Source organism: Pseudomonas sp. J380 (genome assembly GCF_009827115.1).
GTDB classification, from domain to species: domain Bacteria; phylum Pseudomonadota; class Gammaproteobacteria; order Pseudomonadales; family Pseudomonadaceae; genus Aquipseudomonas; species Aquipseudomonas paracarnis.
The window spans coordinates 4294078-4349052 of record NZ_CP043060.1; the positions used below are offsets into that span (position 1 = coordinate 4294078).

The following is a 54975-nucleotide window of genomic DNA, read 5'->3' on the forward strand; positions in this document are numbered from 1 at the left end:
ACTAATTCCTACTTGTTGTAACTGAATTTCCTCGGGCCCGTGGCGGGTTGTCCTTATGTTTTCGAGGAAATGTCTGCTCTAGGGCGTATTGAAAGGGGTCGGGCCTTTCCTCTACCGTAGCGACCTATCTCTTGCAGTGCGGATAAACAATGTCTTTGGCCCCTTTACGCTCTTTGTTTTTCCTGGCGTTCATGGCGGGTGCGCTGACGTTGGGCGCGTCTTTCTACCTTCAATACGGCGCGCTGCTACGACCTTGTTTTCTATGTCAGGTACAGCGCCTGTTCCTCGCGTCTTTTGCTTTGATCAACCTGATTGCCGCGCTTCATAGACCTGGGCGTTCCGGCCATTGCCTCTACGGGCTGGCGAGCACGGCCTGTGCGTTGTTGGGCGCCATCACCGCAGGCAGGCAAGTGCTGTTGCAGAACAGGCCGGCCAGTCAGGTCGGGGATTGCTGGCCCAGCGTGCAGCATATGCTTGAAAACCTATCTGTCTGGCAGGCAATGCGCTCGGTGTTCAATGGCACGGTCGATTGTGTCGAAATCAACTGGACGCTGTTTGACCTGAGCCTGCCTGAGTGGAGTCTGTTGTTCTTCGTGGCGATGCTGATCCTGGGGTTCATGCAGGTGTCACGGTTGTTGTTCGACAGGCATTTGCGCCTCGCAACGCCTTGAAAACGAGACTCAGGTTGTAGGAGCGGATTAAACACTTGTATGAACATTCTCTCCTGCGTACCTTGAAGCCATAGTCATGCGGGCATAATCTGGCCCGCACGCGTTATCCAAACCGCTTGTCAGACACGGCCTTGTCCGTCTGCTGCTTCATCCTTGAAGTGTTGCGCAGGTACAGAGCTGCGGCGCCCCAATAGGGAAGAGAGATCATCATGTTGGAAAGTTGTCAGAATGCTCAGGAACGCTGGGGTGGGGTGCACAAGCTGATCGACAGCTGGTTGAAGGCACGTCACGAACTGGTTCGGGCCTTTGATGCTCTCGGCGCCAAGCCCGAAGCGTTGGCTGAGAATCGCAAGCCGTTGCAGGAGTTCTGTGAGGTGTTGGTGGACTACGTGTCTGCCGGCCATTTCGGCGTCTACGAGCAACTGACCAAGGAGGCCGAAGCCTTCGATGATCAGCGTGGCCTGGAGTTGGCTGAGACGCTTTATCCGCGCATTGATGTGATCACTGAAAAGCTGCTGGCGTTCACCGACCTGTGTGATGCCGGGAAATGTGTCGCGGAAAAATTCAAAGAGTTGGGGGCGCTGTTGCATGAGCGTTTCGAGCTGGAAGATTGCTTGATCGAAGTGCTGCACAACGCTCATAAGGAAGAACCCGCCACCCAGGCTTGAAGCTGGTGGCGAGGTAAGAAAACGGTGCGCATGTCGCACCGTTTTTTTATGGGTCAGTGGCGAGTGCCGAGTAGTTCGATCTCGAACACCAGCGGCGTATAGGGGGGGATCAACTCACCTGCGCCGTCTGCGCCATAGGCCTGGGCTGAAGGAATCACCAGACGCCATTTCGCACCCACCGGCATCTGTTGTAATGCACTGCTCCAACCGCTGATCACGCTGTTGAGGCGAAACCATTGCGGTTGCGTACTTTTGTCGAAGACAGTTCCATCAGGCAGTCGGCCCACGTATTTAACCTGCACTTCATCGCTGGCCAACGGCTTGTTGCCAGTGCCGGGTGCCAGCTCGGTGAGCAGGATCCCATCGGCCAACTGACGAACGCCGGCTGCGGCTATTTCCCTTGAGAGAAATTGCTGCTCGGCAGCGAGTGCTTTTTCGCTTTGAGGTCGTTGGGCGTCGGCGGCGCTCTGCGCTTCGTGCTGTGCGAGGATCTGTTCGATGCGCGCGTTATCCAGCGCCAGTGGCTTGCCTTGGTAGGCTTGCTTGAGTCCGTCGAGCAGGGCCTGTATCTGCAGGTCGGGGACTTCCTGGCGCAACCGTTCGCCAAGGCTTGCGCCCAGGCTATAGGCAAGATCGTGCGGGGTTGCGGCGGTGGTGTTTGAAGAGGGTTGCTCGCTTGCATCGGCCACGCAGATCGCCAAGCCGAACACTAGAAAAAGGTAACGCGACATGGGCATTCTCCCGGCGAAAGTGCGACGGATTATGCCAGTGCGGCTGCGTAAAAAGTGACGTGGTTTTCCGTTATATCGATAAGAATTTTCGCACGCTGCAACGCAACGCAAACGATACTGTCAACATGCCCTAGCGGCGGTAAGAGCAGAGGGCTAGTATGAGCCGCACCCACGTCAGCCAGGAGGTAAACCATGTCGGCCAAACAGAAGCCTGTAAATACCCCGTTGCACTTGCTCCAACAACTTTCGGGCAGCCTGCTCGAACATCTGGAAAGCGCGTGCTCCCAAGCCTTGGCTGATGCAGAAAAACTGCTCGCCAAACTGGAAAAGCAACGAGGTAAAGCGCAAGAAAAACTGCACAAGTCCCGCACCAAACTGCAAGACGCCGCCACTGCCGGCAAGTCCAAGGCGCAAGCCAAAGCCAAAGGCGCGGTCAAAGAACTTGAAGAGCTGCTGGATGCTCTCAAGGATCGCCAAGCCGAAACCCGCAGCTACATTTCCCAACTCAAAAAAGACGCTCAAGAAAGCCTGAAATTGGCCCAAGGCGTTGGCCGTGTGAAGGAAGCCGTAGCTAAGGCACTGGGTGCTCGTACGCCTGCAAAAGTAGCCGCGAAGCCAGCCGCTAAAACTGCTGCCAAACCAGCCGCGAAGCCAGCCGCTAAAACCGCTGCTTCCAAACCAGTCGCCAAGCCAGCTGCTAAAACTGCTGCTGCCAAACCAGCCGCTAAGCCAGCTGCTAAAACTGCTGCTGCCAAACCAGCCGCGAAGCCAGCCGCTAAAACTGCTGCTGCCAAACCAGCCGCTAAGCCAGCTGCTAAAACTGCTGCTGCCAAACCAGCCGCCAAGCCAGCTGCTAAAACTGCTGCTGCCAAACCAGCCGCTAAGCCAGCTGCTAAAACTGCTGCTGCCAAACCAGCCGCGAAGCCAGCCGCTAAAACTGCTGCTGCCAAACCAGCTGCTAAGCCAGCTGCTAAGCCAGCTGCTAAGCCAGCTGCTAAAACTGCTGCTGCCAAACCAGCCGCTAAGCCAGCTGCTAAAACTACTGCTGCCAAACCAGCCGCTAAGCCAGCCGCTAAAACTGCTGCTGCCAAGCCAGCCGCGAAGCCAGCTGCTAAACCTGCTGCTGCCAAACCAGCTGCCAAGCCAGTCGCTAAAACGGCAGTTGCCAAACCGGCCGCTAAACCCGCTGCTGCCAAACCAGCCGCTAAGCCAACTGCTAAACCTGCTGCCGCCAAACCGGCCGCGAAGCCCGCTGCCAAGCCCGCGCCCGCAAAGCCAGCTACTCCAGCAGCACCCACTGCTACTCCGGCAGCAGCCACCGCTCCAACTGCATCGGCCAGCAGCACCCCTGCACCGGTAGCGCCAAGCACCACCCCAACCAGCGCTTCCTAAGTGTTGGTGGCCATGGCGCGCAATTGCAGCAGCGCGTCGTGGTCAAGGTTGGCGGCTTCGGTCGCCAGGCCTTCAAGCCATTCTTGCTGACCCGGCACCTCATTGATCGGCCACGCCTGCGCCAGCGCTTCCAAGCGCGCCAGCAGCGTTCTTTCGGCCTCCAGTTCCAGTGTCTTGACCTGCTCTCGTAGCAATGCCAATTGCGCATCCTGCTGGGCCAAGGCTCGCCATTGCCCGCGCATTTGTCGCAAGGGTTCGACAACCTGCACCCGCCACGGCTGGGCAATCTGCTGCAGTGCCTGAACGCGTTCGGGCTTATATGCCACACCTCGCCATTCCAGCCACGCACCACACAACAACAGGCACACGTCTGCCCCTTGCTCCTGCAAGCGCAGGCAAGCGGCCTCCACGCCCGGGCGGGCATAGGTCGAAAGGGCAAAGCTCCACAGGTCAGCGCACATATTCACACCCAAGCCAGCGGCCAACGAAGCTGGTAGACTCCGCCGCCATTATGATCCGACTTCAAAGCCTAACATTACAGCGTGGCCCGCAACGTCTTCTCGAAGACGCCGAGCTGACCCTGCACGCCGGTCACAAAGCCGGCCTGATCGGAGCCAATGGCGCCGGCAAATCCACGTTGTTCGCCTTGTTGCTGGGTGAGCTGACCCCGGATTCGGGGGACTGCCTGCTGCCGGCCGACTGGCGCATTGCCCATATGCGCCAGGAGATCGACACCCTGGACCGTATCGCCATCGACTACGTGCTCGATGGCGACCTGCGCCTGCGCCAGGTGCAGCACGACCTGGCTGAGGCCGAAAAAGCCCAGGACGGTGCCGCACAGGCGCGCCTGCACTCGGAGCTGGACAGCGCCGACGGCTATACCGCCGACGCCCGTGCTCGCAAGATGCTCGCCGGCCTTGGGTTTACCAACGAACAGATGGACCGTCCGGTCGCGGACTTCTCCGGTGGCTGGCGCATGCGCCTGAACCTGGCCCAAGCGCTGATGTGTCCCTCGGACCTGCTACTGCTCGACGAACCGACCAACCACTTGGATCTCGATGCGATCCTGTGGCTGGAAGACTTCCTCAAGAGTTACCAGGGCACCTTGCTGCTGATTTCCCACGACCGGGATTTCCTCGACGCCGTGGTCGATAACATCGCCCATGTCGAACAGAAGAAAATCACCCTTTACCGTGGCGGCTATACCGCGTTCGAACGCGCGCGTGCCGAACGCCTGGCCCAGCAGCAACAGGCCTTTGAAAAGCAACAGGCGCAACGTGCGCACATGGAAAGCTACATCGCAAGGTTCAAGGCCCAGGCTACCAAGGCCCGCCAGGCCCAGAGCCGGATCAAGGCCCTGGAACGCATGGAAGAGCTGTCGGCGGCCCACGTCGATTCGCCGTTCGACTTTGTCTTCCGTGAGTCGGTGAAGATCTCCAGCCCGCTGTTGGACCTCTCGGACGCTCGCCTTGGCTATGGCGACAAAACCATCCTTGAGAAGGTCAAGCTGCAGCTCACGCCGGGCGCACGCATCGGTTTGCTCGGCCCGAACGGTGCAGGCAAGTCGACACTGATCAAGAACCTCTCGGGTGAGCTTGAGCCGCTGGCCGGCCGCCTGACCCGTGGCGAGAACACGGTGGTGGGTTACTTCGCCCAGCACCAACTGGACTCCCTGGATGCCAAGGCCAGCCCGCTGTTGCACCTGCAACGCCTGGCGCCGACCGAGCGCGAGCAGACCCTGCGCGACTTCCTTGGCGGTTTCGACTTCCGTGGCGCGCGCATTGACGAACCTGTGCTGAATTTCTCCGGTGGCGAAAAAGCCCGACTGGCCCTGGCCCTGATCGCGTGGGATCGCCCGAACCTGTTGCTGCTCGACGAACCGACCAACCACCTGGACCTGGAAATGCGCCTGGCGCTGACCATGGCCCTGCAGGAGTTCAGCGGTGCGGTATTGGTGGTGTCTCACGACCGTCACCTGCTCAAGAGCACTACCGACAATTTCCTGCTGGTCGCCGACGGCAAGGTCGAAGAGTTCGACGGCGACCTGGACGACTACGCGCGCTGGCTGACGGAATACCGCCTGCGCAATGCGCCGGCCAGCAACACGCCGGTCAACCCGGACAAGACTGACAAGAAAGCCCAGCGCCAGGCCGCCGCCGCGCTGCGCCAGCAGTTGGCGCCGCACAAACGTGAGGCCGACAAGCTGGAAGCCGAACTGGGCAAGGTGCATGAGCGCCTGGCCAAGATCGAAGCCAGCCTGGGCGACAGCGCCGTGTATGAGGCGGCGCGCAAGGACGAGCTGCGTGACCTGCTGGCCGAACAGGCCAAGCTCAAGGTGCGCGAGGGGCAACTGGAGGAAACCTGGATGGAGGCCCTCGAATTGCTCGAAACCCTGCAAGCGGAGCTGGAGGCGCTGTCCTGATGGAAGCGTTGCAATTGCCAGTCCCGGTGCAATGGATCGAGCCCATCTGGATTGGCGTGCAAATCCTGCTGATCCTGCTGGCCGGCTACCTGGCCCAGCGCTTTGTCGCCAAAGGCCTGACACGCCTGGGTGAGCGCTACCCGTTTCCGCCGCAATTGTTGATGCCCCTGCGCGGTGGCTTGCGCTGGCTGATCATGGGCAGTGCACTGATCTTTGTATTGGGCCGCCTGGGTGTGTCGGCCACGGTGTTGTGGACGGCCTTGTCGGGCTTTGTCGCGGTGGCGGCCGTGGCGTTCTTCGCCATGTGGTCGGTGCTGTCCAACCTGCTGTGCGCGATACTGATCTTTACCGTCGGGCCGTTTCGCCTGGGTGATATCGTCGAGCTGGTGGACACCGTCGACAAGCCGGGCGTGAAGGGCCGGGTCGTGGCGATCAACTTGCTCTACACCACGCTGATCGAAGTCGAGGAAGCCGGGACCAACAGCGCGATGGTGCAGGTGCCCAATAGTCTGTTCTTCCAGCGTTCGGTACGACGTTGGCCCGGGTCTGGCACCAACATCCTGTAGGAGCGAGCTTGCTCGCGAAGACCGTCAACGATAACGCAGCGCTTGCAGTCAGCCCGCATCGCCTGTGCATTTTTCGCGAGCAAGCTCTCTCCTGCAGAAATCTGTAGCCAGCCTTTGGTCGCTGGAGTTAGCTTAAGGCACAACCGCTAACTCCCTTGCGAGGTGTGCAATGGCTCTCGATACATGGCTGGCCTTTTTCCTGGCCAGTTGGATCATCTCCCTTTCTCCTGGCGCCGGTGCCATCGCCTCGATGTCCAGCGGCCTACAGTACGGTTTTGTGCGTGGCTACTGGAACGCCATCGGCCTGCAACTTGGCCTGGCGATGCAGATTGCTGTGGTCGCCGGTGGTTTGGGGGCCATTCTGGCGGCCTCGTCTACTGCGTTCTATGCGATCAAATGGTTCGGCGTGGCCTACCTCGTGTACCTTGCCATCAAGCAATGGCGCGCTTTGCCCATGGACATGACCGATGACGCCGCCGTACGCCCGATCGGCAAACCGATGGCGATGATGTTCCGCGGCTTTCTGGTCAACGCCAGCAACCCCAAGGCGTTGGTGTTCATGCTGGCGGTGCTGCCGCAGTTCGTGAACCCGCAGGCGCCGTTGTTGATCCAGTACCTGATCCTTGGTGCGACCATGATCAGCGTCGATATGATCGTGATGGCGGGCTACACAGGGTTGGCCTCGAAAGTCTTGCGCCTGTTGCGTACGCCTAAACAACAGAAACGTGTGAACCGCACCTTTGCTGGCTTGTTTGTCGGCGCTGCCGGTTTCCTTGCCAGCCTGCATCGCGCCACGGCCTGACCAAGCGACTGGCTCAAAAATGTGGGAGCGGGCTTGCTCGCGAATACGGTATATCAGTCAAAGAAAATAGTGACTGAAGCACCGCATTCGCGAGCAAGCCCGCTCCCACATTGGCTTTAGCGTGATATGAAATAACACCTTGAGTCGAATCCATTAAAGCTCAACAATAGTGTTACTTCGTATTTCCACTTGAGATTCATTCATGACCGCCCCTTTCCGCTTTCTCGCCTGGCTGCTGTTGCCGGCATTGCTGTCGTGCAGCCTCAATCTGTCGGCCGCGACCGCCGAGGGCGCGCCGCAAGCCCTGCATTTGCTTGACTACATTGGCGCCGACTACCCACCGACGGTAGAGGCGGGCAAGGTGGTGGATGACTCTGAATACCGCGAACAAGTCGAGTTTCTCGGGGTATTGCAGGGGCTGGTGGCGGAGTTGCCAGACAAGCCTGAGCGCGCCGAGCTGGTAAAGGGCGTTGATGAGCTGCTGGCCGCGGTCACTGCCCACCAGGACGGCGCGAGCGTTGCCCGCCAGGCTCGTCAATTGGGCGCCAAGCTGGCCGTGGCGTATGAAGTCAGCCAGGCCCCGGCCATCACGCCGGACCCGACGCGCGGCGCGCCGCTCTACGCCCAGCATTGTTCGGTGTGCCACGGCACAACGGGCGCCGGCGATGGCCCGGCAGGCGTGGGCATGACCCCACCGCCGGCTAACCTGCGCGATGCAACGCGCCTGGACCGCCTGAGCCTCTACGCGATCTATAACACCCTCGGCCTGGGCGTCGAAGGCACCGACATGCCGTCGTTCGCTGACCAATTGGACGACCGCCAGCGCTGGGACCTGGCAACCTATATCGCCGGCTTCACGGCCGACCCGGCCGCTGCCAAAGGCGAGCAGACATTCAACCTCGCCGACCTGGCCCGCCAGACCCCCACTGAAGTACTCGCCGCTGACGGCCCTGACGCTGCCACGACATTCCGCGCCCAGCGTGCGCAGCCGCCGCAGGTTCAGCGTGGCCCCGCGCAGTTGCTCGACTACACTGCCGCCACCCTGGACAAGAGCCTCGCGGCTTTCCGCAACGGCGACCATGAGCAGGCTTACGATCTATCCGTCGCAGCCTACCTGGAAGGCTTCGAGCTGGTGGAAAGCTCCCTGGATAACGTCGATGCCAATGTGCGCAAAGACACCGAGAAGGCCCTGATGGCCTATCGGCAATCGTTGCAGGACGGCTTGCCTATCGAGCAGGTGCAGCAGCGCTTGGATGCAGCCAAAGGCAAACTCACTGAATCGGCTGGTTTGCTGGGCGGCGATGGCCTGAGCTGGTCGTTGAGCTATATCTCCGGCTTGCTGATCCTGCTGCGTGAAGGCCTGGAAGCGATTCTGGTGCTGGCCGCGATCCTCGCCTTCCTGCGTAACACCGGCCAGCAATCGGCGGTACGCAGCGTCAACGTCGGCTGGGGCCTGGCGCTGTTGGCAGGTTTGGGTACCTGGGCCTTGGCGGCCTATGTCATTGACGTCAGCGGCGCCCAGCGTGAGTTGCTTGAGGGCTGCACGGCGTTGTTTGCCAGTGTGATGGTGCTATGGCTCGGCGTGTGGATGCACGACCGGCGTCACGCGGCGGCCTGGCAGGACTACATCAAGAGCAGCCTGGTGGGCGGCGGTGGGCGTTTCGGGTTTGCCGTGCTGGCGTTCTTCTCGGTATATCGCGAACTGTTCGAAGTGATCCTGTTCTACGAAACCCTGTGGCTGCAGGCCGGCCCTGCCGGGCACAACGCGGTGCTGGCCGGTGGTGCCACGGCGCTGGTGCTGCTGGTGGGCCTGGCCTGGGTGATCTTGCGCGGTTCGGCGAAGTTGCCCCTGGCGCTGTTCTTTGGCATCAACGCCGCGTTGCTGTGTGCGCTGTCGGTGGTGTTCGCCGGGCACGGTGTGAAAGCCTTGCAGGAAGCGGGCATTTTCGGCACGCGGCCAGTGGCGTTCTTTGACTTCGACTGGCTGGGCATCCACGCCGATGCGTACTCGTTGGGGGCACAGGCCGTGGCGATCCTGGCGATTGTGGTGTTGTATGGCCGTAGCCGCCTGACCGAAAAGCACCGGGCGGCGGCGTAGCATGCGCGTGTGGATCGACGCCGACGCCTGCCCTCGGGCGGCCAAGGACCAAGTGGTGAAGTTTGCCCTCAAGCGCCAGTTTGAGGTGGTGCTGGTCGCAGGGCAAAGCCAGATCAAGCCTAGCTTTGCCTGTGTGAAGCTGATCGTGGTGCCCAGCGGGCCGGATGCCGCCGATGATTACCTGGTGGAGCACGCCGTGCCCGGCGAACTGGTGATTTGCAGCGACGTGCCCTTGGCCGATCGACTGGTGAAGAAGGGCATCACGGCCCTCGACCCGCGTGGCAAGGAGTTCAGCCCTGCGAACATGAGCGAGCGGTTGGCGGTGCGCAACCTGTTCACCGACCTGCGCGAGCAAGGCCAGATGGGCGGCGGCCCGCCGCCCCACAGCGAAAAGGACAAGCAGGCGTTTGCCAATGCGCTGGACCGAATTCTTACCCGCTTGATGAAACCAGCCTGACCTGTGGCGAGGGAGCTTGCTCCCGCTGGGCTGTGCAGCAGCCCCAAAGCCGTCGTCAGTGTTTTATCTGAATCACCGCGTCAGCTTAGATGGGGCGGCTTCGCCACCCAGCGGGAGCAAGCTCCCTCGCCACAGGTGCATCCCCATCAGTCGTTTTCGTGGGTTAATTCCAATACCCGATCCACCAGCTTGTTGATGCCGGACGCCACCTCGCTGATGTTCTTGCCCAGCATATAGGCCGGTGTACTCACCAGCTTGCGCGCCTGGTCCTCGACGATATCCTCCACAGTGCATTCGACGTGGGTGGCGCCCATCTTGTCCAGGGCTGCGGCGGTGCTGGCATCGTTGCCGATGGTGCAGGTCACGCCAGGGCCGTAGATCTTGGCGGCCAGGGCCGGCGAAATGCAGATCAAACCCACCGGCTTGCCCGCTTCGGCAAAGGCTTCAGCCAGTGCCAGCACCTGGGGGTTGATGCTGCAGCCGGCGCCTTCCACGGCAAAGTTCGACAGGTTCTTGGCCGCGCCAAAACCGCCCGGCACGATCAGCGCGTCAAAGTCTGCGGCGTTGGCTTGGCCAATATCCTTCACGGCGCCTCGAGCGATGCGCGCGGATTCCACCAGCACATTGCGAGACTCGGGCATTTCTTCGCCCGTGAGGTGGTTGATCACGTGCAACTGCGCAACGTCGGGTGCAAAGCATTCCACTTGAGCGCCGCGCTGGTCCAGGCGCAGCAGGGTGATCACGCTTTCATGGATCTCTGCGCCGTCGTACACGCCACAGCCGGAAAGGATCACTGCAATCTTTTTGCTCATGGGCATTTCTCCTGATTCATGGCGTTAAATGTCTACTAATTTGTAACCTCTTGCCAATGGGAACTCACGTCGCTGCACCTAATCTTGATGTAACAAAAATAGACCGGACTAGCCCATGGACTTTGTGCCTTACGCAGTACCGTTTTTTATTGCCCTGATCGTGGTCGAGTTGCTGGCCGACCGTTGGCGTGGCGTGCGCAACTACCGAGTGGCGGATGCCATCAACAGCCTCAGCACCGGAGTGCTGTCCACCACCACAGGCTTGCTCACCAAGGGCGTGGGCCTGCTGACCTACGCGTTCGCCATCGAGCACCTGGCGCTGTTCGAATTGCCTGCCCAGAGTGCCTGGACCTGGGTGTTTGCCTTTGTGTTCTATGACTTCTGCTACTACTGGCTGCACCGCATGGGTCATGAGCGCAACATACTGTGGGCCGCGCATTCGGTGCATCACCAGAGCGAGGACTACAACCTCAGCACCGCTCTGCGCCAGACCAGCACCGGTTTCCTGCTGAGCTGGATCTTCTACTTGCCCCTGGCGGTGGTTGGTGTGCCACTGGTGGTGTTTATCAGCGTGGCGTCGCTCAACCTGCTGTATCAATTCTGGGTCCATACACGCCATGTTCCCAAGCTTGGCTGGTTCGAATGGTTTTTCGTCACACCGTCCAATCATCGGGCCCACCATGCGCAGAACGCTCTCTACATGGATCGCAACTACGGCGGGGTGTTCATTATTTGGGACCGACTGTTCGGTACCTTCCAGGAGGAAGACGATAACGAACCGGTGATTTTCGGTGTGACCACACCCTTGGCCAGCTGGAACCCGCTGTGGGCCAACCTGCAGTTTTATGCGCAACTCTGGAGTGACGCCCGGCGTACTGAGCGTTGGTGGGACAAGCTGCGTATCTGGTTCATGCGCACCGGCTGGCGCCCGGCGGACGTCAAGGCCAAGTACCCGATGGCCAAGCCGGACCTGAGTCAGTTCCGCAAATTCGAGGTGCCGCTGGATGTGCGCCAACAGGTCTACATCGCCTTGCAGTTTGCGGCCTATGTAGGGTTTGGCAGTTATCTGATGAATTTCGGTGAGGGCTTGCCCTCCACGGCGCTGGTCCTTGGCTGGGGCACGATGGCGCTGGGGTTGTTTACCCTGGGCGTGGCGCTGGAGAATCGCCCATGGGCGCTGAAGGCCGAGCTGGCGCGCCTGGCGCTGAATGTTCCCTTGGTATGGCTGGCGCCGCTGGTGGGGTTGTGGCCCGCCAGCAACCTGGGCTGGCTGGGCCTGGCGAGCTACAGCCTGCTCAGCATCATCGGCCTCTACTGTTGCAGAAGCCGGCTTACTCGGTTGGTGTCTTAGGCGTTTCGACCGAGGCTGGCTCGTTAGCCAGCCGAGCCTTGGCCTCGGCACAGGCTTGGCGGGCGATGCGGGCATTCTTGAAGCGACGGCGCAGCCACAGGCCAAAGCCCAGCACCAGCAAGGCGGCCAATACCCACAACTCGTATTTCTTGACGCTGCCGAGCATTCCTTCCAGCACTGCGCCGAAGTGATAGGCTGCCGCCCCCAGTGCCGCGGCCCAGATCGCCGCGCCAATACCGTTCAGAACCAGGTAGCGCAACGGTGGGTAGCCGGACAGGCCAATCGCCACGGGCATCACCGTGCGCAACCCGTATACGAAGCGGAAACTCAATACCCAGATATCCGGATGCTTGCGGATATGTTCCAGTGCCTTGTCGCCCATCAGTTGCCAGCGCGGCTTGCGCGCCAGCAACTTGCGGCCGTGCTTGCGCCCCATGTAGTACCAGAGCTGGTCGCCGGCGTAGCTGCCAAAAAAGGCAACGACCACCACCAGGTTGATATCCATGTAGCCACGGAACGCCAGGAAGCCTGCGAGTACAAGGATGGTCTCGCCTTCGAAGAACGTGCCGAGAAAGAGGGCAAAGTAGCCGAAGTCATGCAGAAATTGTTGAAGCATGGTCTAGGGTGCTGGCGAAATGAACGCGCAGCCTACGCCTTCACGAAGATTCATGAAAGTATCGAGATGTGTCACGAAGTGAACAATTCCTACGCAAATGACGAATGGGACTACAGGTCGTGTCGATAAGCACAACTGTCATTCATTCGTCATAATGGCCGCTTATAACTGCAACGCTCGCCCGTAAACACGGGCTCAGGAGTCTGTCGTGAGCTTTACCCCTGCCAATCGCCTGTTCCCCGCCACCCGTCTGCGTCGCAATCGTCGTGATGATTTTTCTCGTCGCCTGGTACGTGAAAATGTACTGACCACGAATGATCTGATCCTGCCGGTTTTCGTGCTCGACGGTGAAAATCGCCGGGAAGCGGTGGCGTCGATGCCGGGTGTGGAGCGTCTGACCATTGACCTGTTGCTTGAAGAGGCGGCGAAGTGGGTCGAATTGGGCATCCCGGCGCTGGCGCTGTTCCCGGTGACCCCGGCCGAACTCAAGACCCTGGACGCCGCCGAAGCCTGGAACCCCCAGGGGATTGCCCAGCGTGCCACCCGTGCCCTGCGCGAGCGTTTCCCGGAGCTGGGCGTGATCACCGACGTGGCCCTGGACCCTTTCACCACCCACGGCCAGGATGGCATTCTTGACGAAGACGGTTATGTTCAGAACGACATCACCGTCGATGCACTGGTCAAGCAGGCGTTGTCCCACGCGGCTGCGGGCGCCCAGGTGGTTGCACCGTCGGACATGATGGACGGACGCATCCAGGCGATTCGCGAAGCCCTTGAGCTGGCCGGTCACGTCAATGTGCGGATCATGGCCTACTCGGCCAAATACGCCAGCGCCTACTACGGCCCATTCCGCGATGCGGTAGGCTCGGCGCTGAACCTGGGCAAGGCCAACAAGGCCTCGTACCAGATGGACCCGGCCAACAGCCAGGAAGCCCTGCACGAAGTGGCCGCCGACCTGGCCGAAGGCGCCGATATGGTGATGGTCAAGCCGGGGATGCCTTACCTGGACATTCTTTACCGGGTCAAAGAGGAATTCAAAGTGCCGACCTTTGTCTATCAGGTCAGCGGTGAATACGCCATGCACATGGCGGCGATCCAGAATGGTTGGTTGAGTGAAGGGGTGATCCTCGAATCCCTGACTGCCTTTAAACGTGCCGGCGCTGATGGCATTCTGACCTACTTCGCCGCCCGCGCCGCCCAATTGCTTAGAGAGCAACAATAGCCCTCACAGGAACACTCGATGAATACCGAAGGACTCTCAGAAGTTGCCGTAAAAGACGCTCACCCGGTGGTTGAACAAGTCGCCCAGACCCCGCCGGAGCTGGAGCCTGCACCGCCTGCGGTGGTGGCCGAAGCGCCTGCGCCGGCGCCAGTGCCAGTGGTCACCAACCTGGATGACAGCAGCCTGTACATCCACCGCGAGTTGTCACAACTGCAATTCAACATCCGCGTGCTCGAGCAGGCGCTGGATGAGTCCTACCCCTTGCTGGAACGGCTGAAATTCCTGCTGATTTTCTCCAGCAACCTGGACGAGTTCTTCGAGATCCGTGTTGCCGGCCTCAAGAAGCAGATCACCTTCGCCCGTGAGCAAGCCGGTGCCGACGGCCTGCAACCGCACCAGGCCCTGGCGCGTATCAGTGAGCTGGTGCACGGCCATGTGGACCGCCAGTACGCGATCCTCAACGACATCCTGCTGCCGGAGCTGGAAAAGCATCAGGTCCGCTTCATTCGTCGTCGTCACTGGACCGCCAAGATCAAGACCTGGGTGCGCCGTTACTTCCGGGACGAAATTTCGCCGATCATCACGCCTATCGGCCTCGACCCGACGCACCCGTTCCCCTTGCTGGTGAACAAGAGCCTCAACTTCATCGTCGAACTCGAAGGTATCGACGCTTTCGGCCGCGATTCGGGCCTGGCGATCATTCCAGCGCCGCGTCTGTTGCCTCGGATCATCAAGGTACCGGAAGAGGTAGGGGGCGCTGGCGACAACTATGTATTCCTGTCGTCGATGATCCACGCGCACGCCGATGACCTGTTCCAGGGCATGAAGGTCAAGGGCTGCTACCAGTTCCGCCTGACTCGTAACGCCGACCTGGCGTTGGACTCCGAAGACGTTGAAGACTTGGCCCGTGCCCTGCGCGGCGAACTGTTCTCGCGGCGCTATGGCGATGCGGTGCGCCTGGAAGTGGCGGACACCTGCCCGAAACATTTGTCGGACTACCTGCTCAAGCAGTTCAACCTGGCCGAGTCGGAGCTGTACCAGGTCAACGGCCCTGTAAACCTGACGCGCCTGTTCAGCATCACCGGCTTGGACAGTCACCCGGAGCTGCAATACAAGCCGTTCACTCCGCAGATCCCGAAACTTTTGCAAAACAGCGAGAACATCTTCAGCGTGGTGAGCAAGCAGGACATCCTGCTGCTGCACCCCTTCGAGTCGTTCACCCCGGTGGTCGACCTGCTGCGCCAGGCTGCCAAGGACCCGCACGTCCTGGCCGTGCGCCAGACCCTGTACCGCAGCGGTGCCAACTCGGAAATCGTCGATGCGTTGGTGGATGCTGCGCGTAACGGCAAGGAAGTCACCGCGGTGATCGAGTTGCGGGCGCGCTTTGACGAGGAGTCCAACCTGCAACTGGCCAGCCGCCTGCAAGCGGCCGGTGCGGTGGTGATCTACGGCGTGGTCGGCTTCAAGACCCACGCCAAGATGATGTTGATTCTGCGCCGTGAGGCCGGTGAAATTGTGCGTTACGCCCACTTGGGTACCGGCAACTACCACGCCGGCAACGCGAAGCTCTACACCGACTACAGCCTGCTGACATCCGATGACGCGCTGTGTGAAGACGTCGGCAAGTTGTTCAGCCAGTTGATCGGCATGGGCAAGACCTTGCGCATGAAGAAGCTGCTGCACGCGCCGTTCACCCTCAAGAAGGGCATGCTCGACATGATTGCCCGCGAGACCCAGTTCGCTCTCGACGGTAAACCGGCGCACATCATCGCCAAGTTCAACTCGCTGACCGATCCTAAGATCATCCGCGCGCTGTACAAGGCCAGCCAGTCCGGTGTGCGCATCGACCTGGTGGTGCGTGGCATGTGCTGCCTGCGCCCCGGCATTGTGGGCGTGTCGCATAACATCCACGTGCGCTCGATCATCGGCCGCTTCCTGGAGCACACACGCGTGTTCTACTTCCTCAACGGCGGCGAAGAGCAGATGTTCCTCTCCAGCGCCGACTGGATGGAACGCAACCTCGACAAGCGTGTGGAGACCTGCTTCCCGGTAGAAGGCAAGAAGCTGATCATGCGGGTCAAGAAGGAGCTGGAAAGCTACCTGACCGACAACACCCATAGCTGGAGCCTGCAGTCGGATGGGCGCTACGTGCGTAACACGCCGACCGGCAACCAGAACCCGCGCAGCGCGCAGGCGACGTTGCTGGAGAAGTTGGGTAGCCCGATTCTGACGGTGAACTAGCCCAGGCATACGCAATTCCATGTGGGAGTGGGCTTGCTCGCGAATGCGGTGTGTCAGTCAATGCATCTGGTGACTGATCCACTGCATTCGCGAGCAAGCCCGCTCCCACATTTGTTCTGCAGAATGCTTTTAGATTTGCTTAGCGCAGGTTCAGGCTGAACCCTACCCGCGTCAGCCATTCCGCTTCCTGGGCGAAGTCCGCCTGGGTCAGCTGGTTTTCATCCAGCCAGCCTTTGGGGAACATCACTTCCAGGCTATCGCCATCGGCGTGCAGTTTGACCTGGGGCATTTCCTGGGTGCCGCGGATGTGGTGGAACAGGATTGCAAAGCGCAGCAGCGCACACAGGCGGATCAGCTTGATGCCGTCTTTACCGAACTCGGCAAACTTGTCCTTGGGAATATTGCGACGATGGCCGCGTACCAGCAGCGCGAGCATCTGTTGGTCTTCCCGCGAGAAACCGGCCAGGTCCGAGTGTTCGATCAGGTACGCGCCGTGCTTGTGATAATGGTAGTGGGCGATGTCCAGGCCGACCTCATGCACCTTGGCTGCCCAGCCGAGTAACTCGCGCCAGACGCCGTCTTCCAGGTCCCAGTCCTCGGCCACCTGGTCGAAGGCGTGCAAGGCTTTGCGCTCGACGCGGGCGGCTTGCTCCAGGTCGACGTGGTAACGCTCCATCAGCGAGCTGAGGGTGCGCTCTCGCACGTCTTCATGATGGTGCCGGCCCAGCAGGTCGTAGAGCACACCTTCGCGCAGGGCGCCGTCACAGTGGTCCATGCGTTGCAGTTCGAGGGCGTCAAAGATGGCTTCGAGAATCGCCAGGCCCGCAGGGAAAATGGCGCGACGGTCGGGCTTGATGCCGTCGAAGTCGATTTTCTCTGCATCCCCCAGCTTGAACAGCTTGCGCTTGAGCCACGCCAGGCCTTCGGCGTTCACCTCACCGGTGCCATGGCCACCGGCCTTCAAGGCCAGGCCAATGGCACGGATGGTGCCGGACGAGCCGATGGCTTCATCCCAGGTCAGACGATGCAAGGCATGTTCGATGCTCATGATTTCCAGGCGTGCTGCGGTGTAGGCCTGGGCATAACGCGCCGGGGTGATCTTGCCATCCTTGAAATAACGCTGGGTGAAACTCACACACCCCATCTGCAGGCTTTCACGCAGTAGGGGTTCGAAACGCTGGCCGATAATGAACTCGGTGCTGCCACCGCCAATGTCTGCCACCAGGCGTTTGCCGGGCGTGTCGGCCAGGGTGTGGGACACGCCGAGGTAGATCAGGCGTGCCTCTTCACGGCCCGAGATGACTTCCACCGGATGCCCGAGGATTTCCTCGGCGCGATGGATGAATTCGTTGCGGTTGCGCGCTTCGCGCAAGGCGTTGGTGCCAACGATACGCACCGCGCCAGGGGGCATGCCGTTGATCAGTTGCGCGAAACGCTTGAGGCAATCGAGCCCGCGCTGCATGGATTCTTCATTGAGCTTGCGCTCGTCGTCGATCCCGGCGGCCAGTTGCACCTTCTCGCCGAGCCGCTCAAGGATGCGGATCTCGCCGTTCTGGGCCTTGGCCACGACCATATGAAAGCTGTTGGAGCCCAGGTCGATGGCGGCGATCAAGGACAGATTCTTGGCTTGGGATTGCGGCATGGTTTGGGGGTCTCGGTCGATAACCTTGCCATCGTGCCACGATCGACGGCTGGCGCCAACGCGTAGTGCCAGAGGAATTTTCCCCAATCACTCATCAGAAATTGTGAATGCCGCTTGTAGGAGGTGGTTGCGATAGCTGTGTTATTGGGTCAGGAGTCGCTGTAGTTAATAACTTGCAGTGTGCGTAATTTCTGGATGGTCAACTTAGTCCTACATGTGTATGCATATTTGTCTTGGTTTTTTGTGTTTGCTCCTACAGTAAACAATCTAAATGTGAGCCGTTTTCGCAGAGCTGTCTTACGTTGATTGAGGTATTTTTCCGGCTTAATTATTTATGTGTGGCGCCGATACTGCCGGTCGGCAATTAAGCCGTGGCGGTAATTATTTGTCGCTCAGGGCTTGTACAAGGGGGTAGTTATGCGTGTGGGGTTAAACAAGTGAACACCTCACATCGCTGACTATAGGTGCTGTTTTTACATATTCAGGAAATTAAGGTGCTCAGATGAAGAGCAAAGTGTCAGTGCCGGCGGGACTGCTTCTGGCTGCTGTAGATTTAAGCGTCGAAGCAGCCAATCTACGAGTGAAGGGTATTAATGGCCCCGCCCGTTGCAGTTTAACACTATGAGTTCGATGGCAAGCAGCCTGCGCTAGAGCTGTGTTATTTCCGATAGTTGTTGTGTCGGCAGTTTTAGTGATGAGCGATATCGGTTTTTTGCTAGCGAATCCATTTCTATGTCTATGCAGGATGTAAGATCATGAAAGTAAAGTTTGTTTTGGTGGCAGGTATGGTGCTTTCGGTGGCTAGTCTGAGTGCTCAGGCCTCAGAGTTGCGCGTAAAGGGGGCCATTGTTCCTGCCAGTTGCAGTTTTACAATGACTAATGCCGTTTTCGATTATGGTGATATCCGGCCGTCGAGCCTAAGCGAAACTCAGTATACGCGTTTGACGGCGAAGTCTACGCCGTTCGCTGTTAAATGCGAGGGAAGTGCACTTACTGCGGTTGGGCTCAAGGCAGTGGATAATCGTTCATCCAGCAAAGTGCCAGGTATCGTTAGCTCAATAGACCAGGGCTACACTGATAACTACAACTATGGATTGGGTTTGTCGTCCAAAGGACAAAAAATAGGGGGTTATGCCGTACATGTTCAAAACTCTATTGCTGATGGGCGAACCGTCCGTACAGTGACTTCCGCAGACAATGGCAATACATGGACGAACTATCGAAGTAACGCGTTGGGTCAAGGCGGCGATGTCATTGCCTGGTGGGGTGGTTCAGGAGCGCAAACACCACTTAAGGTTAATTCGGTATCGGGGAATATTCAGATTATCACCTTTATTAATAAAAAGTCCGCGCTCGATGTGGGCAGTAAAATTGAGTTGGACGGTCACGCAACCTTGGAGCTTCGTTACCTCTAGGCTCCTATTCGTACTTCCTTGATCAGATAATTCGCATCGGTGTGTGGGTGATAGCGCAGGCCTAATTGTCATCGGGTTTGATCTGATATTTATCGTTATGTTGAGAGTGCTAAAAATGAATAAGACGATGTTTGTAATGAGTGTCGCGTGCTTGGCGTCCCTTGGTTTTCATGCTCAAGCTGCTGACCTGAGTGTGAAAGGAACGATTGCCCCCGTCAGCTGCAGTTTCACGATAACCAATTCGGTTTTTGACTACGGAAGGATTGACCCGAATTCCCTGAGCCCGACGCGTTATACACAGTTGGCTAAAAAGACAACGCCTTATTCGATCAAGTGTGCCAGCAATGTCAAGACAACGGTGGCGATCAGGGCGTCGGACAATCGTGCAAGCTCTCGAATTCCCGGCATGATGCTCAGTCTTTTTGGCAGTAATTATAAAGATATTTATAACTTCGGATTGGGTGCTACGTCCCAAGGGCAAAAGATTGGTGGGTATCTGATCCACTTACGTAATTCTGTGGCGGACGGTGTAGCGGTGGGGATTGTTGGTTCCGAGAATAATGGCGGATATTGGCATACGAATAGCACCCAAGCCGTCGGCCATACCTCCAACCTTACGGCTTGGCGGGCAGGAAATGTCTACGCACCTATCAAGCTTAATACGGTGGCAGGCCAAATTGAAGTGTTGCCTGTTATCAATAAAACATCAGAGTTAAATATGAGTAATCAGATTAATCTGGACGGTCAGGCTACTTTAGAGCTGCGCTATCTATAACTAGGTTCGGAAAGGGGCCGAGCAGAGCCACGCTTTATTAAGCGGGCTTTGTGTCGGCCAATATTTCTTTCGCAAAGCCTGTGCGCACAAGTGGGTAGTGAAGTGATGGTTAAAAGATTTCTTAAATCATGCTTGTTAATAGGTTTTTTCTTGCCGGCGGTGCTGTTCGCCGACGGTATGCGTCCTGATACCACCGTCATTGTGCTACATGAGGCAGAAGGTGAAGTCAGCATTAACGTCACCAACACGGATAGCAGTCCGGCACTGCTGCACTCGGTTATTGAGGATGTCCCGGAAGATACCGAGCAACTGATTGTTGTCACCCCACCGGTCACACGTGTGGATGCAGGAGAGCGTCAGATGGTGCGGTTTCTTTCAATAGGCACCGAACCACTCAAGACCCAGCGCCTGAAGCGTGTGTCCTTCGAAGGAATTCCTCAGGCACAACCTGGTTCTGGTGCGACCATTGGTATCAGCCTTCGGCAGAACCTTCCGCTGATCCTGCATCCCAAAGGCTTGCCAAAGAACGATGCGCCTTGGGAGCTACTGACCTGGCATCTTCAGGCCAACGTCTTGAGTGTGCGCAACGACAGCCCCTACGTAGTTCGCTTGGCGGCAGACGTCCGTCTTAATCCGCAACGAGTGACGGCCAGCCTTGCTCGTACCTACGTGCTGCCTGGCGAAGTATTGCAGGTGGCCTTGGACAAGCCTGTACCCGGTGCGACCTCGGTCACCCTTGAACCCGCGACCGTCTACGGCTTCGCTGTCGATAGCTACGATGCGCTGCTCATCACGAATGCGCCGTGACCGTTCATGAACACAACCAATGGCAGTTTCGGTGCAGTTCCCGACGACTTGAATCATGTACAAAAGCGTGAGGCGCTTTTCAGGCGAAGCGGGCTGAGCCTGTCGGTGTGCATGGCAATGATGGCGGTGGTGGTCACGGATGCTTCTGCCGCCCGTGTATCGAGCATTTCCGGGTTCGACTTGGAAACGCTGCAGGCGCGGGGTATCAGCCCTTCGGTTGCCCACTATTTTCGTCATGCGCCACGTTTCAGTGAGGGTGTGAGGGTCGTGGACCTGCACGTCAACGGTGAGCGGATAGGCTTGACGGATGCTCGGTTCGATAAAGAAGGTGAGCTATGCTTTACCCGTAGTTTGCTTGATCGTGGCAGCTTGCGGGTACCTTCTTCGGTGATCGACAAAAGTGTCCCCCCCGAGCAAGCCTGTCATGACTTCAAAGCCGAATACCCTGAGACAGTAACGACATTGCGTCCTGGCAACGAAGAGGTGTCGTTGGTGGTGCCTACGCAAGCGCTGCGAGACGTTCAGCGAGACTCCGGCAGCTATGCGCGCGGAGGCACGGCAGCGCTACTCAATTACGACGTCCAGGCAATCAACAGTCATTCCAGGGCGGATACCTATCGGTATCTTTCAGCCTCCACAGAGGTGGGCTTCAATTTTGGCGATTGGATTGCCCGCAGCCGCCAGCTTTATATTTCCAACGATCGCCGCACAACGGCCGAACACCTTTTCGCCTATGCACAACGGGATTTCTTGCCTTTGGCTTCGACCTTCCAGGTCGGTCAGATATCGAGCAATAACCCGGTGTTTGGGGGAGTACAACTGACGGGCGCGCAGATTTTTCCCGATGGTATTGAAAGTGGTGGCAGTCACAATGGCGTGGTAGTCGAGGGGCGAGCCCTGAGCCAGTCAAGGGTGGAAGTACGGCAATCCGGCGCGTTGATCTATACCACGGTCGTTCCTGAGGGGCCTTTTACGCTGACCAATCTGCCCTTGCTCAACGGCACCAGCGACCTTCAGGTCACGGTGATAGAGACCCAGGGCGGGCAGCGCAGTTTTATCGTGCCGGCTGCTACGTTCCGCGCAGTGGTCCCCGTGAAGTCTGGATATACAGCTTCTTTGGGCAAGATCCGCGAGGTGGAGGGGAGAGGGGCCAAAGAGCCCCTGCTGGCCATGGCCAGTGGTACGTGGGCTGTGGGCAAGGACAGCGCGGTCAGCGCAGGGGTACAAGGTACCGATAGCTACAATGCGGTGGGGCTTGCCCTGGACAGCAGCTTTTCCCAGCGCTTTTCCCTGGGGGTGCGTAACAACTTGTCCCGGGATCATTCAACAAACGTACAAGGCGCGCGCAACAGTGTGTCTGTGAGCGTGGGCCTGCCTGCGAATGTACAGATGTCCTTGAGTGCCACTGCGCAGACACCGGGCTATCGTGACGTCATCGATACAGTGACGCCTCATGTAAACGATGTGGATGGCTCGCGATTCAAGAACCAGTACACCGTAGGATTCAGTTGGGCGGACCCTCAGTTGGGTGGCTTCTCAATCGGTTATAACCGGGGGGCCGATTTCAAGAGCCGGATTACCCAGAATATCTACGGCACGTGGAACAAGAGTTTCAGATATGCCAGTGTCGGTGTAACCGTGGACTCTCAGATTGGCCAGTCCAACAGTGCCGATGACCGGAACGATGACGGACTGGGTATTCGACTGCAGGTCAGTGTTCCCCTGGGCCGTGATCGGAGCCTCAGCGCATTCGCTCGACGTCAGGGAGAGCGCTCCAGTATCGGCACTGCCTATGATGAGCGTGTCGACGAGACGCTGAACTACCAGATACGCAGCGACAGAGACTTCGCAGGGCATCGTGAGCACACCCTGGGCGGCACGCTCAACGCGTCTTCTCGTTACGCGCAAGTGGGGCTGGGGCTGAATCGTGACTCGTCCAGCACCAGTTACTCCGGGCAATTGCAAGGGGCGGTGGTCGCCCATTCTGAAGGTTTCACATTGTCGCCGTATCGGGTTGAGGACACGTTTGGCGTGGTCTCGGTGGGCGAGGTTGCCGGTGCTCGTCTTACCACACCTCAAGGGCCGGTTTGGACCGACCCGTGGGGCAAGGCTGTGATCGCCAGTTTGCCGGCTTATCAGTCGAGCGTGTTGGAGCTGGAAGGCAAAAGCCTACCTCGCCAGATGGATATCAAGAACGGTACCAAGGTCCTGGAAGCGGGCCGTGGGTCCTTCAACAGGGTCGATTTCGAAGTAATCGACGTACGCCGGGTACTGCTGCGCGCTACGGATATGCACGGCAAACCATTGCCTCAGGGCGCTGCCGTGCTGGGGCCAGAAAATGCATTGCTGACCACGGTGGTTGGGGATGGGATGATTTTTCTCAGCAACGTCGACGCCCCCCAGTCCCTTAAAGTCTCTTCCAGCACAGTGTCCTGCGCGCTGCAACTCGACCTTCCGGAGCAAACCTATAATGGCAAATTCTACGAAACCGCTTCGGCGGTCTGTCGGTGAGATGGCCCGCATGAACGAGTGGCGTATCGGGTGCCTCAAAAGCTTGGGGCTGTTGTTGAGCGGCCTTTTACTGGCAGCGCCGGCAAGCGCTGCGAACTGCCGCCTGTCCCTGAGCCAGCCCATCATCGATTACGGCCTGCTTCGCCCAGGCGAACAGCTCGAAAACCGGGGTGCTTCGCTGGGAAAGCGTATGGTACGTCTGAACGTGATCTGCGTGGAGGCTGCGGTGATTGCGCTACGTTTTCAAGGCGTGCCGGCCAATGAGACTGGCTACAGGTTTGGACGCCAGGGTTTTTTCAACCTGACGCTTCAGCATCCTCAACTCGACGGTAAACCCATCGAGTTAGCGCAATGGCACAACCCTACCGAACGGGACGCCCAGCTACGCCCAGGCCAATCTCTGGTAGTGCTGGTCGGCGGAGTCCCTGCCAGAGGCCACGCTTTTTCGGCGCAGGTGCAAGTAGACACCTGGCTATCGAGCACAGCCACTGCTGTTGGCAATAAAACCACATACGAGGGCAATGGGCGTTTCGAGCTGGTGTCCGGTGGCTGAGTCCTCAGGCAGGTGATCCATGGCTGCCGATGAAGTTTGCCAGCTCGGCAGATTGCGGATGTGCAAACAGCACTTTCGGATCGCCCACTTCATGCACCTTTCCCTGGTGCATGAACACCAACTTATCCCCAACCTCCCGGGCAAAACGCATTTCGTGGGTCACCATGATCAGGGTCATGCCGTCTTTAGCCAGTTGGCGCACCACGCTGAGCACTTCATTGACCAGCTCAGGGTCCAGGGCCGATGTGATTTCATCGCACAGCAGCACTTTGGGTGACATGGCCAGTGCGCGGGCAATGGCGACTCGCTGTTGCTGGCCACCGGACAGTCGATCAGGGAAAGCGTCGAACTTCTCGCCCAGGCCTACCCGTTCCAGCATCTGCTTTGCCAACTGCACCGCTTTGGCCTTTGGCACTTTCTGCACCACTTGCGGCGCCAGCATCACGTTCTCGCCCACGGTCAGGTGCGGGAACAGATTGAATTGCTGGAACACCATGCCGACCTTCTGCCGCAGGCTGCGCAGGTCGGCGCGGGCCGCGTCGAGGTATTCACCATCGACTTCGATGACGCCGTCGTTGATCGACTCCAGACCATTGAGGGTGCGCAGCAAGGTGGACTTGCCCGAGCCGCTGCGGCCGATGATTGCCACCACCTGGCCTTCGTCCACCGTCAGGTCGATGCCCTTGAGCACGTGGTGATCGCCGTAATACTTATGCAGGGCAGAAATTCTAAGCAGAGGCATGCAGTCTCCTTTCCAGGTAGCGCGCACTGAGGGACAAGGGGTAGCAAAGCAGGAAGTAACCGAGGGCCACCAGGCCATAGACCATGAAGGGTTCGAAGGTGGCGTTGGCGAGCATGCCGCCCGTCTTGGTCAGTTCGGTGAAGCCGATGATCGAGGTCACGGCGGTGCCTTTGACCACCTGCACCGAGAAGCCCACTGTCGGCGCGACAGCAATACGTAGCGCCTGGGGCAAGATCACGTAGCGCAGTTGTTCAAGCGGGTTGAGGGCCAGGCTGGCCGAGGCTTCCCATTGGCCGTGGGCAATTGAGTCGACGCAGCCGCGCCATATTTCAGCCAGGTAAGCGCTGGTAAACAGGGTCAACGCAATCGCCGCTGCCAGCCAGGGCGATATGTCCACGCCGAGCAGGGCAACGCCGAAAAACACCAGGAACAGCTGCATCAGCAGTGGCGTGCCCTGGAACAGTTCGATATAGGCGCGGGCAATGTTGCGTGGGAACGCTTTGCGGCTGATGCGCAGGGTCATCACCAGTAAGCCGATCAGGCCGCCGCCCACAAACGCCACTAGTGATAGCAGCAGCGTCCATTGCAGGCCGGTAAGCAGGTTGCGCACGATGTCCCAGAACGAAAAATCACTCATCGGCTGTTCCTCATGACAAACCGTCGGCCGATCCAGTTGAGCAACTGGCGAATCATCAGCGCCATGCACAGGTACACCAGGGTGGTCAGGGCATAGGTTTCAAAGGCCCGGAAATTACGCGACTGGATAAAGTTGGCGGCAAAGCTCAGCTCTTCAGTCGCGATCTGCGAACACACCGCCGAGCCGAGCATCACGATGATGATCTGGCTGCTCAGGGCTGGCCACACCTTGCCCAGGGCTGGTAGCAACACCACATGGCGGAACGCCTCGAAGCGCGTCATTGCCAGCGCCGCGGCCGCTTCCAGTTGCCCCCGTGGGATGGCCTGGATACCCGCACGTATGATCTCGGTGGAGTACGCCCCCAGGTTGATTACCATCGCCAGCACAGCGGCTTGCCATTCGGTGATTTTCAACCCCAGGGACGGCAGTCCGAAGAAAATGAAGAACAGTTGCACCAGGAACGGCGTGTTGCGGATCAACTCGACATACACACCAAAGAGCCATGCAAACGGCTGGATCTTCCACGCCCGTACCACGGCGCCGACAGTGCCCAGTGCCACGCCGAGGATGGCGCCAATGGCCGTCAGCTCAAGGGTGAACAGCGCGCCACGCAGGAGCAGGTCGGTATTGGCCAGCACCGGCACAAAGTCGAATTGATAGGCCATCGTTGAGCTCCGCGTCAGAGGTCGGCAGGCAGCGGTTCTTTGAGCCACTGCATGGCGTTTTTCTCCAGGCTACCGTCAGCCTTGGCTGCGACCAGGATCTGGTTGACCTTTTCCAACAGCGCCGGCTCGTTCTTGTTCACGCCCACGTATACCGGCGAGTCCTTGAGCTTCACCTTCAGCGCGGGTACGCGTTTGGGGTTGCGTTCGCTGATGGCCACCATGACCACGTTGCCGCTGGCGATCAGGTCGACCTGGCCGGCCAGGTAGGCGGCGATAGTGGAATTGTTGTCTTCAAAGCGCTTGATCGTGGCTTCCTTGGGCGCTACCGCTGTCAGCTCGATGTCCTCGATGGCGCCACGGGTCACGCTAATGGTCTTGCCCTTGAGGTCTTCGAGGCTGGCGATGGCGGCGTCAGGCGGCCCAAACACGGCGAGGTAGAACGGCGCGTAGGCGCTGGAGAAGTCGATGACCTTTGCGCGCTCGGGGTTCTTGCCCAGGCTGGAAATCACCAGATCGACCTTGCCGGTGGTGAGAAACGGGATGCGGTTGGTGCTGTTCACCGGGGTCAGTTCCAGCTTGACCTTGAGTTGGTCGGCCAGCAGTTTGGCGGTGTCGATGTCCAGGCCACGGGGTTGCATGTCAGGGCCGACCGAGCCAAACGGCGGAAAGTCCTGGGGGACGGCAACCTTCAGCGTGCCACGAGCGACGATGTCATCCAGACCATTCGCCTGGGCGGGTGCCTGGCTCAGCATCAGGCTGGCAAACAGGGCAGTGAGCAGGGCGCTGTAGCGCTTGGTCATGGCAACTCTCCGAAAAAGGCGAAGGAATTTTCTGAGTTTGCCCAGTGCACAGCCCATGCCAGCACCGTTCGGATCGTCTGCAAGGCTGATGTTTATTGAGATGCACAGGTCTTACTGGTCTGAACAGTTGCCAGGGTTTTCGCACCCTTTTCGAGCGCTCACAAAAAGCTGCGAGCCCCTTTGGGGCGTGGCTTGCAGCCGGCCATAAATAGTTTTACAACGGGTCACGCAGCTATCGGGAACCTGTGCTTTTTATGAATTCCATTGCCCAAGCCGTACCGGAAGCGGCCTTGCAGGCCATCCGCAAACTCATCAAGGAGCAAGGCTTCGGGCCGGGCGATGCGTTACCGTCCCAGCGCGACCTGGCCCTGCAATTGGGGGTGAGCCGGGCTTCGTTGCGTGAGGCGCTGTCATCGCTTAGCGCCTTGGGCGTGGTCAGTGTGCAGCCGGGCAAGGGCGTGTTCGTGCAGGATGTGCAAGAAGCGCCCGGGTTTGCCTGGCCCTTCGCGGCGCAGGCTACGCCGCCGGATATCTTCCAGCTGCGCTACGCATTGGAGGGGTTTGCGGCGGGGTTGGCAGCAATGGCACTGACCATCGAGGCGCTGGACAGCCTGGAGGATAATGTCGAAGCCATGCACAGAGTGCTCAAGGCGCGTGACTTCGAAGCGGCCGCTCGCCTGGACTTCGAATTTCACCAGTGCATTCTGCTGGCCAGCGGTAACCAGGCAATGGTGAGTATCCTCAGTGCCAGTGCCGAGGTGTTTTTGGAGAGTCAGAAACTACCGTTCATCCGGCCGGAGCGGGCCATGGAAACCTGGCAGGAACATCGCAGGATCCTGCGCGCCCTGGCCCGCCGCAACAGTACGACGGCGCAGAAAACCATGCAGGAACATATACGTAATGCTGCGTTGCGCACGGGCATTGCGTTCGTGACGCCCGTTACGTCGTGAGTGGGGTCATACCCACACTCATTCAACTTCATAGCAAGACTCAATCAGACGCGGCTTCCTGAACAGGGGAAGGGCGGCTATGATGGGCAACGTTTTTTTTGCTTACAATCCGGAGACATCCATGAGCAACGATCTTATCAAGCACGTCACCGACGCGACCTTTGAGGCCGAAGTACTCAAGGCTGCCGGCCCGGTGCTGGTTGACTACTGGGCTGAATGGTGCGGCCCTTGCAAAATGATCGCTCCGGTCCTGGACGACATTGCAACCACCTACGAAGGCAAGCTGACCGTTGCCAAGCTGAACATCGACGACAACCAGGAAACTCCGGCCAAGCATGGCGTACGTGGTATTCCTACGCTGATGCTGTTCAAGAACGGCAATGTTGAAGCGACTAAAGTGGGCGCGCTGTCGAAGTCCCAGCTGCAAGCTTTCCTCGACGCGAACATCTAAGCGTCGTCAAAAAAGCCCCGCAAATAGCGGGGCTTTTTCGTAAAGCAGGGCTAGACGCTCCGAAATCCAGGTGGTACATTCGGCCCCGCAGTGGTTTCTCCACTGCCCCCTGCAAGCCGTCGCCGACGCATTCCTTTTCGATTAGTACGCGATCCTGTCGCCTTCTCTGCGGCGCGGCCTCATTAAGCCAAAAGCTTAATTTCCCCCCTCCATAAATGATTACGTCATTCCTATATGAATCTGACTGAACTCAAGCAAAAGCCGATTACCGACCTGCTCCAATTGGCCGAAGAAATGGGCATAGAAAATATGGCCCGTTCGCGCAAGCAGGACGTGATTTTCTCCCTGCTCAAGAAGCACGCGAAAAGCGGCGAGGAAATCTCCGGTGATGGCGTGCTGGAGATCCTCCAGGACGGCTTCGGCTTCCTCCGCTCTGCAGACGCGTCCTATCTCGCCGGCCCAGACGATATCTACGTCTCGCCGAGCCAGATCCGTCGCTTCAACTTGCGCACTGGTGACACCATCGTTGGCAAGATCCGTCCTCCGAAGGAAGGCGAGCGTTACTTCGCCCTGCTCAAGGTCGACACGATCAACTTCGACCGCCCAGAGAACGCGAAAAACAAGATTCTCTTCGAGAACCTGACCCCGCTGTTCCCGACCGTGCGCATGAAGATGGAAGCCGGTAACGGCTCCACCGAAGACTTGACCGGTCGTGTGATCGATCTCTGCGCTCCGATCGGCAAAGGCCAGCGTGGCCTGATCGTCGCACCGCCGAAAGCCGGCAAGACCATCATGCTGCAGAACATCGCCGCGAACATTGCACGTAACAACCCTGAAGTTCATCTGATCGTGCTGTTGATCGATGAGCGTCCGGAAGAAGTGACCGAAATGCAGCGCACCGTGCGCGGCGAAGTGGTTGCCTCGACGTTCGATGAGCCGCCAACCCGCCACGTGCAGGTTGCCGAAATGGTGATCGAAAAGGCCAAGCGCCTGGTCGAGCACAAGAAAGACGTGGTGATCCTGCTCGATTCCATCACGCGTCTGGCCCGTGCCTACAACACCGTGATCCCGAGCTCCGGCAAGGTGCTGACCGGTGGTGTCGATGCCCACGCCCTGGAGAAACCAAAGCGTTTCTTCGGCGCTGCGCGGAACATCGAAGAAGGCGGCTCGCTGACCATTATCGCCACCGCGCTGGTTGAAACCGGCTCGAAGATGGACGAAGTGATCTACGAAGAGTTCAAGGGTACCGGCAACATGGAACTGCCTTTGGACCGCCGCATCGCTGAAAAGCGTGTGTTCCCGGCGATCAACATCAACCGCTCCGGCACCCGCCGCGAAGAGTTGCTGACCGCAGACGACGAACTGCAGCGTATGTGGATCCTGCGCAAGCTGCTGCACCCGATGGACGAAGTCGCGGCCATCGAGTTTCTGATCGACAAGCTGAAAACCACCAAGACCAACGACGAGTTCTTCCTGTCGATGAAACGCAAGTAATACAGCGTTTCAGGTCCAAAAAAATGGCGTCCTTAATGGGACGCCATTTTTTTGCGTCGAGATTCTGCGATTTTTGTGGCATAAGTATCCGTTAAGTAACAAAAATTGACGCGTGACTTCGCTCATCCCTTTCGTCGCAGACTGACCACATTCTTATGACCACCCTTGCTTACCGCAGAGACATCGATGGCCTGCGTGCCATTGCTGTCCTTGCAGTCGTGTTGTTCCACTTTGGTGTCCCTGGCATTACTGGCGGTTTTGTTGGCGTTGACGTCTTCTTCGTCATCTCAGGTTTCCTGATCACGTCAATTATCTGGCGTGAGCGTCAAGCTGGACGCTTCAGCTTCATCGACTTCTGGGCTCGTCGAGCCCGGCGTATCTTGCCGGCCCTGTTTGTGATGATCGCCGCGACACTGGCAGTGGGTTGGTTTCTGTTGGCGCCCAAGGACTATGAGGAGTTAGGGCGGTCTGCGCACTATCAGGTGACCTTTACGTCGAACCTGTTGTTCTCGCGTCAGCATGGCTACTTTGATGCCTCATCCGACATCAAGCCCTTGCTGCATACCTGGTCGCTTGCAGTAGAAGAGCAGTTCTATATTTTCTTCCCATTGCTGCTGACGTTGCTTTCCAGTCGGTTGAAGCACTGGCGCCTGGCATTGTTCGCGGTACTGTTGGTGTCGTTTGGCATGAGCGTCTGGGCGGTTCAGCATGAGCCGCAGAAAGCCTTCTTCCTGTTGCACCTGCGGGCCTGGGAACTACTGGCCGGTGCAATGCTGGCGGTGCAGCCCAAGCGTGAATGGCGCGCCTCGCCGGCCTTGGCTCAAGGGGTCAGCCTGGCTTCCCTGGCATTGATCCTCATCGCTGTGCTGGGCTACGACGCGAAAACGCCGTTCCCAGGTGCGACCGCGTTGTTGCCCGTGCTGGGGGTGGTCGGGTTGATCTGGGCCAACGGTCAGCAACAGACCTGGGTCGCTCGCCTGTTGGGCACACGGATCATGGTGGGTATCGGGCTGATCTCTTATTCCTGGTACCTCTGGCACTGGCCGGTGTTCGTGTACGCCAACTATGCCGCGGTGGATGGCTTGAGCGCGCTGGAGCTGGCGGGGCTGATGCTGCTTTCGCTGGTGCTGGGCTATCTGTCCTGGCGCTTCGTGGAAACGCCGTTCCGGGAAAAACGTTTGCTGGCTTCGCGTAAGGCGATTCTGGCGTCAGCCATGGTCGGCATTCTGGGGCTGGGCTTTACTGGCCTTGCGATACGCGAAGCTGACGGCGTGCCTTCGCGCTTGTCCGAACAGGCGTTGCGTTTTGCCCAGGCCAAGAAGTGGAGCCCTGACCTGCTGGCGTGCATGGCCGACAAAGATACGCCCGATGAACGCTTGTTCTGCCATTTCGGCCCGAAAGGCCAATCTGTTTCAGCACTGGTATGGGGCGACAGTCACGCCACTGCGCTGATACCCGCACTCAAAGAGGGCGCTGATCGCCACGATATCAGCCTGGTCGAAGCCAGTTTTGCCGGCTGTATTCCCCTCGATGGCCTGGAGAATATTGCCCGCTGCGCGCATTTCAATCGTCGCGTCGAGAAGGCCATGTCCGAGCAGACTTTCAGCGATGTGGTGTTGGCCGCCCGCTGGAGCCTGTATGTGTACGGGCAAATGTCCGGCGACAAGGAGCATGCGCTCAAAGACCCGGGCACTGGCCAGTATGTGCGTGCCGTCGCCGAACAACGCTTTGCCCAGGGCTTGCGCGAGCGCATCCAGGGCTTGCGCGCTGCCGGGCACAAGGTCTGGCTGGTCAAGGAAGTGCCGCTGCAGGAAATCATCGTACCTTACCGTCTCAGCCGCCTGGCCATGATGAACCGCCCCGTGGACGGTGAAGGGCTCGCCGTGGCCGAGCATGTAAAGCGCCAGGCCTTTATCACGCACTTGTTTGATGAGTTGGCGGCGGCCGACAGCGGTGTCGCGGTGCTGGACCCTGCACCTTTGCTGTGTGGCACCGACGGTGTATGCCGGGTCGAACTCAATGGCCGAGCGCTGTATACCGACGATAACCACCTTTCAGACGTCGGCGCGCGACACATCGAAGCCTTCCTGGAGCCGTTGTTCAGTTCGTTGCAATCACGCGGATTGACGGCCAATTAAGCTGCCAGCCGCCCTCAGAGCAGGTAGGATGTACGCCTATTTTACGGGTGGCATGGTTAATGAAATTCAAGGATCTTCGGGATTTCGTGCAGCAACTTGAGCAGCGCGGAGAGTTGAAACGTATCCAGATGCCGATTTCTCCGGTGCTGGAAATGACTGAGATTTGCGACCGCACCTTGCGCAACAAGGGCCCGGCGCTGTTGTTCGAAAACCCGACCGGCTTCGATATTCCGGTGCTGGGCAACCTGTTCGGCACTCCCGAGCGCGTGGCCTTTGGCATGGGCGCCGAGTCTGTCAGCGAACTGCGCGAGATCGGCAAGCTGCTGGCCTTTCTCAAGGAGCCCGAGCCGCCCAAGGGCTTGAAGGACGCCTGGTCCAAGCTGCCGATCTTCCGCAAGATCATTGCCATGGCCCCCAAGGTGGTCAAGGACGCGGTGTGCCAGGAAGTGGTCATTGAGGGCGACGATGTCGACCTGGCCATGCTCCCGGTGCAAACCTGCTGGCCCGGCGACGTCGGCCCGCTGATCACCTGGGGCCTGACCGTCACCAAAGGCCCGAACAAGGACCGCCAGAACCTCGGTATCTACCGTCAGCAAGTCATTGGCCGTAACAAAGTGATCATGCGCTGGCTGAGCCACCGTGGCGGCGCCCTCGACTTCCGTGAGTGGTGCGAAAAGCATCCCGGCAAGCCGTTCCCGGTATCCGTGGCCCTGGGTGCCGACCCGGCGACCATCCTCGGCGCGGTCACGCCCGTACCTGACAGCCTCTCCGAGTACGCTTTCGCCGGTTTGTTGCGCGGTAATCGCACGGAGCTGGTGAAGTGCCGCGGTAATGACCTGCAAGTGCCGGCCACCGCCGAAATCATCCTTGAAGGCGTGATTCACCCAGGTGAAATGGCCGATGAAGGCCCCTACGGCGACCACACCGGTTACTACAACGAAGTCGACAGCTTCCCGGTGTTCACCGTCGAGCGCATCACCCATCGGGTCAAGCCGATCTACCACAGCACCTACACGGGTCGTCCGCCCGATGAGCCCGCCATCCTCGGCGTGGCGCTCAACGAAGTGTTCGTGCCGATCCTGCAAAAGCAATTCCCGGAAATCACCGACTTCTACCTGCCGCCCGAGGGCTGTTCGTATCGCATGGCCATCGTGACCATGAAGAAGTCGTATCCGGGGCATGCCAAGCGGGTAATGCTCGGCGTATGGTCGTTTTTGCGACAGTTCATGTACACCAAGTTCGTTATTGTCACCGACGACGACATCAATGCCCGGGACTGGAACGACGTGATCTGGGCCATCACCACGCGCATGGACCCCAAGCGCGATACGGTGATGATCGACAACACGCCTATCGACTACCTCGACTTCGCGTCGCCGGTATCGGGCCTTGGCTCAAAGATGGGCCTGGATGCCACGCACAAATGGCCGGGCGAAACCACGCGTGAGTGGGGCCGGGTGATCGTCAAGGATGAAGCTGTCACTGCGCGGGTCGATGCGATCTGGAAAGAATTGGGAATAGATTGATGCGTGTAACCCTGCAACCTTCCGGTGCTGTGCTGGAACTGGCCCCTGGCGAGCGAATCCTCGAGGGCGCCCGTCGCCTGGGCTATGAGTGCCCTCAGGCCTGTCGCAATGGCGTGTGCCATGTCTGCGCGGCGTTGCTGGTGGAAGGCCGGGTACGCCAAGCCGGGGAAGTGCGCGATCATGGTGAGTTCTACACCTGTATCGCCGAGCCCCTGGAGGATTGTGTGGTGCTGTGGGATGGCGTTCTGGCGCCGGGAGAGTTGCCGTTGCGCAAATTGTCGTGCCAATTGATCGAGTGTGCGCAAGTGGGTGGCGATGTGTGGCGCGTGCGCCTGCGCGCCCCGGCTGGCAAGGCGGTGCGTTATCACGCCGGGCAATACCTGATGATCGAGCGGGACAACGGCGAGAAGTCAGCGTTTTCCCTTGCCTCGGCGCCCCATGCCGGGCGTGAGTTGGAGTTGCATGTACTGGCACGGGAAGCCAGCGCGCGCAGCCTCATCGAACAGTTGCAGCGTAACCAGATGGCGCGCGTCGAGCTGCCGTTTGGCGACACTCACTTGGCTGAACTGCCAGACGGGCCACTGGTACTGATGGCCGCCGGCACCGGCATGGCGCAGATGAACAGTCTGATCGAGCATTGCCGCGCTTCAGGTTTCAAGCACCCGGTGCATCTGTATTGGGGCGTGCGTCTGCCGGAAGATTTCTACGAAATCGAGCATTGGGATCAATGGCTGCAATTACCCAACCTGTTCCTGCACAAAGTCGTCAGCGATCTGTGTGGTTGGGAAGGGCGCTGTGGTTTGCTGCATGAGGCAGTGTGCGAAGACATTGCCGACCTCAATAGCGTGCACGTCTACGCCAGCGGTTCGCCGGCGATGATCTACGGCACGCTGGACGCACTGGTCAACGCCGGCATGGATGCGCACCGGATGCGCGCCGACGTCTTCGCCTACGCCCCAAGGCCCTGAAGCCTTGCGCTGAATAATGTAGGAGCAGGCAAGTCAGCTCCCACAGGGGACAGTGTCGTGTCAGAAGCGCACGCCAGTTGTCACCATTGCCGCGTTGAACCCGAGCAACACCAACTCCGCCGCCACCGGCCCGTAATGCGCGCCCACCGACGGAATGATCACCGGCGCCACACCGAATCGGTTCAACGGGATCTTGTCGCGGTACTCGCCGCGATAGCCCTGAAGCAGCCCGCCGGTCAATTTTGCATACACCGGATACTCCGCCAGGTCATAGCGCTTGCCCGCATAGGCGTAGTACGAGCGCTGGCGGAACGAGTTGCGAAAAGTCACCCCACCATACAACAGCCCCGATGCCTCGTTGCGTTCCAGGCCGATCAAGCCCTGCTTGTTGTTGTGCTCCGGGTCGGGTGCGAAGTGCCGGGTGTAGACACTGGTCTGGGCGTACCAGAAGCCTTTGTCGTCGTTGGCGAGTGGGGTTTCGCTCGCCAGCGCGGTGGTGGCTTGGGCCAGGAACAACAGCCCAGGCAATCGAAATTTTTTCATGGGGCGACCTCGATAGTCGATGTAATGAACGGCTAAGTGGGTCGTTATGTGCGCGCTAGTTTGACGGCGTGGCGCCCGCCCAGGCTGAACCGGGGCTGACAGTAGCGGGATTAACCGTCCAGATCCTGACGAGTGGCGGCGTTGATTAATGCCCAGTGGCACTTTTTCGCCGTACGGTTACAGCGCTGCGTTTTATTACGGTAAAGTCGCTCACAACTGGTAACACACAGGAGGCGCACCGCTTTTCGCCATGACCGCCATTGAAACCGATCTTCTGCAATTGGCTTACCCTCCGCGGCTCGATCTGGGGCCGCAACTCACTCACGAACAATTGATGAGCTCGATGCAAGCCACCATGGCTCGGCACAAGGGTGGGCCGGTGTGGCTGTTTGCGTATGGTTCGCTGATCTGGCGCCCTGAATGCTCGTCGACCGAGCGGGTGCGTGCACGGGTTCACGGTTATCACCGTGGCCTGTATTTGTGGTCACACGAGCATCGCGGTACGCCGGAGCTGCCGGGGTTGGTGTTCGGGCTGGATCGCGGTGGTTCCTGCAGCGGGTTTGCCTACCGCTTGCCGGAGGACCAGTTGGAGGCCTCGCTGTATGCCCTGTGGCAACGCGAGATGCCTTACCCCTCGTACCGGCCGCACTGGCTCAGCTGCCGATTGGAAGATGGCAGCACCGTGCAGGCGTTGGGGTTTGTGTTGGAGCGGCACTTGCCTAGCTATGCCGGCAACTTGCCCGATATCGTGCTTAATCACGTACTGCAAAGCGCTTGCGGGCGTTACGGTACCACTCGCGATTATGTCGAGCAGACCGTGAACGCCCTGCGTAGCCACGCCATGCCAGATAAAAACCTGGAGGCGCGGCTCAAGCGTTGTGCCAAGGACTGCCTGGGTGGTTAACGCGCCGAGCTGACACTGTTGGTGTGCCACAGTGTAGGGATCAGGAACGCGATCGCCAGTACGCACGCACCAATCAGCAGCACGAAACCACCGTCCCAGCCGAAATGGTCGACCGTGTAGCCCATGGCCGCACTTGCCGCTACCGAACCGCCCAGATAACCGAACAAACCGGTGAAGCCCGCTGCGGTGCCGGCGGCCTTCTTCGGAGCCAGTTCCAGTGCCTGCAGGCCGATCAGCATCACCGGGCCGTAGATCAGGAAGCCGATGGAGAACAGCGCAATCATGTCGATCATCGGGTTGCCCGGCGGGTTGAGCCAGTAAACCAGGGTGGCCACTGTCACCAGGGCCATGAACACGATACCGGTCAGGCCGCGGTTGCCACGGAAGATCTTGTCCGACATCCAGCCGCACAGCAGCGTGCCCGGGATACCTGCCCACTCGTAGAAGAAGTACGCCCAGGACGACTTATCGACCGTGAAGTGCTTGGCTTCTTTCAAGTAGGTCGGCGCCCAGTCCAGTACGCCGTAGCGCAGCAGATAGACAAACACGTTGGCGAAGGCGATGTACCACAGCATTTTGTTGCGCAGCACGTACTTGACGAAGATTTCCTTGGCGCTGAATTCGTCTTCGTGGCTGGCATCGTAGCCTTCCGGGTAATCGTTCTTGTACTTCTCGATAGGCGGCAGGCCCACCGATTGCGGTGTGTCGCGCATGGTGATGAAGGCAAACGCTGCCACCGCCAAGGCCACGGTGGCCGGTACATAGAACGCCGCATGCCAGTCGTTGAACCACGCCATGCCCAGCAGGAACAGCGGGCCGATCAAGCCACCGCCGACGTTATGCGCCACGTTCCAAACCGACACCACGCCGCCGCGTTCTTTCTGCGACCACCAGTGCACCATGGTCCGCCCACTTGGCGGCCAGCCCATGCCCTGGGCCCAGCCGTTGATGAACAGCAAAATGAACATCATGGTCACGCTGGACGTTGCCCAAGGTGCGAAACCGAAAATGAACATCACCCCCGCCGAAACCAGCAGGCCAAAGGGCAGGAAATAGCGTGGGTTGGAGCGGTCGGACACCAGGCCCATGAGGAACTTGGACAAGCCGTAGGCAATCGCAATCGCCGACATTGCCAGGCCCAGTTCACCGCGGGTGTAACCCTCGTCGATCAGGTAGGGCATGGCCAGGGAGAAGTTTTTACGCAGCAGGTAGTAACCGGCGTAACCAAAGAAAATACCCGCGAAGATCTGCCAGCGCAGCCGTCGGTAGGTACTGTCTATTTTTTCTTCAGGCAAGGGCGCCTGGTGTGCGGCAGGACGAAAGAAAGCAAACATTCAAGAGCTCCAAATTTCTTGTTTTGACTGCGGATGCGAATGTTACAGTTTCGTTACCGAAAATAGCATCGCCTCTTATCTGCAAACACAGGAAACGAGAGCAATTGCATGTTCTTTTACGAACATGTCGCCTATAGATATGTGATGGTCGTGGTTAGGTCCTAAGACCGCGAAGTAACTACTGTGGGAGCTGGCTGGCCTGCGATGGCGATCTTTCAGCTTCATCTGTAGCCGCTGACCCACCGCTATCGCAGGCAAGCCAGCTCCCACATGGATTGCATTTCAGGTGTGTTATCGGGTTTGGACAACTATTTTACCCACTGCCTTGCGCTGTCCCAGATCATTGATCGCCTGTGCTGCCTGTTCCAGCGGATACACCTGTGACACCAACGGCTTCAACTTGCCCTCGCCATACCACGTGAACAACTGCTGAAAATTCGCCGCGTTATCCTGCGGCTGGCGCTGGGCAAACGAGCCCCAGAACACCCCGACCACCGCTGCGCCCTTGAGCAACGCCAGGTTCACCGGCAGTTCAGGAATACGCCCACTGGCGAACCCCACCACCAGCAGCCGCCCATTCCAGGCGATCGAACGAATGGCCTGGTCAAACAGGTCGCCACCCACCGGGTCGTAGATAACGTCGGCGCCATTGCCATCGGTCAGGCGCTTGACCTCATCCTTGAGGCTGGCTTCGCTGTAGTTGATCAACTCATCGGCGCCAGCCGCCTTGGCCACCGCGAGTTTGTCGGCGCTGCTGGCGGCGGCAATCACCCGGGCGCCCATGGCCTTGCCGATCTCCACGGCGGCCAGGCCCACGCCACCGGACGCGCCAAGCACCAGCAAGGTCTCGCCGGGTTGCAGGTTGGCGCGTTGTTTCAGCGCATGCATGGAGGTGCCGTAGGTCATGCTGAAGGCGGCGGCGGTGTAGAAATCCATGCTCGGCGGGATCGGCAGCACGTTATAGCCGGGCACCGCGACCTGCTCGGCAAAGCTGCCCCAGCCGGTCAGCGCCATCACACGGTCACCGACTTTCAGATGGCTGACTTTCTCACCCACTTCACTGACCACGCCTGCCGCTTCGCCACCGGGTGAGAACGGAAAGGGCGGCTTGAACTGGTAGTTGCCTTCGATGATCAGGGTGTCCGGGAAATTCACCCCGGCCGCGTGCACGTCCAACAGGATTTCGTTCTTCTTGATCGCGGGGCTGGCGATCTCTTCCAGCACCAGGGTTTCGGCGGGGCCGAAGGCTTTGCACAGCACAGCTTTCATCGGACTATTCCTTTTGGCGTCGTGGCCGATAAGTGTAGGAGGGAACGCCCGTGGGTCAACGAGCATGCCCGCGCCTGATAAGCCCCCATAAGCTTGTGCTCAGCCTTGCTAGCGTTATGCTACCCGGCAACCGAATTCGAGGAATGAACTGTGAAAGCGTGGATCCTGTTGATGCTTGCCCTGACGTTGCCGATGGCAGCCCATGCCGAAGAAGCCAAGGAAGGCGAGGCGCCGAAAGTCAGCTACATCAGCCTGACGCCGCCGTTCGTGGGCAATTACGGCCTGGATGGCACGGCCAAGCTCAAGGTCTACAAGGCCGACATTGCTCTGCGCGTGACCGGTGATGAGGCGGCGAAGTTGGTCAAGGCCAACGACCCGTTGATTCGCAACCAACTGGTCGCGCTGTTTACCCAGCAGACCAACGAGACCATGAGCAGTGTGGAAGGGAAGGAAAAGCTGCGTCAGGAAGCGTTGAAGCAAACGCAGCAGGTGATGAACGATGAAACCGGCAAGCCAGTGGTAGAAGACCTGCTGTTCAACAACCTGATCATCCAGTAGGAGCGAGCTTGCTCGCGAAAAACGTCAACGATAACGCGTGCTTCCTGAATAAAAGCGGCGCCTGTGAGTTTTTCGCGAGCAAGCTCGCTCCTACAAGAAGCCAGGTCAGTTAAAGCAAATGAAGGACCACCGCCCACTGTTGCGGTGTGACCGCCATGACCGAAAGCCGGCTGCCTTTCTGCACCAGCGGCATTTCAGCCAGTGCAGTTTGCTGCTTTAGATAGCCGAGCCCCAGCACCTTGGGGAAGGTCTGCACGTGCGCGACATCGATCGCGCTCCACGGGTTTTTCTCCGGGGTGGCCTTGGCGTCGAAATAGTGGCTTTCTGGTTCCAGCGCAGTGGGGTCCGGATAGGCGGCCCGAGTGATTTTGCCGATGCCGGCAATCCCTGGCTCCGGGCAACTGGAGTGGTAGAAGAAAAACTCGTCGCCCACGGCCATGGCGCGCAAAAAGTTGCGGGCCTGATAGTTGCGTACCCCGTCCCAGCGCGCTTCGCCGAGCTTTTCCAGGCCGTTGATAGAGAGTTCGTCGGGCTCGGATTTCATCAGCCAGTAGGCCATTGTTGGGCTCCTGAAAAAGGCATTGGGCAAGTTGTCGGGCAATTGCATGACAAACCGACAGTCGGTTGGCGTCAAGGTTTGCGTGTTGGTTCACGTTACCGCAGAATGCGCGCTTTTAAGCTTGACGCAGCTGCAACGGACTACTTTGGAACGTTGTTGTCATCGTGTACGAGGTGCCTGAAAGGGGGGCAATCGATGCAACGTAAGCCGGATTTACTATGGATTTTGGTTATTTTGTTTGGTCTGGGCGTCGTGACCACCGGTTATGCCCAGAGCCTGTGGTCGAGCAAGACCGATGCACCGGTTGAACTGGCTCAGCAGCAGCCACAACCGTTCAAGCGTTAACTCAAGCATTCACCAAGGCGCCGCTGTTTCCAGCGGCGTTTGTGCGTCATACCACTGCGTATCAGTCACCGTCCCCGCCAACGGCACATCCCAACTCGCCTGCGCCAGGCGTTCGACTTTCTGGCATTCATGGGCCAGCCCCAGCAGCGTTGGCTTGCGCCAGCTCTGGCGGCGGGCAAGATAGGCCAGGCTGCGATCGTAGAACCCGCCGCCCATGCCCAGGCGCCCACCCACATCGTCGAACCCCACCAACGGCAATAACACCAGGTCCAGCGCCCAGACTTGGCGCTGACGATGGGCATTGACCCGTGGTTCAAGGATGCGAAAGCGGTTGGGCAGCAACTTATCCCCAGGCCGTACGCGCTGGAACACCATCTTGGTGCGCGGCCAGGCGCTGAGCACCGGCAGGTAAGTGGCTTTGCCGCGGCGCTGGGCCGCACGCAGCAGCAGGCGCGGATCGATTTCACCGTCCGTGGGCAGATATAAAGAGATATGTTTGGCCCGGCGAAACAGCGGGTGCTGTGCCAGTTGCCGGTACACACCCTGAGCGGCCTGGCGCTGCTCGCTTGGCGTGAGGGCGCGGCGGGCCTTGCGCAACATGCGTCGAAGTTGCGGACGAGATAGCGGCGCAGGTTCGGTCATGATTTTCGGCTCATAAAACAATGCCAGTCCGGGGACTGGCATTGAGTTTGGGAATTCAGGCTCCCCGACAGAGCCGCTGTCGACTTAGCCCTTGAACCCGAAAGTTCAAGGTGGAAGAAGCAGTAGGCTTTAAGGCTTTCCGTCTAGCGGACATGCACACCAGCCCAACGTGCAACTTCCAGGGTAGTGCGAATCGGCTCAGGGACATCGCCGACTGGCAAACACGCCAGGGAGTGGGGCGAGTATACCTTAAACCCGCTCGGCAATCAGCCCTTGGGTGTGTCTGAATCGGTGGAAAGCGCCAGATCCACGCGATCGAGCAGGTCACGCACCTGCTCGCGCGTCGAACCACTGGCCTGTACGTCAGGGCGCTCCTGCTTATGCAGCAGGTCGTGGGTGATATTCAGCGCGGCCATCACAGCGATGCGGTCGGCGCCGATCACTTTGCCGCTGCTGCGGATTTCGCGCATCTTGCCGTCCAGGTAGCGGGCAGCGCTCACCAGGTTGCTGCGTTCTTCCTGGGGGCAGATGATCGAATATTCTTTGTCGAGGATCTGCACGGTAACGCTATTGCTTGAACTCATGAGTCTTGCTCCAGGGCCTTCAGGCGCGAAATCATCGATTCGACCTTACGCCGGGCGATTTCGTTTTTTTCAATGAGGTGAGCGCGTTCCTCGCGCCAGGTCTTTTCCTGAGCTAATAGGAGTCCGTTTTGACTCTTAAGTTGCTCGACCCGATCAATTAGCAGTTCGAGTCTGGCCATCAGCGCTTGCAGGTCGGTGTCTTCCATTGGGTTCCACTGGATTTGTCTGATGAATGGCAACTGCAGGATAAACGATCTGACGCCCTCGATAGTCTTGGTACGTCTGCCGGTGCTAGGATACAGCGCTCCATTCTAGACATTGCGCCGTCTGGCGCCTAGCTCACCATGCCCATTCAAAATTCCCCGTACGACGCTTTTTCCAAACTGCTGAGCACCAGCGGCCACCCTTGCTCGCCTGCCGAACTGCACGGCGTGCTGTTGGGCCGCAGTTGCACCGGTGTGGGCTTTGATGCCGACAACTGGCTGGCCGATGTGGCCGAGTTGCTGGAAACCGAACCCACCGAGAACGTGCGCAATGCGTTGATCGGCCTGCAAGAGATGGTCAAGGGCGAGTTGACCGGTGACGACGTCACCGTGGTCCTGCTGCTGCCGACCGATGACGCGCCGCTCACCGAGCGCGCTGCTGCCCTGGGCCAGTGGTGCCAGGGCTTCCTCCACGGTTTCGGCGTGAATGCCGGCGGCCTGGAGCTGAGCACCGACGCCAAGGAAGTGCTGCAGGACCTGGCGGCGATCTCACAGGTGCAAGATGCCCTGGAAGAGTCCGAAGATGGCGAAGGCGACTACATGGAAGTCATGGAATACCTGCGCGTCGCGCCGTTGCTGCTGTTCACCGAGACCAGGAAGTCCGCTGAGCCGGTCGCTGCCAAGCCGTCGTTGCACTAAAGAAAGGAAGCCCATCTGCCCATGATTCATATCCCCAAAGCGGAATACACCCGTCGCCGCAAGGCGCTCATGGCGCAGATGGAACCCAACAGCATCGCGATCCTGCCGGCCGCCGCCGTGGCCATCCGCAACCGCGATGTCGAGCATGTTTACCGCCAGGACAGCGATTTCCAGTACCTGAGCGGTTTCCCCGAGCCCGAAGCGGTGATCGTGCTGATGCCCGGTCGCCAGCACGGCGAGTACGTGCTGTTCTGCCGCGAGCGCAATGCCGAGCGCGAATTGTGGGACGGCCTGCGTGCGGGCACCGAGGGCGCGATTCGCGACTTTGGCGCGGATGACGCCTTCCCCATTACCGATATCGACGACATCCTGCCCGGCCTGATCGAAGGTCGCGACCGCGTGTACTCGGCCATGGGCAGCAATGCCGAGTTCGACCGGCACGTGATGGAGTGGATCAACGTGATCCGTTCCAAAGCACACCTGGGCGCCCAGCCGCCGAACGAATTCGTTGCCCTGGATCATTTGCTCCACGATATGCGCCTGTATAAATCGGCGGCAGAAGTGAAGGTGATGCGCGAGGCAGCGCGAATTTCCTGTGCGGCCCATGTGCGGGCGATGCAGGCCAGCCGTGCCGGCCTGCATGAGTTCAGCCTGGAAGCCGAGCTGGATTACGAGTTTCGCAAGGGAGGCGCGAAGATGCCGGCCTATGGCTCCATCGTCGCCGCCGGGCGCAACAGCTGCATCCTGCATTACCAGCAGAATGACGCGGTGCTCAAGGACGGCGACCTGGTGCTGATCGACGCCGGGTGTGAGATCGATTGCTACGCCAGCGACATCACCCGTACCTGGCCGGTCAACGGCAAGTTTTCGCCGGAGCAGAAGGCGATCTACGAGATTGTGCTGGCCTCCCAGGAAGCCGCCTTCAAGCAGATCGCGCCGAACAAACATTGGAACCAGGCCCACGAGGCGACCGTGCAGGTCATCACCGCCGGCTTGGTGAAGCTGGGGTTGTTGCAAGGTGACGTTGACGAGTTGATCGCCAGCGAAGCCTACCGCGCCTTCTACATGCACCGTGCCGGCCACTGGCTGGGCATGGATGTGCATGATGTGGGCGAGTACAAAGTGGGTGGTGAATGGCGCGTGCTGGAAGTGGGCATGGCCTTGACCGTGGAGCCGGGCATCTATATTTCCCCGGACAACCAGAACGTGGCAAAAAAATGGCGTGGCATTGGCGTGCGCATCGAGGACGACGTGGTAGTGACCAAGCAAGGCTGTGAAATCCTGACTGGCGGCGTGCCCAAGACCGTTGCCGAGATCGAGGCGTTGATGGCGGCTGCCCGATGAGCCGGGTCAACCTGGCGATTATCGGCGGTGGCCTGGTGGGCGCCAGCCTGGCCCTGGCGTTGCAAGCGGGGGCCAAGGCGCGGGGTTGGAAGATCGTGCTGATCGAGCCCTTTGCACCGGGCGACAGTTACCAACCGAGCTACGATGCGCGCTCTTCCGCGCTGTCGTTTGGCGCGCGCCAGATTTACCAGCGGCTGGGCCTGTGGCAAGCCATTTCCCGGCGTGCGGAGCCGATCAAGCAGATCCATGTATCGGACCGTGGGCGCTTCTCCACCGCGCGTTTGTCCGCGATGGAGGAGGGCGTGCCAGCCCTGGGTTATGTGGTGGAAAACGCCTGGCTCGGCCAATGCCTGTGGCAAGGCTTGGACAAGGACGTGGTGAGCTGGCGCTGCCCGGCGGAAGTCACGCGCATGGAGCCGCTGCCCGATGGCTATCGCCTGACCCTCAACGATGAAACCGTGCTGGAATGCGACCTTGCGGTACTGGCCGATGGCGGCCGTTCCGGCCTGCGAGAGCAACTGGGCATTGGCGTGAAAACCCGGCCCTACAACCAGAGCGCGCTGATCGCCAACATCACCCCGAGCGAGGCGCACAATGGCGAGGCGTTCGAGCGCTTTACCGATGAAGGCCCCATGGCCTTGCTGCCGCTGCCGGACAACCGTTGCGCGCTGGTCTGGACCCGCATCGGCATGGACGCCCAGCGCTTGGCCAGCCTCGACGAGCGTAGCTTCCTGAGCGAACTGCAGGGTGTGTTCGGGTATCGCCTGGGCACCCTCAAGCAAGTGGGTGCCCGCCACCTGTACCCGTTGACCCTGGTGGAAGCCGAAGAGCAAGTGCGTTCGCACCTGGCGGTCCTCGGCAATGCCGCCCATAGCCTGCACCCGATTGCCGGGCAGGGGTTCAATCTGTCTCTGCGCGATGCCAATGCCTTGGCCGAAGCGCTGCTGGCCGGGCCTGCTGTGCCGGGTGACCTGGCGACTTTGCAAAGCTATCGCGAGCGCCAGCGCCTGGACCAGCAACTCACCGTAGGCTTCTCCGACCAGGTCACGCGCCTGTTTGGCAGTGCCCAACCGTTGGTGGCGCTGGGCCGCAATATGGGCTTGCTCGGCCTCGACCTGTTGCCACCAGCCAAACGCTGGTTCGCCCGCCAGGCCATGGGCCTGGGTACGCGTTCCGATGCGTAAGTGGCTAACCCAACGCGTGGGCAAGGCGCGGCTGTTGCGCTGGTTCCTCACCCTGTACCCGCCGTACCTCGGCGCCGGGGTGCGGGTGCAGGCACTGAGTGCCGACTTCCGGCATGCCAAGGTGCGCATGGGCCTGGGTTGGTACAACCGCAATTACGTCGGTACGCAATTTGGCGGCAGCCTGTATTCGATGGTCGATCCGTTCTACATGTTGCTGTTGATGGAAAACCTGGGCCGCGACTACATCGTGTGGGACAAGGCTGCGAGTATCGACTTCATCTCGCCGGGCAAAGGCCCGGTGTATGCCGAATTCTCCATCGACGACGCTTTGCTCGATGAAATCCGGCGCCAGACCGCAGGTGGCGAGAAATATCTGCCCCACCTCAAGGTCGAGATTCATGACGGCTCCGGCACCCTGGTGGCGCGGGTCGACAAAACCCTTTATGTGCGGCGCAAGCCGCCAGCGAGACAGGCTTGAATATGGACATGCGCGCAGATGTGCTGATTGTCGGGGCCGGAATGGTCGGAAGCGCCCTGGCGCTGGCGTTGCAGGGCAGTGGCCTGCAGGTGCTGCTGCTCGACGGCAGCCCGTTGAGCGTCAAGCCGTTTGAACCGGCTGCGGCGTTTGAACCGCGGGTGAGCGCGCTGTCGGCGGCCAGCCAGCGCATTCTTGAGTGCCTGGGCGTGTGGGACGGCATCGTAGAGCGGCGTGCCAGCCCCTATGGCGAAATGCAGGTATGGGACGGCAGCGGCACTGGGCAGATCCACTTCTCGGCGGCCAGTGTGCATGCGGAGGTGCTTGGGCATATCGTCGAGAACCGCGTGGTGCAGGATGCCTTGCTCGATCGCCTGCATGACTGCGACCTCGGCCTGCTGGCCAATGCGCGCCTGGAACAGATGCGCCGATCCGGCGATGACTGGTTGTTGACCCTGGCCGACGGCCGCAAGCTGCGCGCGCCGCTGGTGGTGGCCGCCGACGGTGCCAACTCCGCCGTACGCCGCCTGACCGGTACACCTACCCGCGAATGGGATTACCTGCACAACGCCATCGTCACCAGCGTGCGCAGCAGTCAGCCGCACCAGCGCACCGCGTGGCAACGTTTCACCGACACCGGCCCGCTGGCGTTCCTGCCGCTGGTGCGCGATGGGCAGGAAGACTGGTGCTCGATTGTCTGGTCGACCACGCCCGCCGAATCCGAGCGCTTGATGGCGCTGGATGACGAAGGCTTCTGCCGTGAGCTGGAGCGTGCTTTCGAGGGGCGCCTGGGCACCGTGCTCAGTGCTGACCCGCGTGTGTGCGTACCGTTGCGCCAGCGCCATGCCAAACGTTATGTGGCCGAAGGCCTGGCGTTGATCGGCGACGCCGCCCACGTCATTCACCCGTTGGCGGGGCAGGGCGTCAACCTGGGTTTCCTCGATGCAGCCGTGCTGGCCGAAGTGCTGTTGGCGGCGACCGAGCGCGGCGAGCGCCTGGCCGATGTGAAAGTGCTGAGCCGTTACGAGCGGCGCCGCATGCCCCATAACCTGACGCTGATGGCGGCGATGGAAGGCTTTGAGCGCTTGTTCCAGGCCGATCAACTGCCGCTGCGCTGGTTGCGCAACGCGGGTTTGAAAATCGTCGACCAGATGCCCGAAGCCAAAGCAGTGTTTGTGCGCCAGGCACTGGGATTGACTGGCGATCTTCCCGAACTCGCCAAACCCTGAACTGACAATACAACCCTCTGTGGGAGCCGGGCTTGCCCGCGATGAGGCTATCAGCTCCAGCGCATATTCTGGCTGTGCAACATCTGGTAACGCCTCCACCAAGCGTTACCAAATGTGAGTCCTTATCATTTGCCCTCCATTTGCAAATGAGAGACCGCACCCATGTTGGCACCCAAGCGCCTCCTGACTGCCCTGGCACTCACCCTGATCGGCAGCACCACCGTGCAGGCGGCCGACGAAGTCGTGGTCTACTCCTCGCGTATCGACGAACTGATCAAGCCCGTGTTCGACGCCTACACCAAAAAGACCGGAGTACAGGTCAAGTTCATCACCGACAAGGAAGCCCCGTTGATGCAGCGCATCAAGGCCGAGGGCGAGAACGCCACCGCCGACCTGCTGCTCACCGTTGACGCCGGCAACCTCTGGCAGGCCGAGCAGATGGGCATCCTGCAACCGTTCACCTCTCCTGTCATCGACAAAAATATTCCTCTGCAATATCGCTCATCGGCCCACGCCTGGACCGGTTTGAGCCTGCGTGCGCGAACGATCGCCTATTCCACCGACCGGGTAAAACCGGGCGACCTGACCACCTACGAAGCCCTGGCCGACAAGCAGTGGGAAGGCCGCCTGTGCCTGCGCACGGCGAAAAAAGTCTACAACCAGTCGCTGACCGCCACGTTGATCGAAACCCATGGTGCGGCCAAGACCGAAGAAATCATCAAGGGTTGGGTGAATAACCTCTCCACCGACGTGTTCTCCGATGACATCGCCGTGCTGGAGGCCATCAACGCCGGGCAATGCGACGTGGGTATCGTCAATACCTATTACTACGGTCGCCTGCACAAGCAGAAGCCAGAGCTGGCGGTGAAGTTGTTCTGGCCGAACCAGGGCGACCGCGGCGTGCATGTGAATCTCTCCGGCATCGGCCTGACCCAGCACGCACCGCACCCGGAAGCGGCCAAGGCGCTGGTGGAGTGGATGACCACGCCTGAGGCACAGAAGATCTTCGCCGACGTCAACCAGGAGTTCCCGGCCAACCCAGCGGTACCGCCATCGGCGGAAGTGGCGACCTGGGGCAAGTTCGTGGCCGATACCTTGCCGGTGGAAGTGGCAGGCAAGCGCCAGGCCGAAGCGATTCGCCTGATGGATCGCGCTGGCTGGAACTGAAGCTGCGCCGCTTAACTGTGGGAGCTGGCTTGCCCGCGATTGCATCACTTCGGTATCACTGATACACCGAGGTGCTTGTATCGCAGGCAAGCCAGCTCCCACATTGGTTAGTGGCCGCTTCAACATCTTTATTTTTCTGAGAGCTTTTCCTTGGCCCACCCCGCCCAACGTCGCTGGTACCTACCGGTTTTCAGCGTCGCCGCCCTGGTGCTGTTGCCGCTGAGCGTGCTGCTGCTGTCCTGGCAAAGCATTGACCCACAGATCTGGTCGCACCTCTGGGACACTCAGATGCCCCGCTTGCTGGGCAACACCTTGACCCTGGTGCTCGGTGTCGGCCTGGGCGTGACGCTGCTGGGCGTCAGCCTGGCCTGGCTGACCAGCCTGTGCGAGTTCCCCGGGCGGCGCTGGCTCGATTGGGCACTGATGTTGCCCTTTGCAATCCCTGCCTATGTGCTGGCCTTTGTGTTCGTGGGCCTGCTGGATTTCGCCGGCCCGGTGCAAACCCTGCTGCGCGAGTGGTTCGGCACCGGGTTGCGCTTGCCGCGGGTACGCTCTACCAGTGGCGTGGTCATCGTGTTGGTGCTGGTGTTCTATCCCTATGTCTACCTGCTGGCGCGCAGCGCGTTCCTGGCCCAGGGCAAAGGCTTGATGGAAGCGGCGCGGGTGCTGGGGCAATCGCCATGGCAAGCGTTCTGGCGCGTGGCATTGCCAATGGCGCGACCAGCAATTGGTGCCGGTGTGGCCTTGGCGCTGATGGAGACGCTCGCGGATTTTGGCGCGGTCTCGGTGTTCAATTTCGACACCTTTACCACCGCAATCTATAAAACCTGGTACGGCTTTTTCAGCCTGTCCAGTGCCGCGCAACTGGCCAGCCTGCTGCTGCTGGTAGTGATGCTGGTGCTGTATGGCGAGCGACGTGCGCGCGGGGCCAGCCGACCGAGCAATGAGCGCCCACGGGGCAAGGCGTTATACCACCTGCGCGGGTTCAAAGCCGTGGCGGCCAGCGCGTGGTGCAGCTTGGTCTTCGCCTGTGCGTTCGTGATTCCGATGCTGCAACTGGTGGCGTGGTTCTGGCAGCGTGGCCGCTTCGACCTGGATGAACGTTACACCGGGCTGATCGTGCATACCCTTTACCTGGGCGGTATCGCAGCGCTGATCACGGTCAGCGTGGCGCTGATACTGGCCTTTGCCAACCGTCTGGCGCCCACTCGCGCGATTCGCTCCGGTATCAGCCTGGCCAATGTCGGCTATGCCTTGCCAGGCTCGGTGCTGGCGGTGTCGATCATGCTGGCGTTCAGTTACCTGGACCGCGAGTTGGTGGTGCCGCTCTCCGGATGGCTGGGCGGGGCGGGCAAGCCTTTGCTGCTGGGCAGCCTGTCGGCACTGGTGCTGGCGTACCTGGTGCGGTTCCTGGCGGTGGCCTACGGGCCGCTGGAAAACAGCCTGGCGCGAATCCGTCCGTCACTGCCCGAAGCGGCACGCAGCCTTGGCGTGAGCGGCCCACGACTGTTTTGCAAAGTGTATCTGCCGTTATTGGTGCCGGGCACGTTGAGCGCAGCGCTGCTGGTGTTTGTGGATGTGCTCAAGGAAATGCCCGCCACCTTGCTGATGCGCCCGTTTGGTTGGGACACCCTGGCGGTCCGCATCTTTGAAATGACCAGTGAAGGCGAATGGGCGCGGGCGTCTTTGCCGGCGCTGACCCTTGTGCTGGTTGGCTTGTTGCCGGTCATCGGGCTGATTCGTCGCTCGGCTCGGCAAATCGGTTAGGTGCCAGTCCTACGGCTTGAGGCTACAATGCGCGGCATTCGGTGCGCTCCGTCTTTCGGATCGACCTGCTGTATGTGGCTGCGGGCCTTGTAGTACAAGGTGTTCGGCGCAAGTGGCAGCTCTGCGCGCCTTCGCCAAGCCCGGAAGGAGAAACCCATGGGACAGCGTACGCCTCTGTATGACCTGCATCTCGCCCTCGGCGCGAAAATGGTCGATTTTGGCGGTTGGGATATGCCTTTGCATTACGGCTCGCAAGTTGAAGAGCACCACCAGGTGCGACGTGACTGCGGGGTCTTCGATGTATCTCATATGACCGTGATCGATGTCACCGGCCCCCAGGCCAAGGAATGGCTCCAGTACCTGCTGGCCAATGATGTCGACCGACTGCATGGCTGTGGCCGTGCGTTATACAGCGCCATGCTCAACGAGCAGGGCGGGGTAGTGGACGACATGATCGTCTACCGCACCGAAACCGGTTACCGCCTGGTGGTCAACGCCGCCACCCGCGATCAGGACATGGCCTGGATGCAGGCGCAACTGGGCACCTACTCAGTGCAGCTGCATGAGCGGTCAGAGTTGGCCATGCTCGCCATCCAAGGCCCCCACGCCCGGCAGAAAATCGCCGAACTGGTGACCCAGTCCCGTGGCACCCTGATCCACCAGCTCAAGCCGTTCGAAGGCCGGGCCGACGGTGACTGGTTTATCGCCCGCACCGGCTATACCGGCGAAGACGGCCTCGAAATCGTGCTGCCGGCCGATCAGGCACCGGGCTTTTTCAACGATCTGGTGGGCGCAGGCATTTCCCCCATCGGCCTCGGTGCGCGCGACACCTTGCGCCTGGAGGCCGGCATGAACCTGTATGGCCAGGATATTCACCAGGCCGTCTCGCCCCTGGCGGCCAACATGGCCTGGAGCATCGCCTGGGAACCGGTCGAGCGTAACTTCATTGGCCGCGCTGCGCTGGAAGCAGAAAAAGCGGCCGGCGTGCAGTTCAAACTGGTGGGGCTCGTCCTCGAAGAGCGTGGCGTGCTACGTGCTCATCAGGTGGTTCGTATCGCCAATGTTGGCGAAGGAGAGATCACCAGTGGTAGTTTCTCGCCTACGCTAAGCAAATCCATTGCGCTGGCGCGTGTGCCGACGGCGACTGCCGACCGGGCCGAAGTGGAAATCCGCGGCAAGTGGTATCCGGTTCGAGTGGTCAAGCCGACCTTCGTGCGTCATGGCAAAACCCTGATCTAACCAATTCCGGCAGGCCAAAGGCCGCTGACATTTCATCTTGAGGACACAGACTATGAGCAATATCCCTGCCGACCTGCGTTTTGCCGAAAGTCACGAATGGGCCCGTCTGGAAGCTGACGGCACCGTGACCGTCGGGATCTCCGACCATGCACAGGAAGCTTTGGGTGATGTGGTGTTTGTTGAACTGACCGAAGTGGGCAAGGTGTTTGCCGCTGAAGATCAAGCGGGTGTGGTGGAGTCGGTCAAGGCCGCTTCGGACATCTACTCGCCGATTGCGGGCGAAGTGATTGCTGTCAACGAGGACTTGAGTGGCAGTCCTGAGCTGTTGAACTCTGACCCTTACGGCGCGTGGATCTTCAAGCTCAAGCCAAGCGACAAGGCCGAGCTGGACAAGCTGCTGGATGCCGCGGGCTACAAAGCCGCCATCGGCGAATAAACGCCATAGTTACAACGACACAAATCAATGTGGGAGCTGGCTTGCCTGCGATTGGATCACCCGGGTATCACCGATACACCGAGGTGCCAGCATCGCAGGCAAGCCAGCTCCCACAGTTGATTGGGGTGTGTCTGCCGGTTGTGATCAGTCTCTTTTCAATACGGCTTTAACGGCCGCTACAGCCCGTTCCACATCCGCCTCTGTCATCGCCGTGAACATCGGCAACGACACAATCAAACGCCCAACACGCTCCGCCACCGGGAACATGCCTTCCTTGAAACCCTGTGCCCGATACAGGCTCAGCAGGTGGATCGGCGGGTAGTGATAGCCGATACCCACGCCGTGGGCCTGCATCTGTTCCATGAACGTGGCGCGGGCTGGCAGGCCATCCTGGCGCTCCGGCAATACCAGTTGGAACAGGTGCCAGTTGCTGTTTTCGAAGTCGGCCGGCGGCAGTTGCGCGCCGTATTGGGCTTCGAAATCGCTGCCAAAGCATTTGAAGTAGTGTCGTGCCAGGTTCTGACGATGGGCGGTGATCTTCTCGATGTGCGCAAATTGCCCCAGGCCTATGGCGGCGGCAATGTCGGTCATGTTGAACTTGCCACCCAGCACATCCACATCCAGGCCATCGAAGCCGCTGCGGGTGACGCCTTGCAGTCGGTACTTCTCTGCCAGACGGGCCTCCTCGGCATTGTTCAACACCAGGCAGCCGCCTTCGGACGACGTGATGTTCTTGTTCGCCTGGAAGCTGAAGGACACGAAGTCGCCGGTTGCGCCGATGCGTTCTCCATCCCAGCTGGACCCCAGGGCCTGGGCAGCATCTTCGACAATACGCAGGTTGTACTTGTTGGCCAGCGCGTAGAGCATCGGCATATCCACAGGCAAGCCGGCCAGGTAGACCGGGATTATCGCCTTGGTGCGCGGAGTAATGGCCGCTTCTACCTGGGCCAGGTCGATATTGCGTGTCACCGGGTCGATGTCGGCAAAGACCGGAGTGGCGCCGACTTCGAGAATCACGTTGGCCGTGGCAACCCAGGAGATTGGGGTGGTGATGACTTCATCCCCAGGCCCGATCCCGGCGATGCGCAAGGCGATCTCCATGGTGCAGGTGCCCGAGTTGAAGGTGCGCACCGGACGGCCGCCAAAATAGTCCGACAGCTGTGCTTCGAACGCCTGCACCTTTGGTCCGCTGGTGATCCAGCCGGAACGCAGAACATCGCCGACCGCCGAAATGGTGGCTTCATCAATGGTCGGTTTGGAAAACGGCAGGAAGGGCTGTTGGCTCATGACGAAGAAGGCATCCGTTTCAGGTAGGCAATGAAAGATAGACGAGTCAGTAGGGCATGGTTGCACGCTGAGACTGAATATAGCCTGTCATCCATGAACGATTCGTCATGCAGCAGGCAAAAAAATGCCGCTTGAGAAAGCGGCATTTTTTATGAGGGCAGTTGTTACTCGGTTACAGCATTCTTCGCCAGGATGGCGTTAGCCAGTTCCATGTCCGTGGCTTGGAGGCCAGGGTTATCGGCGCGGACCTTCTGCATGGCCGCTTCCAGATACGGGCCGCGAATGCCGCCGTCGCTGGCGACGAAGCTGCCCGCGTCGTCCTGGGCGGCGACCACCAGCTTGTGGTCCTTGAAGGTCAGGTAAGTCGAGCCAGTGGTGGCGCCCGACGAGATGACATTACGCCAGAAGCTATCGGCCATGGCTGAGCCGACAGGTAGGGAAAGCACAGCGAGGGTTGCGACAGCATATTTGAGACGCATGATGGGTGACTCCGGTGGGTTATCTGTACGTTTTGATTGTAGTTAACCCGATCCAGTTCCATCACTGACTAAACAGTTTCAGTACTCGATCAAACCCGAAGAATTTGTTTCTGAATCCCCTGGCGTGACCCGCAATACCTCCGTCATCGTGGTCAGGCCGGCCTTCACTTTCTCGACACCGGCCATGCGCAGGCTGCTCATGCCCTGCGCCAGTGCCTCACGGCGCAGCGCTTGTACGTCCGCGCCCGGGGTGACCAGCGCTTGGAGTGCCGGGTCCATGAGCATGATTTCATACAGCCCGGCCCTGCCTCGATAACCGCTGTCACGGCATTGCGCACAGCCGACGGCTTCGCAGCCGTCAGCGTCCTCCTGGCCCAGCGGGCGCTTGCAATGGCTGCACAGCAGCCGCACCAGGCGCTGCGCCATCACACCTATGAGCGTAGCTTTGATCAAATAGTGAGCAACGCCCAGTTCCTGCAGGCGGCTGATGGCGCTGGGTGCATCGTTGGTGTGCAAGGTCGAGAAAACCAGGTGCCCGGTCAGCGCGGCCTGGATAGCCATCTCTGCGGTTTCCTGGTCGCGGATTTCGCCGATCATGATGATGTCCGGGTCCTGGCGCAGCAGGGCGCGGATGCCGCTTGCGAACGTGAGGTCGATGTTGTGCTGGACCTGCATCTGGTTGAAGGCCGGCTCGACCATTTCAATCGGGTCTTCCACCGTGCACAGGTTGACCTCGCGGGTCGCCAGTTGCCTGAGGGTGGTGTAGAGGGTGCTGGTCTTGCCTGAGCCGGTGGGGCCGGTGACGAGGATGATGCCGTGGCTGCGTCGCGTCATGGCGTGCCAGCGCTGCTGGTCGGCGTTGGACAAACCCAACTGGTCAAAGTCCTTGAGCAGCACTTGTGGGTCGAAAATTCGCATCACCAGTTTTTCGCCGAATGCCGTGGGCAGGGTCGAAAGCCGCAATTCCACTTCGACACCCGCAGGGTTCCGGGTCTTGACGCGGCCATCCTGGGGTTTGCGTTTTTCGGCCACGTTCATTCGCCCCAGGCTTTTCAGGCGGCTGACCACGGCCATGGTGACCTGTGGGGGAAATTGATAGACGTCATGCAGCAGCCCATCAATGCGAAAGCGCACCCGACCCTGGTCGCGGCAGGGCTCGATATGGATATCGCTGGCTCGTTGGCCAAAGGCGTACTGCAGCAGCCAGTCGACGATGTTGACGATATGCGCGTCGTTGGCATCCGGCTCCTTGTCGCTGGCGCCTAGGCTGAGCAAGTCGAGATTGCCAGGCGTCGTCATCTTTTCATCCGCACCGCTGACGGACTTGGCTAAACGGTAAAACTCGTTGATACAGCGCTGGATATCGCTGGGGTTGGCAACCACGCGCTTGATCGTGCGTCTGAGCACCTGGGACAGCCCGGCTTCCCAGGTGGTGACATGGGGTTGGGCACTGGCGATCGTCACGCTGTGAGTATCGACGGCGACTGCGAGAATGCCGTGGCGCTGGGCAAAGGCGTGGGACATCAACGGCACCACGGCTGCCACATCAATCTTCAACGGGTCGATGCGCAGGTAAGGTTGGCCTACCTGCCGGGCCAGCCATTGGGTCAAGGTCTCCACGCAAGGGCCCTGGGCTGCGATGCATTCCAAGGGATGCTGGCTGCCGGACGCTGGCGCTACCTTTTGCGCCGCCTGCGCCGTGATCAGCCCTTGCTCGACCAACTCCGGCAATAATTGCTGCAGTTCCAAGGGGTGATCGTGAGTGGCGACGGGCATGCAGGTTTTCCTGGGGCGTGGGGGTAATCCCAGGCTAGCCAGCCGCTGAAGATCCTGCTGGCGCTTGTATTGCCGGTTTTTACTGCGCCATCGCCGCCAACGCTTGAGGCCGCTCGGAATCAGCCGACCACAGCTCCAGGGTGCAGACGCTGATCAGGTTTCGAATCTTTTCACCGATCACTTGGGCGCGGTGCCAGCTCAGGCCGGTCATCACGATATCGATGCTCAGCAGGTCGGCTTCCCGGTTCATGCTGACCTGGGTGGGCGTGAGCAATTGCAGCGCGAAGTGGTTCAGCACCCGGCACAGCACGTCCGGTTCAGCCTCGGCGACGATGCGATAGTGCGCCTGGCAGTGGCTACTATTGACGGCCCACGCATCGACGCGGGTGGCGGGGTAGGCGGTTTCGACGGCATGCATGCTGACTCTCCAGTTTCGACTGGAGAAATTTTTACATTCGCCTCGGGAGATTTCTTATCTAAAATAAGCCTATTTGGCGATAAATAGACCAAAACAATTCAAGATAAGCCTATTCATGGGTACTTTTATGCACAATGAGTTGGACGCCTACGACCGCCGCATCCTGGCCTTGCTGCAAGAGGATGCCTCGCTCTCCAGTGCACAGATTGCCGAGCAGGTCGGCCTGTCGCAGTCGCCATGCTGGCGGCGTATTCAGCGGCTCAAGGAGGAGGGCGTGATCCGCGGCCAGGTCACCCTGCTGGACCGCAAGAAAATCGGGCTCAACACGCAGATTTTCGCCGAGGTCAAACTCAACGCCCACGGTCGCTCCAATTTCACCGAGTTCACCGAGGCGATTCGCGGGTTTCCGGA

Annotated in this window: 55 protein-coding genes and 1 other RNA gene (1 of these 56 only partly in view); 35 read left to right on the forward strand and 21 right to left on the reverse strand. The window is 59.7% G+C overall.

Annotation, left to right across the window (positions count from 1 at the left end):
- The first annotated feature begins 149 nt into the window (after positions 1-149).
- A complete protein-coding gene (locus FXO12_RS19320) occupies positions 150-671 on the forward strand; it encodes a disulfide bond formation protein B (protein WP_057975309.1) in 522 nt (173 codons plus the stop codon).
- A 209-nt stretch (positions 672-880) separates the two neighbouring features.
- A complete protein-coding gene (locus FXO12_RS19325; RefSeq protein WP_057975310.1) occupies positions 881-1339 on the forward strand; it encodes an Rsd/AlgQ family anti-sigma factor in 459 nt (152 codons plus the stop codon).
- 53 nt (positions 1340-1392) lie between these two features.
- On the opposite strand, the gene FXO12_RS19330 is transcribed toward FXO12_RS19325, so the two are convergent.
- The gene (locus FXO12_RS19330) at positions 1393-2070 is read right to left on the reverse strand and encodes an FKBP-type peptidyl-prolyl cis-trans isomerase (protein ID WP_057975311.1); all 678 of its coding nucleotides are present in this window, start codon (positions 2068-2070) and stop codon (positions 1393-1395) included.
- A 192-nt stretch (positions 2071-2262) separates the two neighbouring features.
- Here FXO12_RS19330 and FXO12_RS19335 point away from each other — a divergent pair, with 192 nt between their 5' ends.
- Entirely contained in the window at positions 2263-3462 is a 1200-nt protein-coding gene (locus tag FXO12_RS19335; protein WP_160049724.1) for an AlgP family protein, read from the forward strand.
- Here FXO12_RS19335 and FXO12_RS19340 read toward each other — a convergent pair.
- Positions 3459-3923: a TIGR02444 family protein gene (locus tag FXO12_RS19340; protein WP_034129036.1), complete on the reverse strand. Its 465-nt coding sequence runs from the start codon at positions 3921-3923 to the stop codon at positions 3459-3461. The two genes, FXO12_RS19335 and FXO12_RS19340, sit on opposite strands and share 4 nt — an antisense overlap.
- A 50-nt stretch (positions 3924-3973) precedes the next feature.
- Between FXO12_RS19340 and abc-f the strand changes: the two genes are divergently transcribed.
- From abc-f to FXO12_RS19365, 5 genes are all read left to right on the forward strand, one after another.
- The gene (abc-f, locus tag FXO12_RS19345) at positions 3974-5884 is read left to right on the forward strand and encodes a ribosomal protection-like ABC-F family protein (protein WP_014720438.1); all 1911 of its coding nucleotides are present in this window, start codon (positions 3974-3976) and stop codon (positions 5882-5884) included.
- Positions 5884-6450, forward strand: a complete 567-nt coding sequence (locus tag FXO12_RS19350) for a mechanosensitive ion channel family protein (RefSeq protein ID WP_003195372.1) — start codon at positions 5884-5886, stop codon at positions 6448-6450. The genes abc-f and FXO12_RS19350 overlap by 1 nt, the downstream gene beginning before the upstream one ends.
- Before the next feature lie 169 nt (positions 6451-6619).
- Positions 6620-7252 (forward strand): LysE family transporter, encoded by a 633-nt coding sequence (locus FXO12_RS19355; protein ID WP_005792425.1) that lies wholly within the window; start codon positions 6620-6622, stop codon positions 7250-7252.
- Between the two features lie 202 nt (positions 7253-7454).
- Positions 7455-9350 carry an FTR1 family protein gene (locus tag FXO12_RS19360; protein ID WP_054896007.1) on the forward strand — a complete coding sequence of 632 codons (1896 nt, stop codon included), beginning with the start codon at positions 7455-7457 and terminating at the stop codon, positions 9348-9350.
- A gap of 1 nt (position 9351) precedes the next feature.
- Entirely contained in the window at positions 9352-9807 is a 456-nt protein-coding gene (locus FXO12_RS19365) for a YaiI/YqxD family protein (RefSeq protein ID WP_034129032.1), read from the forward strand.
- 146 nt (positions 9808-9953) lie between these two features.
- Here FXO12_RS19365 and elbB read toward each other — a convergent pair whose 3' ends face one another.
- Complete coding sequence (gene elbB / locus FXO12_RS19370; RefSeq protein WP_034129031.1) at positions 9954-10619, reverse strand: isoprenoid biosynthesis glyoxalase ElbB; 666 nt, start codon at positions 10617-10619, stop codon at positions 9954-9956.
- Between the two features lie 115 nt (positions 10620-10734).
- On the opposite strand from elbB, the gene FXO12_RS19375 reads away from it, so the two are divergent.
- Positions 10735-11970 carry a sterol desaturase family protein gene (locus FXO12_RS19375; RefSeq protein WP_034129030.1) on the forward strand — a complete coding sequence of 412 codons (1236 nt, stop codon included), beginning with the start codon at positions 10735-10737 and terminating at the stop codon, positions 11968-11970.
- On the opposite strand, the gene FXO12_RS19380 is transcribed toward FXO12_RS19375, so the two are convergent.
- Entirely contained in the window at positions 11951-12586 is a 636-nt protein-coding gene (locus tag FXO12_RS19380; RefSeq protein WP_034129029.1) for a DedA family protein, read from the reverse strand. The two genes, FXO12_RS19375 and FXO12_RS19380, sit on opposite strands and share 20 nt — an antisense overlap.
- 208 nt (positions 12587-12794) lie before the next feature.
- Between FXO12_RS19380 and hemB the strand changes: the two genes are divergently transcribed.
- Positions 12795-13808 (forward strand): porphobilinogen synthase, encoded by a 1014-nt coding sequence (hemB, locus tag FXO12_RS19385; protein ID WP_057975313.1) that lies wholly within the window; start codon positions 12795-12797, stop codon positions 13806-13808.
- A gap of 18 nt (positions 13809-13826) precedes the next feature.
- The gene (gene ppk1 / locus FXO12_RS19390; protein WP_054896006.1) at positions 13827-16049 is read left to right on the forward strand and encodes a polyphosphate kinase 1; all 2223 of its coding nucleotides are present in this window, start codon (positions 13827-13829) and stop codon (positions 16047-16049) included.
- Between the two features lie 139 nt (positions 16050-16188).
- Here ppk1 and ppx read toward each other — a convergent pair whose 3' ends face one another.
- Positions 16189-17691 carry an exopolyphosphatase gene (gene ppx / locus FXO12_RS19395; protein ID WP_003195352.1) on the reverse strand — a complete coding sequence of 501 codons (1503 nt, stop codon included), beginning with the start codon at positions 17689-17691 and terminating at the stop codon, positions 16189-16191.
- Between the two features lie 755 nt (positions 17692-18446).
- Between ppx and FXO12_RS19400 the strand changes: the two genes are divergently transcribed.
- The 5 genes from FXO12_RS19400 (at position 18447) to FXO12_RS19420 (ending at position 23752) form a co-directional block, all read left to right on the forward strand.
- The gene (locus tag FXO12_RS19400; protein ID WP_054896005.1) at positions 18447-19106 is read left to right on the forward strand and encodes a DUF1120 domain-containing protein; all 660 of its coding nucleotides are present in this window, start codon (positions 18447-18449) and stop codon (positions 19104-19106) included.
- Between the two features lie 115 nt (positions 19107-19221).
- Positions 19222-19881: a DUF1120 domain-containing protein gene (locus FXO12_RS19405; RefSeq protein WP_157717968.1), complete on the forward strand. Its 660-nt coding sequence runs from the start codon at positions 19222-19224 to the stop codon at positions 19879-19881.
- Positions 19882-19986: 105 nt separating this feature from the next.
- Complete coding sequence (locus FXO12_RS19410; RefSeq protein ID WP_081095710.1) at positions 19987-20688, forward strand: fimbria/pilus chaperone family protein; 702 nt, start codon at positions 19987-19989, stop codon at positions 20686-20688.
- Positions 20689-20694: 6 nt separating this feature from the next.
- Positions 20695-23199 (forward strand): fimbria/pilus outer membrane usher protein, encoded by a 2505-nt coding sequence (locus tag FXO12_RS19415; RefSeq protein WP_267912086.1) that lies wholly within the window; start codon positions 20695-20697, stop codon positions 23197-23199.
- 10 nt (positions 23200-23209) lie between these two features.
- Positions 23210-23752: a hypothetical protein gene (locus FXO12_RS19420; protein WP_082631499.1), complete on the forward strand. Its 543-nt coding sequence runs from the start codon at positions 23210-23212 to the stop codon at positions 23750-23752.
- A gap of 4 nt (positions 23753-23756) precedes the next feature.
- Here FXO12_RS19420 and FXO12_RS19425 read toward each other — a convergent pair whose 3' ends face one another.
- The 4 genes from FXO12_RS19425 to FXO12_RS19440 are packed head-to-tail and all read right to left on the reverse strand — an operon-like array spanning position 23757 to position 26596.
- Positions 23757-24494 carry an amino acid ABC transporter ATP-binding protein gene (locus FXO12_RS19425; RefSeq protein ID WP_034129024.1) on the reverse strand — a complete coding sequence of 246 codons (738 nt, stop codon included), beginning with the start codon at positions 24492-24494 and terminating at the stop codon, positions 23757-23759.
- Positions 24481-25131: an amino acid ABC transporter permease gene (locus tag FXO12_RS19430; protein ID WP_034129023.1), complete on the reverse strand. Its 651-nt coding sequence runs from the start codon at positions 25129-25131 to the stop codon at positions 24481-24483. The genes FXO12_RS19425 and FXO12_RS19430 overlap by 14 nt, the downstream gene beginning before the upstream one ends.
- Complete coding sequence (locus FXO12_RS19435) at positions 25128-25796, reverse strand: amino acid ABC transporter permease (RefSeq protein ID WP_058426445.1); 669 nt, start codon at positions 25794-25796, stop codon at positions 25128-25130. Before FXO12_RS19435 ends, FXO12_RS19430 begins: the two co-directional genes overlap by 4 nt.
- 14 nt (positions 25797-25810) lie before the next feature.
- Positions 25811-26596, reverse strand: coding sequence for a transporter substrate-binding domain-containing protein (locus tag FXO12_RS19440; protein ID WP_057975316.1), 786 nt, complete (start codon positions 26594-26596; stop codon positions 25811-25813).
- A gap of 254 nt (positions 26597-26850) precedes the next feature.
- Here FXO12_RS19440 and FXO12_RS19445 point away from each other — a divergent pair, with 254 nt between their 5' ends.
- From FXO12_RS19445 to FXO12_RS19470, 6 genes are all read left to right on the forward strand, one after another.
- Complete coding sequence (locus tag FXO12_RS19445) at positions 26851-27546, forward strand: FadR/GntR family transcriptional regulator (protein WP_034129020.1); 696 nt, start codon at positions 26851-26853, stop codon at positions 27544-27546.
- Between the two features lie 121 nt (positions 27547-27667).
- Entirely contained in the window at positions 27668-27997 is a 330-nt protein-coding gene (gene trxA, locus FXO12_RS19450; protein WP_034129019.1) for a thioredoxin TrxA, read from the forward strand.
- 234 nt (positions 27998-28231) lie between these two features.
- Positions 28232-29491, forward strand: a complete 1260-nt coding sequence (gene rho, locus FXO12_RS19455) for a transcription termination factor Rho (RefSeq protein WP_003176825.1) — start codon at positions 28232-28234, stop codon at positions 29489-29491.
- A 155-nt stretch (positions 29492-29646) separates the two neighbouring features.
- On the forward strand, positions 29647-31629 hold the full coding sequence (locus FXO12_RS19460; protein WP_060772781.1) for an acyltransferase family protein: 1983 nt from the start codon (positions 29647-29649) through the stop codon (positions 31627-31629).
- A gap of 59 nt (positions 31630-31688) precedes the next feature.
- Positions 31689-33155: a 4-hydroxy-3-polyprenylbenzoate decarboxylase gene (ubiD, locus tag FXO12_RS19465; protein WP_003195329.1), complete on the forward strand. Its 1467-nt coding sequence runs from the start codon at positions 31689-31691 to the stop codon at positions 33153-33155.
- Positions 33155-34123, forward strand: a complete 969-nt coding sequence (locus tag FXO12_RS19470; RefSeq protein WP_057975318.1) for a CDP-6-deoxy-delta-3,4-glucoseen reductase — start codon at positions 33155-33157, stop codon at positions 34121-34123. Before ubiD ends, FXO12_RS19470 begins: the two co-directional genes overlap by 1 nt.
- A 60-nt stretch (positions 34124-34183) precedes the next feature.
- On the opposite strand, the gene FXO12_RS19475 is transcribed toward FXO12_RS19470, so the two are convergent.
- Complete coding sequence (locus tag FXO12_RS19475) at positions 34184-34666, reverse strand: hypothetical protein (RefSeq protein WP_057975319.1); 483 nt, start codon at positions 34664-34666, stop codon at positions 34184-34186.
- A 250-nt stretch (positions 34667-34916) separates the two neighbouring features.
- On the opposite strand from FXO12_RS19475, the gene FXO12_RS19480 reads away from it, so the two are divergent.
- Entirely contained in the window at positions 34917-35570 is a 654-nt protein-coding gene (locus tag FXO12_RS19480; RefSeq protein WP_014720416.1) for a gamma-glutamylcyclotransferase, read from the forward strand.
- Here the strand turns inward: FXO12_RS19480 and glpT are convergent.
- Both glpT and FXO12_RS19490 read right to left on the reverse strand, forming a co-directional pair.
- Positions 35567-36904, reverse strand: a complete 1338-nt coding sequence (glpT, locus tag FXO12_RS19485) for a glycerol-3-phosphate transporter (RefSeq protein ID WP_032878817.1) — start codon at positions 36902-36904, stop codon at positions 35567-35569. The genes FXO12_RS19480 and glpT overlap by 4 nt on opposite strands.
- A gap of 291 nt (positions 36905-37195) precedes the next feature.
- Entirely contained in the window at positions 37196-38173 is a 978-nt protein-coding gene (locus FXO12_RS19490) for an NADPH:quinone oxidoreductase family protein (RefSeq protein WP_057975320.1), read from the reverse strand.
- 150 nt (positions 38174-38323) lie between these two features.
- Between FXO12_RS19490 and FXO12_RS19495 the strand changes: the two genes are divergently transcribed.
- A complete protein-coding gene (locus FXO12_RS19495; protein WP_057975321.1) occupies positions 38324-38731 on the forward strand; it encodes a flagellar basal body-associated protein FliL in 408 nt (135 codons plus the stop codon).
- Between the two features lie 109 nt (positions 38732-38840).
- On the opposite strand, the gene FXO12_RS19500 is transcribed toward FXO12_RS19495, so the two are convergent.
- Positions 38841-39290 carry an EVE domain-containing protein gene (locus tag FXO12_RS19500; RefSeq protein ID WP_057975322.1) on the reverse strand — a complete coding sequence of 150 codons (450 nt, stop codon included), beginning with the start codon at positions 39288-39290 and terminating at the stop codon, positions 38841-38843.
- A 195-nt stretch (positions 39291-39485) separates the two neighbouring features.
- Here FXO12_RS19500 and FXO12_RS28795 point away from each other — a divergent pair, with 195 nt between their 5' ends.
- Positions 39486-39635: a hypothetical protein gene (locus tag FXO12_RS28795; protein ID WP_087149531.1), complete on the forward strand. Its 150-nt coding sequence runs from the start codon at positions 39486-39488 to the stop codon at positions 39633-39635.
- A 9-nt stretch (positions 39636-39644) separates the two neighbouring features.
- On the opposite strand, the gene FXO12_RS19505 is transcribed toward FXO12_RS28795, so the two are convergent.
- The 4 genes from FXO12_RS19505 to FXO12_RS19520 form a co-directional block, all read right to left on the reverse strand.
- The gene (locus tag FXO12_RS19505) at positions 39645-40277 is read right to left on the reverse strand and encodes a 5-formyltetrahydrofolate cyclo-ligase (RefSeq protein ID WP_054917082.1); all 633 of its coding nucleotides are present in this window, start codon (positions 40275-40277) and stop codon (positions 39645-39647) included.
- Positions 40278-40334: 57 nt separating this feature from the next.
- A non-coding RNA gene (ssrS, locus tag FXO12_RS19510) (6S RNA) lies at positions 40335-40513 on the reverse strand.
- Positions 40514-40543: 30 nt separating this feature from the next.
- Positions 40544-40861 (reverse strand): cell division protein ZapA, encoded by a 318-nt coding sequence (locus FXO12_RS19515; protein ID WP_054895993.1) that lies wholly within the window; start codon positions 40859-40861, stop codon positions 40544-40546.
- Positions 40858-41067, reverse strand: coding sequence for a TIGR02449 family protein (locus tag FXO12_RS19520; RefSeq protein WP_003177365.1), 210 nt, complete (start codon positions 41065-41067; stop codon positions 40858-40860). The genes FXO12_RS19515 and FXO12_RS19520 overlap by 4 nt, the downstream gene beginning before the upstream one ends.
- Before the next feature lie 138 nt (positions 41068-41205).
- Between FXO12_RS19520 and FXO12_RS19525 the strand changes: the two genes are divergently transcribed.
- The 9 genes from FXO12_RS19525 (at position 41206) to gcvH (ending at position 50604) form a co-directional block, all read left to right on the forward strand.
- Entirely contained in the window at positions 41206-41763 is a 558-nt protein-coding gene (locus FXO12_RS19525) for a YecA family protein (RefSeq protein WP_034129010.1), read from the forward strand.
- Positions 41764-41784: 21 nt separating this feature from the next.
- On the forward strand, positions 41785-43107 hold the full coding sequence (gene pepP / locus FXO12_RS19530) for a Xaa-Pro aminopeptidase (protein ID WP_034129009.1): 1323 nt from the start codon (positions 41785-41787) through the stop codon (positions 43105-43107).
- Complete coding sequence (gene ubiH, locus FXO12_RS19535) at positions 43104-44291, forward strand: 2-octaprenyl-6-methoxyphenyl hydroxylase (RefSeq protein ID WP_057975323.1); 1188 nt, start codon at positions 43104-43106, stop codon at positions 44289-44291. Before pepP ends, ubiH begins: the two co-directional genes overlap by 4 nt.
- Positions 44284-44769 carry a DUF4442 domain-containing protein gene (locus FXO12_RS19540; protein WP_034129007.1) on the forward strand — a complete coding sequence of 162 codons (486 nt, stop codon included), beginning with the start codon at positions 44284-44286 and terminating at the stop codon, positions 44767-44769. The genes ubiH and FXO12_RS19540 overlap by 8 nt, the downstream gene beginning before the upstream one ends.
- An 8-nt stretch (positions 44770-44777) precedes the next feature.
- The gene (locus tag FXO12_RS19545; RefSeq protein WP_164919349.1) at positions 44778-45995 is read left to right on the forward strand and encodes a 2-octaprenyl-3-methyl-6-methoxy-1,4-benzoquinol hydroxylase; all 1218 of its coding nucleotides are present in this window, start codon (positions 44778-44780) and stop codon (positions 45993-45995) included.
- Between the two features lie 162 nt (positions 45996-46157).
- Entirely contained in the window at positions 46158-47162 is a 1005-nt protein-coding gene (locus FXO12_RS19550; RefSeq protein ID WP_057975325.1) for an extracellular solute-binding protein, read from the forward strand.
- 150 nt (positions 47163-47312) lie between these two features.
- Positions 47313-48929 (forward strand): iron ABC transporter permease, encoded by a 1617-nt coding sequence (locus FXO12_RS19555; protein ID WP_057975326.1) that lies wholly within the window; start codon positions 47313-47315, stop codon positions 48927-48929.
- 156 nt (positions 48930-49085) lie between these two features.
- Complete coding sequence (gene gcvT / locus FXO12_RS19560; protein WP_034129004.1) at positions 49086-50168, forward strand: glycine cleavage system aminomethyltransferase GcvT; 1083 nt, start codon at positions 49086-49088, stop codon at positions 50166-50168.
- Positions 50169-50220: 52 nt separating this feature from the next.
- Entirely contained in the window at positions 50221-50604 is a 384-nt protein-coding gene (gene gcvH, locus FXO12_RS19565; RefSeq protein ID WP_054895989.1) for a glycine cleavage system protein GcvH, read from the forward strand.
- 144 nt (positions 50605-50748) lie between these two features.
- Here the strand turns inward: gcvH and FXO12_RS19570 are convergent, their stop codons facing one another.
- The 4 genes from FXO12_RS19570 to FXO12_RS19585 form a co-directional block, all read right to left on the reverse strand.
- Complete coding sequence (locus FXO12_RS19570; protein ID WP_034129003.1) at positions 50749-51891, reverse strand: DegT/DnrJ/EryC1/StrS aminotransferase family protein; 1143 nt, start codon at positions 51889-51891, stop codon at positions 50749-50751.
- A 164-nt stretch (positions 51892-52055) separates the two neighbouring features.
- Positions 52056-52370, reverse strand: a complete 315-nt coding sequence (locus tag FXO12_RS19575; RefSeq protein ID WP_003176799.1) for a DUF2388 domain-containing protein — start codon at positions 52368-52370, stop codon at positions 52056-52058.
- 78 nt (positions 52371-52448) lie between these two features.
- Positions 52449-54146 (reverse strand): GspE/PulE family protein, encoded by a 1698-nt coding sequence (locus FXO12_RS19580; RefSeq protein ID WP_057975327.1) that lies wholly within the window; start codon positions 54144-54146, stop codon positions 52449-52451.
- Between the two features lie 79 nt (positions 54147-54225).
- Positions 54226-54564: a hypothetical protein gene (locus tag FXO12_RS19585; RefSeq protein ID WP_057975328.1), complete on the reverse strand. Its 339-nt coding sequence runs from the start codon at positions 54562-54564 to the stop codon at positions 54226-54228.
- A 127-nt stretch (positions 54565-54691) separates the two neighbouring features.
- Here FXO12_RS19585 and FXO12_RS19590 point away from each other — a divergent pair, with 127 nt between their 5' ends.
- Positions 54692-54975: the 5' portion of an Lrp/AsnC family transcriptional regulator gene (locus FXO12_RS19590; RefSeq protein ID WP_054896032.1), read on the forward strand. The gene runs 187 nt beyond the window's last position; the window shows 284 of its 471 coding nt (coding positions 1-284); its start codon is at positions 54692-54694; the stop codon falls past the right edge of the window.

Bases quoted from the DNA above. Each gene is read 5' to 3' on its own strand.
- FXO12_RS19320 (WP_057975309.1), top strand. From the start codon at position 150: ATGTCTTTGGCCCCTTTACGCTCTTTGTTTTTCCTGGCGTTCATGGCG.
- FXO12_RS19325 (WP_057975310.1), top strand. From the start codon at position 881: ATGTTGGAAAGTTGTCAGAATGCTCAGGAACGCTGGGGTGGGGTGCAC.
- FXO12_RS19330 (WP_057975311.1), bottom strand. From the start codon at position 2,070: ATGTCGCGTTACCTTTTTCTAGTGTTCGGCTTGGCGATCTGCGTGGCC.
- FXO12_RS19335 (WP_160049724.1), top strand. From the start codon at position 2,263: ATGTCGGCCAAACAGAAGCCTGTAAATACCCCGTTGCACTTGCTCCAA.
- FXO12_RS19340 (WP_034129036.1), bottom strand. From the start codon at position 3,923: ATGTGCGCTGACCTGTGGAGCTTTGCCCTTTCGACCTATGCCCGCCCG.
- abc-f (WP_014720438.1), top strand. From the start codon at position 3,974: ATGATCCGACTTCAAAGCCTAACATTACAGCGTGGCCCGCAACGTCTT.
- FXO12_RS19350 (WP_003195372.1), top strand. From the start codon at position 5,884: ATGGAAGCGTTGCAATTGCCAGTCCCGGTGCAATGGATCGAGCCCATC.
- FXO12_RS19355 (WP_005792425.1), top strand. From the start codon at position 6,620: ATGGCTCTCGATACATGGCTGGCCTTTTTCCTGGCCAGTTGGATCATC.
- FXO12_RS19360 (WP_054896007.1), top strand. From the start codon at position 7,455: ATGACCGCCCCTTTCCGCTTTCTCGCCTGGCTGCTGTTGCCGGCATTG.
- FXO12_RS19365 (WP_034129032.1), top strand. From the start codon at position 9,352: ATGCGCGTGTGGATCGACGCCGACGCCTGCCCTCGGGCGGCCAAGGAC.
- elbB (WP_034129031.1), bottom strand. From the start codon at position 10,619: ATGAGCAAAAAGATTGCAGTGATCCTTTCCGGCTGTGGCGTGTACGAC.
- FXO12_RS19375 (WP_034129030.1), top strand. From the start codon at position 10,735: ATGGACTTTGTGCCTTACGCAGTACCGTTTTTTATTGCCCTGATCGTG.
- FXO12_RS19380 (WP_034129029.1), bottom strand. From the start codon at position 12,586: ATGCTTCAACAATTTCTGCATGACTTCGGCTACTTTGCCCTCTTTCTC.
- ppk1 (WP_054896006.1), top strand. From the start codon at position 13,827: ATGAATACCGAAGGACTCTCAGAAGTTGCCGTAAAAGACGCTCACCCG.
- ppx (WP_003195352.1), bottom strand. From the start codon at position 17,691: ATGCCGCAATCCCAAGCCAAGAATCTGTCCTTGATCGCCGCCATCGAC.
- FXO12_RS19400 (WP_054896005.1), top strand. From the start codon at position 18,447: ATGAAAGTAAAGTTTGTTTTGGTGGCAGGTATGGTGCTTTCGGTGGCT.
- FXO12_RS19405 (WP_157717968.1), top strand. From the start codon at position 19,222: ATGAATAAGACGATGTTTGTAATGAGTGTCGCGTGCTTGGCGTCCCTT.
- FXO12_RS19410 (WP_081095710.1), top strand. From the start codon at position 19,987: ATGGTTAAAAGATTTCTTAAATCATGCTTGTTAATAGGTTTTTTCTTG.
- FXO12_RS19415 (WP_267912086.1), top strand. From the start codon at position 20,695: ATGAACACAACCAATGGCAGTTTCGGTGCAGTTCCCGACGACTTGAAT.
- FXO12_RS19420 (WP_082631499.1), top strand. From the start codon at position 23,210: ATGAACGAGTGGCGTATCGGGTGCCTCAAAAGCTTGGGGCTGTTGTTG.
- FXO12_RS19425 (WP_034129024.1), bottom strand. From the start codon at position 24,494: ATGCCTCTGCTTAGAATTTCTGCCCTGCATAAGTATTACGGCGATCAC.
- FXO12_RS19430 (WP_034129023.1), bottom strand. From the start codon at position 25,131: ATGAGTGATTTTTCGTTCTGGGACATCGTGCGCAACCTGCTTACCGGC.
- FXO12_RS19435 (WP_058426445.1), bottom strand. From the start codon at position 25,796: ATGGCCTATCAATTCGACTTTGTGCCGGTGCTGGCCAATACCGACCTG.
- FXO12_RS19440 (WP_057975316.1), bottom strand. From the start codon at position 26,596: ATGACCAAGCGCTACAGCGCCCTGCTCACTGCCCTGTTTGCCAGCCTG.
- FXO12_RS19445 (WP_034129020.1), top strand. From the start codon at position 26,851: ATGAATTCCATTGCCCAAGCCGTACCGGAAGCGGCCTTGCAGGCCATC.
- trxA (WP_034129019.1), top strand. From the start codon at position 27,668: ATGAGCAACGATCTTATCAAGCACGTCACCGACGCGACCTTTGAGGCC.
- rho (WP_003176825.1), top strand. From the start codon at position 28,232: ATGAATCTGACTGAACTCAAGCAAAAGCCGATTACCGACCTGCTCCAA.
- FXO12_RS19460 (WP_060772781.1), top strand. From the start codon at position 29,647: ATGACCACCCTTGCTTACCGCAGAGACATCGATGGCCTGCGTGCCATT.
- ubiD (WP_003195329.1), top strand. From the start codon at position 31,689: ATGAAATTCAAGGATCTTCGGGATTTCGTGCAGCAACTTGAGCAGCGC.
- FXO12_RS19470 (WP_057975318.1), top strand. From the start codon at position 33,155: ATGCGTGTAACCCTGCAACCTTCCGGTGCTGTGCTGGAACTGGCCCCT.
- FXO12_RS19475 (WP_057975319.1), bottom strand. From the start codon at position 34,666: ATGAAAAAATTTCGATTGCCTGGGCTGTTGTTCCTGGCCCAAGCCACC.
- FXO12_RS19480 (WP_014720416.1), top strand. From the start codon at position 34,917: ATGACCGCCATTGAAACCGATCTTCTGCAATTGGCTTACCCTCCGCGG.
- glpT (WP_032878817.1), bottom strand. From the start codon at position 36,904: ATGTTTGCTTTCTTTCGTCCTGCCGCACACCAGGCGCCCTTGCCTGAA.
- FXO12_RS19490 (WP_057975320.1), bottom strand. From the start codon at position 38,173: ATGAAAGCTGTGCTGTGCAAAGCCTTCGGCCCCGCCGAAACCCTGGTG.
- FXO12_RS19500 (WP_057975322.1), bottom strand. From the start codon at position 39,290: ATGGCCTACTGGCTGATGAAATCCGAGCCCGACGAACTCTCTATCAAC.
- FXO12_RS28795 (WP_087149531.1), top strand. From the start codon at position 39,486: ATGCAACGTAAGCCGGATTTACTATGGATTTTGGTTATTTTGTTTGGT.
- FXO12_RS19505 (WP_054917082.1), bottom strand. From the start codon at position 40,277: ATGACCGAACCTGCGCCGCTATCTCGTCCGCAACTTCGACGCATGTTG.
- FXO12_RS19515 (WP_054895993.1), bottom strand. From the start codon at position 40,861: ATGAGTTCAAGCAATAGCGTTACCGTGCAGATCCTCGACAAAGAATAT.
- FXO12_RS19520 (WP_003177365.1), bottom strand. From the start codon at position 41,067: ATGGAAGACACCGACCTGCAAGCGCTGATGGCCAGACTCGAACTGCTA.
- FXO12_RS19525 (WP_034129010.1), top strand. From the start codon at position 41,206: ATGCCCATTCAAAATTCCCCGTACGACGCTTTTTCCAAACTGCTGAGC.
- pepP (WP_034129009.1), top strand. From the start codon at position 41,785: ATGATTCATATCCCCAAAGCGGAATACACCCGTCGCCGCAAGGCGCTC.
- ubiH (WP_057975323.1), top strand. From the start codon at position 43,104: ATGAGCCGGGTCAACCTGGCGATTATCGGCGGTGGCCTGGTGGGCGCC.
- FXO12_RS19540 (WP_034129007.1), top strand. From the start codon at position 44,284: ATGCGTAAGTGGCTAACCCAACGCGTGGGCAAGGCGCGGCTGTTGCGC.
- FXO12_RS19545 (WP_164919349.1), top strand. From the start codon at position 44,778: ATGCGCGCAGATGTGCTGATTGTCGGGGCCGGAATGGTCGGAAGCGCC.
- FXO12_RS19550 (WP_057975325.1), top strand. From the start codon at position 46,158: ATGTTGGCACCCAAGCGCCTCCTGACTGCCCTGGCACTCACCCTGATC.
- gcvT (WP_034129004.1), top strand. From the start codon at position 49,086: ATGGGACAGCGTACGCCTCTGTATGACCTGCATCTCGCCCTCGGCGCG.
- gcvH (WP_054895989.1), top strand. From the start codon at position 50,221: ATGAGCAATATCCCTGCCGACCTGCGTTTTGCCGAAAGTCACGAATGG.
- FXO12_RS19570 (WP_034129003.1), bottom strand. From the start codon at position 51,891: ATGAGCCAACAGCCCTTCCTGCCGTTTTCCAAACCGACCATTGATGAA.
- FXO12_RS19575 (WP_003176799.1), bottom strand. From the start codon at position 52,370: ATGCGTCTCAAATATGCTGTCGCAACCCTCGCTGTGCTTTCCCTACCT.
- FXO12_RS19580 (WP_057975327.1), bottom strand. From the start codon at position 54,146: ATGCCCGTCGCCACTCACGATCACCCCTTGGAACTGCAGCAATTATTG.
- FXO12_RS19585 (WP_057975328.1), bottom strand. From the start codon at position 54,564: ATGCATGCCGTCGAAACCGCCTACCCCGCCACCCGCGTCGATGCGTGG.